This is a genomic window from Streptomyces sp. NPDC005004 (assembly GCF_053600675.1).
Genome location: NZ_JBSGAH010000005.1, coordinates 279,768 through 334,001, shown reverse-complemented (window position 1 = coordinate 334,001; position 54,234 = coordinate 279,768). Strand labels below are relative to the sequence as shown.

At 73.0% G+C, this 54,234-nt stretch carries 56 protein-coding genes (2 of these 56 running past the window's edge); 25 read left to right on the top strand and 31 right to left on the bottom strand.

The annotated features are described in order from the left end of the window. Together ACWEEU_RS09445 and ACWEEU_RS09440 are read right to left on the bottom strand one after the other, a co-directional pair. Positions 1-162: the start of a DUF6328 family protein gene (locus tag ACWEEU_RS09445; RefSeq protein ID WP_385749042.1), read on the bottom strand. It extends 327 nt beyond the left edge of the window; 162 of the gene's 489 nt are visible here — the first part of the coding sequence; the start codon lies at positions 160-162; its stop codon lies beyond the left edge, outside the window. A gap of 45 nt (positions 163-207) precedes the next feature. Continuing rightward, positions 208-1,107 (bottom strand): SDR family oxidoreductase, encoded by a 900-nt coding sequence (locus ACWEEU_RS09440; RefSeq protein ID WP_385749044.1) that lies wholly within the window; start codon positions 1,105-1,107, stop codon positions 208-210. 152 nt (positions 1,108-1,259) lie between these two features. Between ACWEEU_RS09440 and ACWEEU_RS09435 the strand changes: the two genes are divergently transcribed. Next, the gene (locus ACWEEU_RS09435; RefSeq protein ID WP_451730394.1) at positions 1,260-2,162 is read left to right on the top strand and encodes a LysR family transcriptional regulator; all 903 of its coding nucleotides are present in this window, start codon (positions 1,260-1,262) and stop codon (positions 2,160-2,162) included. A 3-nt stretch (positions 2,163-2,165) separates the two neighbouring features. Here ACWEEU_RS09435 and ACWEEU_RS09430 read toward each other — a convergent pair whose 3' ends face one another. The 5 genes from ACWEEU_RS09430 to ACWEEU_RS09410 form a co-directional block, all read right to left on the bottom strand. Next, positions 2,166-2,771, bottom strand: a complete 606-nt coding sequence (locus tag ACWEEU_RS09430; RefSeq protein WP_385749050.1) for a TetR/AcrR family transcriptional regulator — start codon at positions 2,769-2,771, stop codon at positions 2,166-2,168. Beyond that, positions 2,768-4,273: an MFS transporter gene (locus tag ACWEEU_RS09425; protein WP_451730391.1), complete on the bottom strand. Its 1,506-nt coding sequence runs from the start codon at positions 4,271-4,273 to the stop codon at positions 2,768-2,770. Before ACWEEU_RS09425 ends, ACWEEU_RS09430 begins: the two co-directional genes overlap by 4 nt. Before the next feature lie 101 nt (positions 4,274-4,374). Further along, complete coding sequence (locus ACWEEU_RS09420; RefSeq protein ID WP_385749055.1) at positions 4,375-5,607, bottom strand: FAD-dependent monooxygenase; 1,233 nt, start codon at positions 5,605-5,607, stop codon at positions 4,375-4,377. 96 nt (positions 5,608-5,703) lie between these two features. After that, entirely contained in the window at positions 5,704-6,402 is a 699-nt protein-coding gene (locus tag ACWEEU_RS09415) for a ribonuclease H family protein (protein WP_451730387.1), read from the bottom strand. Positions 6,403-6,458: 56 nt separating this feature from the next. Then, positions 6,459-7,253 (bottom strand): VOC family protein, encoded by a 795-nt coding sequence (locus tag ACWEEU_RS09410; protein WP_451730384.1) that lies wholly within the window; start codon positions 7,251-7,253, stop codon positions 6,459-6,461. Positions 7,254-7,374: 121 nt separating this feature from the next. Between ACWEEU_RS09410 and ACWEEU_RS09405 the strand changes: the two genes are divergently transcribed. Further along, positions 7,375-8,262: an aminoglycoside phosphotransferase family protein gene (locus ACWEEU_RS09405; protein ID WP_451730381.1), complete on the top strand. Its 888-nt coding sequence runs from the start codon at positions 7,375-7,377 to the stop codon at positions 8,260-8,262. A gap of 68 nt (positions 8,263-8,330) precedes the next feature. On the opposite strand, the gene ACWEEU_RS09400 is transcribed toward ACWEEU_RS09405, so the two are convergent. Next, a complete protein-coding gene (locus ACWEEU_RS09400) occupies positions 8,331-8,813 on the bottom strand; it encodes a VOC family protein (protein WP_385749066.1) in 483 nt (160 codons plus the stop codon). Between the two features lie 464 nt (positions 8,814-9,277). Between ACWEEU_RS09400 and ACWEEU_RS09395 the strand changes: the two genes are divergently transcribed. Next, positions 9,278-10,168 (top strand): RNA polymerase sigma factor SigF, encoded by an 891-nt coding sequence (locus ACWEEU_RS09395; RefSeq protein WP_385749069.1) that lies wholly within the window; start codon positions 9,278-9,280, stop codon positions 10,166-10,168. Between the two features lie 154 nt (positions 10,169-10,322). Here ACWEEU_RS09395 and ACWEEU_RS09390 read toward each other — a convergent pair whose 3' ends face one another. Next, the gene (locus ACWEEU_RS09390; protein ID WP_385749072.1) at positions 10,323-10,775 is read right to left on the bottom strand and encodes an ATP-binding protein; all 453 of its coding nucleotides are present in this window, start codon (positions 10,773-10,775) and stop codon (positions 10,323-10,325) included. Positions 10,776-11,121: 346 nt separating this feature from the next. Then, on the bottom strand, positions 11,122-11,538 hold the full coding sequence (locus ACWEEU_RS09385) for a hypothetical protein (protein WP_385749074.1): 417 nt from the start codon (positions 11,536-11,538) through the stop codon (positions 11,122-11,124). A gap of 471 nt (positions 11,539-12,009) precedes the next feature. Between ACWEEU_RS09385 and ACWEEU_RS09380 the strand changes: the two genes are divergently transcribed. Genes ACWEEU_RS09380 through ACWEEU_RS09365 form a run of 4 tightly spaced genes read left to right on the top strand, consistent with a single transcriptional unit; the run spans position 12,010 to position 15,358 of the window. Beyond that, entirely contained in the window at positions 12,010-12,540 is a 531-nt protein-coding gene (locus ACWEEU_RS09380; protein ID WP_451730376.1) for an EF-hand domain-containing protein, read from the top strand. 51 nt (positions 12,541-12,591) lie between these two features. Beyond that, a complete protein-coding gene (locus tag ACWEEU_RS09375; RefSeq protein ID WP_451730373.1) occupies positions 12,592-13,761 on the top strand; it encodes an isocitrate/isopropylmalate family dehydrogenase in 1,170 nt (389 codons plus the stop codon). After that, on the top strand, positions 13,758-14,501 hold the full coding sequence (locus ACWEEU_RS09370) for a cysteine hydrolase family protein (RefSeq protein ID WP_451730370.1): 744 nt from the start codon (positions 13,758-13,760) through the stop codon (positions 14,499-14,501). Before ACWEEU_RS09375 ends, ACWEEU_RS09370 begins: the two co-directional genes overlap by 4 nt. Continuing rightward, the gene (locus ACWEEU_RS09365) at positions 14,480-15,358 is read left to right on the top strand and encodes a class I SAM-dependent methyltransferase (protein ID WP_451730367.1); all 879 of its coding nucleotides are present in this window, start codon (positions 14,480-14,482) and stop codon (positions 15,356-15,358) included. Before ACWEEU_RS09370 ends, ACWEEU_RS09365 begins: the two co-directional genes overlap by 22 nt. A gap of 68 nt (positions 15,359-15,426) precedes the next feature. Here ACWEEU_RS09365 and mgrA read toward each other — a convergent pair whose 3' ends face one another. Beyond that, positions 15,427-16,419: an L-glyceraldehyde 3-phosphate reductase gene (gene mgrA / locus ACWEEU_RS09360; protein WP_385739954.1), complete on the bottom strand. Its 993-nt coding sequence runs from the start codon at positions 16,417-16,419 to the stop codon at positions 15,427-15,429. 152 nt (positions 16,420-16,571) lie between these two features. On the opposite strand from mgrA, the gene ACWEEU_RS09355 reads away from it, so the two are divergent. Beyond that, a complete protein-coding gene (locus tag ACWEEU_RS09355; RefSeq protein WP_451730364.1) occupies positions 16,572-17,501 on the top strand; it encodes a LysR family transcriptional regulator in 930 nt (309 codons plus the stop codon). 81 nt (positions 17,502-17,582) lie between these two features. Then, a complete protein-coding gene (locus tag ACWEEU_RS09350; protein ID WP_451730361.1) occupies positions 17,583-18,098 on the top strand; it encodes a mycothiol transferase in 516 nt (171 codons plus the stop codon). Here the strand turns inward: ACWEEU_RS09350 and ACWEEU_RS09345 are convergent. The 3 genes from ACWEEU_RS09345 to ACWEEU_RS09335 form a co-directional block, all read right to left on the bottom strand. Then, positions 18,080-19,150 carry an adenosine deaminase gene (locus ACWEEU_RS09345; protein WP_451730358.1) on the bottom strand — a complete coding sequence of 357 codons (1,071 nt, stop codon included), beginning with the start codon at positions 19,148-19,150 and terminating at the stop codon, positions 18,080-18,082. The two genes, ACWEEU_RS09350 and ACWEEU_RS09345, sit on opposite strands and share 19 nt — an antisense overlap. Positions 19,151-19,188: 38 nt before the next feature. Beyond that, a complete protein-coding gene (locus ACWEEU_RS09340) occupies positions 19,189-19,581 on the bottom strand; it encodes a VOC family protein (RefSeq protein WP_451730355.1) in 393 nt (130 codons plus the stop codon). 191 nt (positions 19,582-19,772) lie between these two features. Further along, the gene (locus ACWEEU_RS09335) at positions 19,773-20,681 is read right to left on the bottom strand and encodes an aldo/keto reductase (protein ID WP_451730352.1); all 909 of its coding nucleotides are present in this window, start codon (positions 20,679-20,681) and stop codon (positions 19,773-19,775) included. Positions 20,682-20,795: 114 nt separating this feature from the next. Between ACWEEU_RS09335 and ACWEEU_RS09330 the strand changes: the two genes are divergently transcribed. Continuing rightward, positions 20,796-21,827 (top strand): acyl-CoA dehydrogenase family protein, encoded by a 1,032-nt coding sequence (locus ACWEEU_RS09330; RefSeq protein WP_451730349.1) that lies wholly within the window; start codon positions 20,796-20,798, stop codon positions 21,825-21,827. A 235-nt stretch (positions 21,828-22,062) separates the two neighbouring features. Here ACWEEU_RS09330 and ACWEEU_RS09325 read toward each other — a convergent pair whose 3' ends face one another. Continuing rightward, positions 22,063-22,230 carry a hypothetical protein gene (locus ACWEEU_RS09325; RefSeq protein ID WP_385739974.1) on the bottom strand — a complete coding sequence of 56 codons (168 nt, stop codon included), beginning with the start codon at positions 22,228-22,230 and terminating at the stop codon, positions 22,063-22,065. Between the two features lie 258 nt (positions 22,231-22,488). Between ACWEEU_RS09325 and ACWEEU_RS09320 the strand changes: the two genes are divergently transcribed. Further along, complete coding sequence (locus ACWEEU_RS09320) at positions 22,489-24,042, top strand: SDR family oxidoreductase (protein ID WP_385739977.1); 1,554 nt, start codon at positions 22,489-22,491, stop codon at positions 24,040-24,042. A 114-nt stretch (positions 24,043-24,156) separates the two neighbouring features. Continuing rightward, positions 24,157-25,530: a cryptochrome/photolyase family protein gene (locus tag ACWEEU_RS09315; RefSeq protein WP_451730345.1), complete on the top strand. Its 1,374-nt coding sequence runs from the start codon at positions 24,157-24,159 to the stop codon at positions 25,528-25,530. Between the two features lie 30 nt (positions 25,531-25,560). Here ACWEEU_RS09315 and ACWEEU_RS09310 read toward each other — a convergent pair whose 3' ends face one another. Further along, complete coding sequence (locus ACWEEU_RS09310; protein WP_451730342.1) at positions 25,561-26,574, bottom strand: MerR family transcriptional regulator; 1,014 nt, start codon at positions 26,572-26,574, stop codon at positions 25,561-25,563. Between the two features lie 94 nt (positions 26,575-26,668). Here ACWEEU_RS09310 and ACWEEU_RS09305 point away from each other — a divergent pair, with 94 nt between their 5' ends. Both ACWEEU_RS09305 and ACWEEU_RS09300 read left to right on the top strand, forming a co-directional pair. Then, a complete protein-coding gene (locus tag ACWEEU_RS09305; protein ID WP_451730339.1) occupies positions 26,669-27,325 on the top strand; it encodes a sigma-70 family RNA polymerase sigma factor in 657 nt (218 codons plus the stop codon). Positions 27,326-27,593: 268 nt separating this feature from the next. Further along, on the top strand, positions 27,594-27,857 hold the full coding sequence (locus ACWEEU_RS09300) for a GlsB/YeaQ/YmgE family stress response membrane protein (protein ID WP_199588183.1): 264 nt from the start codon (positions 27,594-27,596) through the stop codon (positions 27,855-27,857). A gap of 75 nt (positions 27,858-27,932) precedes the next feature. Here ACWEEU_RS09300 and ACWEEU_RS09295 read toward each other — a convergent pair whose 3' ends face one another. The 3 genes from ACWEEU_RS09295 to ACWEEU_RS09285 all read right to left on the bottom strand — a co-directional run bounded on the left by ACWEEU_RS09295 (position 27,933) and on the right by ACWEEU_RS09285 (position 30,651). After that, positions 27,933-28,709 (bottom strand): GNAT family N-acetyltransferase, encoded by a 777-nt coding sequence (locus ACWEEU_RS09295; protein ID WP_451730336.1) that lies wholly within the window; start codon positions 28,707-28,709, stop codon positions 27,933-27,935. Positions 28,710-28,807: 98 nt separating this feature from the next. Then, positions 28,808-29,662 carry a GNAT family N-acetyltransferase gene (locus ACWEEU_RS09290; RefSeq protein WP_451730333.1) on the bottom strand — a complete coding sequence of 285 codons (855 nt, stop codon included), beginning with the start codon at positions 29,660-29,662 and terminating at the stop codon, positions 28,808-28,810. A 275-nt stretch (positions 29,663-29,937) separates the two neighbouring features. Beyond that, positions 29,938-30,651, bottom strand: coding sequence for a chaplin (locus ACWEEU_RS09285; protein ID WP_385739997.1), 714 nt, complete (start codon positions 30,649-30,651; stop codon positions 29,938-29,940). Between the two features lie 364 nt (positions 30,652-31,015). Here ACWEEU_RS09285 and ACWEEU_RS09280 point away from each other — a divergent pair, with 364 nt between their 5' ends. The 3 genes from ACWEEU_RS09280 to ACWEEU_RS09270 all read left to right on the top strand — a co-directional run bounded on the left by ACWEEU_RS09280 (position 31,016) and on the right by ACWEEU_RS09270 (position 35,004). After that, a complete protein-coding gene (locus tag ACWEEU_RS09280) occupies positions 31,016-32,656 on the top strand; it encodes an alpha/beta fold hydrolase (RefSeq protein WP_451730329.1) in 1,641 nt (546 codons plus the stop codon). A 146-nt stretch (positions 32,657-32,802) separates the two neighbouring features. Then, the gene (locus tag ACWEEU_RS09275) at positions 32,803-33,318 is read left to right on the top strand and encodes a DUF4232 domain-containing protein (RefSeq protein WP_385740004.1); all 516 of its coding nucleotides are present in this window, start codon (positions 32,803-32,805) and stop codon (positions 33,316-33,318) included. A 339-nt stretch (positions 33,319-33,657) separates the two neighbouring features. Next, a complete protein-coding gene (locus tag ACWEEU_RS09270) occupies positions 33,658-35,004 on the top strand; it encodes a PP2C family protein-serine/threonine phosphatase (protein WP_451730326.1) in 1,347 nt (448 codons plus the stop codon). Between the two features lie 9 nt (positions 35,005-35,013). On the opposite strand, the gene ACWEEU_RS09265 is transcribed toward ACWEEU_RS09270, so the two are convergent. Beyond that, the gene (locus tag ACWEEU_RS09265; protein ID WP_385740010.1) at positions 35,014-36,498 is read right to left on the bottom strand and encodes a DNA-binding protein NsdB; all 1,485 of its coding nucleotides are present in this window, start codon (positions 36,496-36,498) and stop codon (positions 35,014-35,016) included. Positions 36,499-36,755: 257 nt separating this feature from the next. On the opposite strand from ACWEEU_RS09265, the gene ACWEEU_RS09260 reads away from it, so the two are divergent. Beyond that, positions 36,756-37,892, top strand: coding sequence for an aminoglycoside phosphotransferase family protein (locus ACWEEU_RS09260; RefSeq protein WP_451730323.1), 1,137 nt, complete (start codon positions 36,756-36,758; stop codon positions 37,890-37,892). Between the two features lie 247 nt (positions 37,893-38,139). Continuing rightward, entirely contained in the window at positions 38,140-40,107 is a 1,968-nt protein-coding gene (locus tag ACWEEU_RS09255) for an N-acetylmuramoyl-L-alanine amidase (RefSeq protein WP_451730320.1), read from the top strand. Between the two features lie 9 nt (positions 40,108-40,116). Here ACWEEU_RS09255 and ACWEEU_RS09250 read toward each other — a convergent pair whose 3' ends face one another. The 3 genes from ACWEEU_RS09250 to ACWEEU_RS09240 form a co-directional block, all read right to left on the bottom strand. Further along, positions 40,117-40,614: a hypothetical protein gene (locus ACWEEU_RS09250; RefSeq protein WP_385740019.1), complete on the bottom strand. Its 498-nt coding sequence runs from the start codon at positions 40,612-40,614 to the stop codon at positions 40,117-40,119. A gap of 108 nt (positions 40,615-40,722) precedes the next feature. Continuing rightward, entirely contained in the window at positions 40,723-41,622 is a 900-nt protein-coding gene (locus ACWEEU_RS09245) for a universal stress protein (protein ID WP_451730317.1), read from the bottom strand. Positions 41,623-41,764: 142 nt separating this feature from the next. After that, the gene (locus ACWEEU_RS09240; protein WP_385740025.1) at positions 41,765-42,013 is read right to left on the bottom strand and encodes a DUF397 domain-containing protein; all 249 of its coding nucleotides are present in this window, start codon (positions 42,011-42,013) and stop codon (positions 41,765-41,767) included. 243 nt (positions 42,014-42,256) lie between these two features. Here ACWEEU_RS09240 and paaK point away from each other — a divergent pair, with 243 nt between their 5' ends. Then, on the top strand, positions 42,257-43,552 hold the full coding sequence (paaK, locus tag ACWEEU_RS09235; RefSeq protein ID WP_451730313.1) for a phenylacetate--CoA ligase PaaK: 1,296 nt from the start codon (positions 42,257-42,259) through the stop codon (positions 43,550-43,552). Positions 43,553-43,566: 14 nt separating this feature from the next. On the opposite strand, the gene ACWEEU_RS09230 is transcribed toward paaK, so the two are convergent. From ACWEEU_RS09230 to ACWEEU_RS09215, 4 genes are all read right to left on the bottom strand, one after another. Next, positions 43,567-45,063 (bottom strand): acyl-CoA synthetase, encoded by a 1,497-nt coding sequence (locus tag ACWEEU_RS09230; protein ID WP_451730310.1) that lies wholly within the window; start codon positions 45,061-45,063, stop codon positions 43,567-43,569. A gap of 114 nt (positions 45,064-45,177) precedes the next feature. Continuing rightward, positions 45,178-46,737 (bottom strand): phytoene desaturase family protein, encoded by a 1,560-nt coding sequence (locus ACWEEU_RS09225; protein WP_451730307.1) that lies wholly within the window; start codon positions 46,735-46,737, stop codon positions 45,178-45,180. 54 nt (positions 46,738-46,791) lie between these two features. Continuing rightward, positions 46,792-47,646: an oxygenase MpaB family protein gene (locus ACWEEU_RS09220; RefSeq protein WP_451730304.1), complete on the bottom strand. Its 855-nt coding sequence runs from the start codon at positions 47,644-47,646 to the stop codon at positions 46,792-46,794. Positions 47,647-47,718: 72 nt separating this feature from the next. Then, on the bottom strand, positions 47,719-48,093 hold the full coding sequence (locus ACWEEU_RS09215; RefSeq protein WP_451730301.1) for a ferredoxin: 375 nt from the start codon (positions 48,091-48,093) through the stop codon (positions 47,719-47,721). Between the two features lie 132 nt (positions 48,094-48,225). Between ACWEEU_RS09215 and ACWEEU_RS09210 the strand changes: the two genes are divergently transcribed. After that, complete coding sequence (locus ACWEEU_RS09210; RefSeq protein WP_385740043.1) at positions 48,226-48,591, top strand: DUF6479 family protein; 366 nt, start codon at positions 48,226-48,228, stop codon at positions 48,589-48,591. Between the two features lie 97 nt (positions 48,592-48,688). Here ACWEEU_RS09210 and ACWEEU_RS09205 read toward each other — a convergent pair whose 3' ends face one another. Next, the gene (locus tag ACWEEU_RS09205; protein WP_385740046.1) at positions 48,689-48,925 is read right to left on the bottom strand and encodes a DUF6479 family protein; all 237 of its coding nucleotides are present in this window, start codon (positions 48,923-48,925) and stop codon (positions 48,689-48,691) included. A 166-nt stretch (positions 48,926-49,091) separates the two neighbouring features. On the opposite strand from ACWEEU_RS09205, the gene ACWEEU_RS09200 reads away from it, so the two are divergent. The 3 genes from ACWEEU_RS09200 to ACWEEU_RS09190 all read left to right on the top strand — a co-directional run bounded on the left by ACWEEU_RS09200 (position 49,092) and on the right by ACWEEU_RS09190 (position 51,113). Then, on the top strand, positions 49,092-49,757 hold the full coding sequence (locus ACWEEU_RS09200) for a phosphoribosyltransferase (protein ID WP_451730297.1): 666 nt from the start codon (positions 49,092-49,094) through the stop codon (positions 49,755-49,757). Positions 49,758-49,980: 223 nt separating this feature from the next. Continuing rightward, the gene (locus ACWEEU_RS09195; protein ID WP_451730294.1) at positions 49,981-50,931 is read left to right on the top strand and encodes a polysaccharide pyruvyl transferase family protein; all 951 of its coding nucleotides are present in this window, start codon (positions 49,981-49,983) and stop codon (positions 50,929-50,931) included. Beyond that, a complete protein-coding gene (locus ACWEEU_RS09190) occupies positions 50,928-51,113 on the top strand; it encodes a hypothetical protein (RefSeq protein ID WP_451730291.1) in 186 nt (61 codons plus the stop codon). Before ACWEEU_RS09195 ends, ACWEEU_RS09190 begins: the two co-directional genes overlap by 4 nt. Before the next feature lie 13 nt (positions 51,114-51,126). Here the strand turns inward: ACWEEU_RS09190 and ACWEEU_RS09185 are convergent, their stop codons facing one another. The 3 genes from ACWEEU_RS09185 to ACWEEU_RS09175 form a co-directional block, all read right to left on the bottom strand. After that, positions 51,127-51,825 (bottom strand): type 1 glutamine amidotransferase domain-containing protein, encoded by a 699-nt coding sequence (locus ACWEEU_RS09185; protein WP_451730288.1) that lies wholly within the window; start codon positions 51,823-51,825, stop codon positions 51,127-51,129. Between the two features lie 22 nt (positions 51,826-51,847). Next, on the bottom strand, positions 51,848-52,870 hold the full coding sequence (locus ACWEEU_RS09180; protein ID WP_385740055.1) for an LLM class flavin-dependent oxidoreductase: 1,023 nt from the start codon (positions 52,868-52,870) through the stop codon (positions 51,848-51,850). 426 nt (positions 52,871-53,296) lie between these two features. Then, the gene (locus ACWEEU_RS09175) at positions 53,297-53,743 is read right to left on the bottom strand and encodes an SHOCT domain-containing protein (protein WP_451730284.1); all 447 of its coding nucleotides are present in this window, start codon (positions 53,741-53,743) and stop codon (positions 53,297-53,299) included. Between the two features lie 364 nt (positions 53,744-54,107). On the opposite strand from ACWEEU_RS09175, the gene ACWEEU_RS09170 reads away from it, so the two are divergent. Beyond that, positions 54,108-54,234, top strand: partial view of a carboxymuconolactone decarboxylase gene (locus ACWEEU_RS09170; protein ID WP_451730281.1) — the beginning only. 227 nt of this gene lie beyond the right edge of the window; 127 of the gene's 354 nt are visible here — the first part of the coding sequence; the start codon lies at positions 54,108-54,110; its stop codon lies beyond the right edge, outside the window.

Sequence of the window (54,234 nt, the reverse complement as noted above, 5' to 3'; positions counted from 1 at the left end):
TTCGCCGTACTTGGGCTGGAAGACGACGGTGAGCAGAAAACCGAAGAGGATCTGGACTCCGGTCTGGGCGACCCGTACTTCCTGGATGAGTTCGCCCCAGCGCCGGTCCGCCCGCTCTTCCTCGGTCTCGTCACGGCCTCTGTGCGTTCCCTCCGCGTTCATGGGATGCGGTTAACCGCTCGGATGATCCTTCAAACCGACCGAATGTCACCAGGCGTTCGTCTCCCGGAAGTAGTGGCCCTCCTCCAGGTCGGCGAGGAGTCCCGTCTCCGTCGGCCGCCAGCCGAGCAGTTCGCGGGTCAGCGCACTGGACGTGGGGTTGTCGACGCCGGTGAAGCGGCCCACGAAGCCGTAGCGCGCCTCGGCCTCCTCGCCCGTCAGGCCGATCACCGGCACGTCCAGGTGACGGCCGATGACCTCGGCGATCCGCCGGAACGGCACGCCTTCCTCGGCGGCGGCGTGCAGCCGCTGTCCGGCGGGTGCCTTCTCCAGGGCGAGCCGGAACAGCCGGGCGGCGTCGAGGCGGTGGACGGCGGGCCAGCGGTTGGCGCCGTCCCCGACGTATGCGGCGGCGCCCTTCTCGCGGGCGACCGCGATGAGGCGGGGGACGAAGCCGTGGTCGCCGCGTCCGTGCACGGTGGGGGCGAGCCGGACCACGCAGGCGCGAACGCCGTCCCCGGCCAGAGCCGTGGTCGCCTCCTCGGAGGCGGTGCGGTGGGTGCCGGGCGCGGGGGCGTCGGACTCGGTGATCAGGCGGCCCGTCGGGCCGATGGCGGTGCCGGAGGTGACGACCAGCGGCCGGTCGGAGCCGGCGAGCGCGGCACCCATGGCCCGGATGGCGTTCAGGTCGGTCTCGCCCGCCGCGCGGACGTCGGCGAAGTCGTGGACGAACGCCAGATGGATCACTCCGTCGGCGCTGTCGGCGACGCGGGCCAGGTCCTCGGGGTCCGCCAGGCTGCCCCGGTGCACCTCGGCGCCCGCCGCCTTCAGCGCGGCAGCCCCCTCGTCGGACCGGGCGAGGCCGACGACCTCGTGTCCGGCGCCGATGAGTTCGGGGACGACGGCCGAGCCGATGAATCCGGTGGCGCCGGTGACGAAGACACGCATGTCGTTGCTCTCCTCGAAGGATGGGTGGGAGTGGTTCCATCCTTGGCCGGACGGCGTGCCCGCGTCCAAGGCTTGTTCCGCATCGGGCAATACGCCTGGGGCATCACCGCAGCCCAAGGCGCCGACACGGCCGGGAGCCGTACGCTGGGGACATGTCGCACTCCCCCGCCGACGCGGATCTCCACCTCAGGCTGGTGCGGTACTTCACGGTCGTCGCCGAGCACTGCCACTTCGGGCGCGCGGCCGCCGCGCTGCACATCACCCAGCCCTCCCTGAGCCGGCAAGTGCGTCGCCTGGAGCGGGAGTTGGGGGCACGGCTGCTGGACCGCACCCCGCAGGGCACGCGGCTCACCGAGGCGGGCGAGGTGTTCCTGCCGCGCGCGAGGTCGCTGCTGCGGGCGGCCGGACAGGCCGCCGCCGCCGCGCGTGCCGCGGCCGAGCCCAGCCGGATCACCGTCGGGTACACCACCGGCCTGATCGTCACCCCGGCCGTGGCCGAGCTGCGCCGCCGCTTTCCGGACGCGGACGTGCGCACGGCGCATCTGCCCTGGCAGGAGGCGCGCAAGGCGCTGACCGAGCATCGCGTGGACGCGCTGGTCACCCGGCTGCCGTTCGTGACCGAGGGCCTGCGCGTGACCGTGCTCTACGACGAGCCGCGCGTAGTGGTCCTGCCCCTGGACCACCGGCTCGCGGGCAAGGAGTTGGTCACCCTGGACGACATCGCGGACGAGCCGCTGCCCCGCGTCACCGACCGGCTGTGGGACGCGTTCTGGCGGATCGACCCGCGCCCGGACGGGAGGCCCGCGCCGGACGGCCCGCTCATCGAGAACATCGAGGACAAGTTCGAGCTGGTCGCCTCCGGGCAGTCGCTGGCCCTCGCGGCGGGCGTGCCAGGGCTGCGTCCGCCGCGCCCGGATCTGACCACGGTGCCGCTGCACGGGGTCGAGCCGTGTCATGTGGCCGTGGCGACCCGGGCCGGGGACGGCGGACGGCTGGTGACGGAGTTCCGCAAGTGCGCGGAGGCGCTGCTGACCGGGCCCGGGACCGCCGAGTGAGTGTCAGGCGCCGGGGGTGCGCGCGCCCGGGGTGAGCTGGGCCTGGACGAGCGGCCCGTAACGGTCGGCCACGGCGTCGGCGTCGGCCTCGCGCAGCCCCGGCCCGCGCGCGATGCCGTACATCACGCCGAGGCCGACGACGGCCGCGACCGCGAGTTCGGCGCGCAGGTCCGCGTCGGGTCCGGTGAGCCGGGCGGCGAGGCGGTCGGTCACCTGGGCGCGGAAGTTGGCGCGCAGGACGTCGCCGTGGTCGCCGTGCAGCGGGGCGAAGACGATGCGCAGCAGCGGGTCGGTGCCGCGCTCGCGCTGGCTGGTCAGGACGTGCCGGACCATGTGCCGGCCGAGTCCGTCGAGCGGCGCGTCGAGCAGGTCGTCCGCGTCGGTGTCGAAGGACATCACGCGGGCGAAGAGGGCGTCCTTGTTGCCGAAGTACTTCAGCACGAGCGGCGGGCTGACCCCGGCCCGCTCGGCGACGGCCTTCAGGGTGATGTCGCCGTGCGGGTGCCGGGCCAGGAGGTGGCGGGCGGCCTTGAGGATGGCCGCCTTGGTGGCCTCGGCGTCCCGCCGCGCGGTGCCCTGCGCGGTGGCCGGGGCGTCCGGGTCTCTCACGCGTCCTCCAGGGCGCCCGCGCGGCTCCTGCGGGTGATGCCCCAGGCGCGCCGGGTGCCGGTCCCGGCTCCGTCGCCGGTGGAGTCGCCCGGGATGGTCAGGGCGGCCGCGCAGGCGAAGAGGGCGACCGCGCCGGCCATCCCGAAGGCCAGCAGATAGCCGTGCAGGGTGGGCACCGGGACGCCGCCGACGAGGCTCGTGTGGTGGACGAGCACGGCGGCGACGGCGGCGCTGGAGACGGCCTGGCCGATGGTCCGCATGAGCACGTTGACGCCGTTGGCGGAGGCGGTCGCGTGGGCCGGTACGGCGCGCAGGATCAGGGTGGGCAGCGCGGAGTAGGCGAGCGTGGTGCCGGTGGCGACCACGGTGGCGCCCAGGATGATCATCCACAGGTCGCGGCTGTCCGCGATGCGCAGCGCGTAGCCGCAGGCGATGACGGCGGCGCCGAGCGCGAGTGTGATGCGCGGGCCGCGCCGGGCCGAGATGCGGGCGGACAGCGGGGAGAACAGCAACATGGTGACGCCGCCGGGCAGCAGGCACAGACCGGTGGCCACGATGGACAGACCGAGGCCGTAGCCGCTGGCCTTGGGTGCCTGCACGAGCTGGGCGGTGACGAGCGAGTTGGCGTAGAACGCGAATCCCGTGAGCAGCGCGGCGATGTGCGACAGGCCCACCCGGGGCCGGGTCACCAGGCGCAGGTCGACCAGCGGACGAGGGGCTCGCAGCTGCTGGCGCCACCACAGCGCGAGCACGACCGCCGAGGCCGCGAAGAGGCCGAGGACCCGCGGGCTGCCCCAGCCCCACTGGCCGCCCTGCGAGACGCCGAGCAGCAGACTGACCAGCGCGACGGCGAGCCCGAGCGCGCCGACGACGTCGAAGCGGCCGGGCTCCCGTACCGGGGACTCCTTGACCGCCCACCAGGTGGCCGTGACACCGAGCGCGCCGAGGGCGCTGGTCAGCCAGAACATGGTGTGCCAGTCGGCGTACTGCACGACCAGCGCGGCCAGCGGCAGGCCGAGGGCGGCGCCGATGCCGACGGTGGAGCTCATGAACGCGACGGCCGAGCCGCGCCGCTCGGGCGGGAGTTCGTCGCGCAGGATGCTGATCGACAGCGGGACGACGGAGGCGGCGGCGCCCTGGAGCGCGCGGGCCGCGATCAGCACGGCGATGTCCGAGGACAGCGCGCACAGCACCGAGCCGACGGTCATCAGCAGGAGCGCGGAGGTGAGCACCCGGCGCTTGCCGTACATGTCACCGGCGCGGCCGAGCACGGGGGTGAGCACGGCTCCGGAGAGCAGGGTCGCGGTGACCATCCAGGAGACGGCGGCCGGGGACGACCCGGTGAGCCGGGGCAGGTCGGGCAGGAGCGGTACGACCACGGTCTGCATGACGGCCATGAGGATGCCGCCCGACGCCAGCACGGGGATGGTGAGGCGTTCCCGCAGCCGGGGCGGCGCCGCGAGGGTGCCGGGCGGCTCGGGTATGGGGGCGGACGGCTCCACGGGCGCTCCTGCGAATGTGCGTGACTGGTGAATGGCTATTCACCCTATCCAGTGAATGCCCTTTCACCAACATTTACCCGAGCGCCTGAGCCGCGGTGGGACTACCGATCACGGTGGTGCGCGGCACGGGCGTGCGAAGAGCGGGCGTGCAGCGCGCGGGCCATCCGGGGACCGAGGCTGCGCTTGAGCCTGCGCAGCGGCTCCAGTCGCCCGGCGGCGCGGTCGAGGCCGTAGTAGAGCTGGGGCGGGACGTACGGGAGCAGCGGGGAGTGGCGCTGGCCGAGCAGGGCGAACATGCGGTGCGGGGGCAGATCGATGTAGCGGGGCAGGTTCTCGTACCAGCGGGCGCTGTAGCGGGCGGCGCTCTGCGCGGACAGCAGCTCCGTGCGGCGCCGGGTCTCGTAGGCGGTCAGCGCCCCGGACAGCGTGGCGTGGTCGCGCAGGGCGGCGGCCAGGCACATGGCGTCCTCCAGGGCGAGGGTGGTGCCCGCGCCGATGGAGTAGTGGGTGGTGTGGGCGGCGTCGCCGAGCAGGACCAGGTTGCCGTGGTGCCAGGTGCGGTTGGTGAGGGTGCGGAAGGTGGGCCAGGGGGCGGCGGAGCCCGGCTGGGGCTGGGCGAGGAGGGGGTGGCCGTCCAGGACGGGCGCGAAGTGCTTCTCCAGCAGGGCCGATTGCTCGCCCTCGTCGGCGCGGTCCAGGCCGAGTCCGGTGTACGTCTGCGGGGAGCACTCGACGACGCAGGTGCTGTGGGCGTCGTCGTAGGGGTAGCCGTACGCCCAGATCCAGCCGTGGCCCGTCTCGGTGAAGGCGAAGGTGAAGGCGTCGAAGACGCGGGTGGTGCCGAGCCAGACGTAGCGGTTGCGGCCGTGGGTGACATGGGTGCCGAAGGCGTCGGCGTGCCGGGTGCGCAGGGTGCTGCCGATGCCGTCGGCGGCCACCACCAGGTCGGCTCCGGCGGGCGGTTCGCCGATCTCGCTGTCGAACTCGACGCGTACGCCGAGCTCGCGGGCGCGGGCGGCGAGCAGGTCGAGGAGCCGGTGGCGGCCGATGCCGAAGCCCCGGTCGCCGGGCTGCCGGGTGCTCGACTCCCGTACGTGCGCGACGCCTTCGCTCCAGTGGACCGAGTGTTCCTCGACGGCGCGGGCCGACTCGGGGTCATGGGCACGGAGGCGGTCGAGCAGGCCCTGCCAGTAGGTGACGCCCCAGCCGTAGGTGGAGCCCTCGGGGCCGCGTTCGTGGACGGTGACGTCGTGGGACGGGTTCTGCCGCTTGAGCAGGATGGCGAGGTACAGGCCCGCGGGCCCGCCTCCGACGCAGACGACCTTCACGCGCACACCTCTGAGTCACCGGACGTAGTCGATCGGCCTCGCAGGGTAGCAGCGTCGGGCCGTGCTCGTGTCCGGTGACGGGCGTTGGTCGCTCGGGTGCCGTCAGGCGGTGGCGGTGCGGCACTCCGGGTGGCCCCAGCCCGTCGCGTTCTTGGCGATGGGCTCGCCGGCCGCGTAGGAGCGGCCGCACTGGCAGCGGCCGGGGAACTTGGCCTTGATGGTGCGCGCGGAGGCGCTGCCGCCGTTGGCGCGACGGGGTGCCTTGCGGCGTGCGGCGGCCGGGGCGGGGGTGTCGGGCGAGGGCGGCGGCTCCGGGGAGCCGAGCGCGCTGCCCGCGGCCTCCTGCACCACGGCGGCCTGGCTGGCGGCGCGGTCGGCGAAGTCGTTCAGCGGGTCGCCGTCGACCTGGTGGGCGGGGACGTAACGGAACTCCACCGAGCGGCCGTCGAGGAGTTCGTCGATACGGACGACCAGCTCCTGGTTGGCGACGGGCTTTCCGGCGGAGGTCTTCCAGCCGTTGCGCTTCCAGCCGGGCAGCCAGGTGGTGACGGCCTTCATCGCGTACTGGGAGTCCATCCGGATCTCCAGCGGCACGTCGGGCTCGACGGCCGTCAACAGCCGCTCCAGGGCGGTGAGTTCGGCGACGTTGTTGGTGGTGCGGCCGAGCGCCCCGGATTCCCAGCGGGCCGGGGTCCGCTCGTCGTCGCCGGAGACCACCCATGCCCATCCGGCCGGTCCGGGGTTTCCCTTCGAAGCCCCGTCGCACGCGGCCACCACACGTTCACGCATGTGCACGATCATGCCATGGTCGCGGCGGGGGCGGAGCCGTCCAGGTCGGGCGTCCCGCGGGGCGCGGGTCAGGCGTCACGCAGCTCAGGCATCTCTCCCTCGGTGGTGGTGACGTCGATCACCGAGAAGTTGGCGCCCTGCGGGTCGGTGAGCGCGGCGAACCTGCCGAAGGGGCTGGTCATCGGACCGAAGCGGAGCACGGCGCCGAGGTCGGTGGCACGGGCCACGGCCGTGTCGCAGTCGTCGACGGTGAAGTAGACGTTGATGTACGAGGGGACCTCGGGCGGGAAGTCCTCGGTCATCCGCATCCGGCCGAGGACGGGGTCGGCGCCGAGGTCGAAGACGCGGAAGTCGACCGCGTCGTCCTCCATGTCCTTCGCGCGGTAGGGGAAGACGGCCGAGAAGAAGGCGTCGGACTTCCCCGGGTCACGGGTGAACACCTCGGACCAGCAGTAGGCGCCGGGGGTCGCGACGGTCTCGAAGCCCTCGTGGATGCCGCCCTGCCACACGCCGAACACGGCGCCGCTGGGCTCGCGGGCGAGCACCATCGTGCCGAAGTCGCCGACCTGCATGGGCGGCATCAGCACCTCGCCGCCGTTCTCCCGGATCCTCTCGGCGGTCGCGGCCGCGTCCGGCGAGGCGAAGTAGAGGCACCACTGCGACTGGCCCTCCTGGCCGGGCATCGGGGGGACGACGGCGGCGACGGCCTTGCCGTCCGCGTACGCCTGGGTGTAGTTGCCGTACTGGGACGACGACTCGCCGAAGGTCCAGCCGAGGACGTCGCCGTAGAACCGCTTGGCGCCCTCCAGGTCGGTGAACATCGCGTCGGCCCAACAGGGCGTTCCTTCCGGTTGCACGGCCATTGGTCGGACCCTCTCGTTTCAGGCGGTTCGTCCCGGGACGTCACGCTAGCCGGGCGCACGTCGCCACGCGCGGCGGAATTCGTTCGACACGGGTGGCGCCCGGACTCTTGGATGGGCGTCGATGAGTACGGCGAAGATGCGCGCGAACGAGATCGGGGTCGACGCCCCGCTGGTACGACGACTGGTGGCGGAGCGGTTCCCGCACTGGGCGGAACTGCCGGTGCGGCGGCTGGAGTCGTCCGGCACCGAGAACGCGATGTTCCGGCTGGGCCCGGAGCTGGTGGTACGGCTCCCCCGGCATCCCGGGGCGGTGGCCGACGTGGCGCACGAGCGGCGCTGGCTGCCCCGCCTCGGCCCCCTGCTGCCGGTGTCCGCGCCTCGGCCGGTGGGCTTCGGGGAACCCGGCGAGCACTTCCCCTGGCCCTGGTCGGTCTACCGCTGGCTGGAGGGCGTCAACCCGGTCGCGGGTGCCGTCGAACGGCCGGAGCCGCTGGCCCGGGACCTGGGCCGGTTCGTGACCGCGCTGCGCCGGACCGCGACGCAGGACGCGCCGCGGGGATACCGGGGCGGTCCGCTCGCGGACCAGGACACGGAGACCCGGTCGGCGCTGGCGGAGCTGACCGGCCGGATCGACACGGAGGCGGCGACCGCGCTCTGGGAGCGGGCTCTGCAGGCCCCCGCCCACGCCGGTCCGCCGGTCTGGGCGCACGGCGACCTCTCCCCCGGCAACGTCCTGGTGTCCGGCGGGCGGCTCGCCGCGGTGATCGACTTCGGCTGCGTGGGCGTGGGCGACCCGGCCGTGGACCTGATCGTGGCGTGGAATCTGCTGCCCGCCTCCGCCCGCGCGGCCTTCCGGGAGACGGTGGGCGCCGACGACGCGGAGTGGGCCCGCGGACGCGGCTGGGCCCTCTCCGTCGCCCTGATCCAGTTGCCGTACTACCGGGACACCAACCCGGCGCTGGCGGAGAACGCCCGCCACACCATCGCCGAGATCCTGCGCGAGGGATGACGGCCGCGCGGCGCCGCGCCGGAGCGAGGGCGCGCCAGGCGCGTCACCCCGGATCGCCGGACGGTTCCTCAGCCGCCGGCGTACGCCTGCTCCAGCGCGGCGATGTCCAGCTTGCCCATGGTCATCATGGCGCGCATGGTGCGGTCGGCCTTCGCGGGGTCGGAATCCTTGGTCATCTCCAGCAGGCGCTCGGGGACGACCTGCCAGGAGACGCCGAAGCGGTCCTTGAGCCAGCCGCACGGACCGGGCTCGCCGCCGTCCTCGGTCAGACGGGTCCAGTAGTAGTCGACCTCCTGCTGGTCGGCGCAGAGGACCTGGAACGAGATCGCCTCGGTGAACCGGAACTGCGGACCGGCGTTGAGGGCGACGAACCGCTGGCCGTTGGCGGTGAACTCCACGGTCAGCACGGTGCCGGGCTCCCCGGGGCCCGCCTCGCCGTGGCGGAGGACGTCGCCGATGCCGGAGCCCTTGAACACGGAGACGTAGAAGTGCGCCGCCTCCTCCGCCTGGCCGTCGAACCAGAGACACGTGATGAATCCGTCGGTGGTCATGAACGCCTCCCGGGCGTGGTGGGTGGTGCGGGGTGGTGTCACGGTCGTGGAGGTGGACCGGTGCGGGCGCCGGAACTCATCGGTGGGGTGCCGAACGGCCGGGAGCAGGGGCGATTTCAGGCCACCGTAGGGTCGTGCACCACCCGTCACGGCAGGTCGCACGGGAGCCGCCGCACGGTCGGCAAGCGGGCGGAAAACCGGCCCCCACCTGGTGTTTCATGGCTCACGGCGGCACGGTTCCACGGCGCGGCACCGGGCGCCTCTCCCTGTCGAACGTCGTCTTCACGCCACTGCTACAAACCGCCCGCATGTAGGGCGTGACCCTGGGTACCCGCCGGGGGAGGAAGAGGAAACAGGAATAGGGCGCGGTTTTCCGGGAAGCCGGGGACCACGCAGCTTCGGCGGCCGGACGACTTCCGGGCGCAGAGGTTGACACCGAAACCGTGACTCATGTGGGAGAGGTAATGGACACCGCCGTCGGCATCCGTTCGCAGGCCGAGGTCACCGAGAAGACCGCACAGGACACGACGGTCGAGGAGAGCCTTCCCGGGATCGCGGACCCCACGTCCGTGGCCCCCCGGGACGCGCGGGCGCTGTCCCGCCAGTTCTTCCGCCGGCTGGCCGAGCTGGAGGAGGGCACCCACGAATACCAGTACGCGCGCAACACCCTGATCGAGATGAACATGTCGCTGGTGCGGTTCGCGGCCGGACGGTTCCGGGGCCGTGGCGACGACATGGAGGACATCGTCCAGACCGGCATGATCGGTCTGATCAAGGCGATCGACCGGTTCGAGGTGTCGCGCGAGGTCGAGTTCACCTCCTTCGCGCTTCCCTACATCGTGGGCGAGATCAAGCGCTTCTTCCGGGACACCACCTGGGCGGTGCACGTCCCGCGCCGGCTCCAGGAGCTGCGCGTGGAGCTGGCCAAGGCCCGCGAGGAGCTGTCCAGCAGGCTGGACCGCGACCCGACGGTCGCCGAGCTGGCCACCCTGATGAACATCACCGAGGCCGAGGTCATCGAGGGCCAGGTCGCCGCGAACGGCTACAACTCCTCCTCCCTGGACGCCGCGCTCACCGGCGACGGTCCCGAGGACGGCGAGGCCGTGCTCGCCGACTTCATCGGTGTCGAGGAGGAGGGTCTGCGGCTGGTCGAGGACTTCCACGCCCTCGCCCCGCTGATGGCCGACCTGAGCGAGCGCGACCGCATGATCATCCACATGCGGTTCGTGGAGGAGGCCACCCAGGCGGAGATCGGTCAGCAGCTCGGCTGCTCCCAGATGCACGTCTCCCGTCTGATCAAGCGGATCATCGCCCGGCTGCGCCAGGGGATGCTCGGCGAGCTCGGCTGCGCCTGAGTCGACGGCGACGGGCCCGGCGTTCGCGGACACCGGGCCCGTTTCGCTGCCGGGACGCCGTACGGACGTGCGCGGGGACGACGGACGCGGACGTACGTGTGCGCGCGCACAGGTACGAGGGCGCGCGCGAACAAACGAAAAAGCGCCGGTGCGCTCAGGACTCCAGCTCGAACCGGGCACGGACCCGCTTGCCGACGGGTACGCGGTCCACGGTGATCTCGGCCGCGAGCGCGCTCACGATCTCCAGCCCGTGCCGGCCGATCCGCTGAGGGTCCTTGGGGAAGGCGCGGGGCAGAGCCACGCTGCTGTCGTACACCGACACCGCGACCGCGCTGTCGGTCCCCTCCAGCTCCAGGATGTACGGGCCGTTGCTGTGCCGGTCGGCGTTGGTGACCAGCTCGCTCACGACGAGCAGCACCTCACCCGCGGCGCGGCTGTCGACCACGGCGCACCACTCGTTGCGGAGCTGATCCAGGAACTGGGCGGCGAAAGCCCGTGCCGCGGCGATGCATCCGGGCTCACCGGTGTAGTGCGCCGCGCGTCGCAGCGGCTCCACGGGTACGTCGAAACCAGTCGGTATCACTGCCCCGCCCAGTTGTTCCGTCATGCCTGTCTCTCTCGAAGGGCCGGCCGGCCTGTCACCTGTTGCTCCTGTGCTCGTACCCCGAGGCGCGCCGGGCAGTCCACCGAGTCCGTTCGCCTCTGGCGCACAGCCTTGCCCGGCCGGAGCGGGTCGGACGGCGGGCCTGACGGACAGCGGCCCGGACGCCGCTCGATGGCCGGAATCCCACCGGTACGCACGGGACAGCAGAGGCGTACGACCGCGCACGTGGGGCGCGTTGCAGGGCGCACGCCGGGCCGGGACGTCGGGGCAGGAACTCACCCGGCCGGCCGCCGCGGCGGCGTGTACTCCGAGTGAGCGCGTGGTCCGCGTGAACCGGCCGCGACACGTGTCAGGCGAGGACGACCGGCACCACGAAGGCGGGCGCGGTGCGCTGCATCCGCAGGGCGTCGACCGACTCGGCGAGGAGCTCGTACTCCGTGGTGTCGTCGCAGGCGGCGATCCGCACCAGCCGTCCGGCCGCCAGCTCGTCCGCGACCTGCTCCTGACGGATGTCGTCGGCACACCAGGCGCGCAGCAGGGTCGGCACGTCGGCCACGGTGTCCGCGACGGGGACCAGGGCGCCCGGGGGGAACACCGCGTTCTCCGGAAGCGGGTCGAGCCGCTCCGCCATCCAGGAGGCGCGGTCGCGCAGCCACCACAGGGCGAGGGCGAGAGTGGGCGCGCGATAGGTGCCGAGCGGTACGCCCACGCGCTGTCCACCGCACACTCCGTACGCGGTGACATGGCACAGGAATTCGTCGTGCACGCTCACTCCCCCGTTGCCTGGCCGATATGGCGGTCGGACCCTCGCTTTCCGGTGCGGCTCGTGTGCGGTGAGTAGTGCCCCTGGTATTCCGAGTATCGCCACGCGGGAAACGCTGTCACCACGTCTTTCCGGCCACTCTCCTGGCATATGCGAAGCGCACCCCTGTCCGAAAACACCAGGCAAGCCCTGGCCACGCATTACTCGTTGCGTGATCAACCGTTGGTTTTACGGGCGCCCGGAAAAGCGGACAACATGTGAATGTCAGGGAAGTCATGTGAATACCGGGGGCGTCATGTGAATGCGGATTCCGGTCCGCGCGGGTGACCGGTCCGGCCGCAATCCTTCCCCGGCGGCGAATCCACCCATCGGATGAACGTGCCCGCCCGGCCGCATGTCCGGGGTCCGCCGGACGCAGTGTGTGGGTGCCGTCCCGACGACCGGGACGGCATCGAAGGAAAGGTCACGCACGTCATGCGCACTGAGGCCATCGACCGGGTCGCCCTCGTCTTCTCGCTCTTCGACGCCAACGGCAACGGTCATCTGGACCCGGAGGACTTCGAGTTGATGACCACCCGGGTGATCGCGGCGGCCGAGGGGGCGGACCCCGCGGCGCGCGAGCGGATCGCGGCCGCGTTCCGGCGGTACTGGGAGACGCTGTCGGCGGAGCTGGACGCCGACCGGGACGGAAAGATCACGCCGGACGAATTCCAGGCGTGCGTCCTCGCTCCGGAGCGATTCGCCCCCACCGTAAGGGAGTTCGCGGAGAGCCTGGCCGCCCTGGGCGACCCGGACGGGGACGGTCTGATCGAACGCCCGCTGTTCCTCGCGCTGATGGACGCCATCGGTTTCCAACCCGCACACGTCGACGCCCTTTTCGACGCCTTCGGGCCCGACTCCTCGGACCGGATCACGGTCGAGAAGTGGATCGGCGGCATCGAGGACTTCTACGCGCCGGACAAGGCGGGCATCCCCGGGGACCGACTGGTGGGCGCGCGGGGCTGAACCGTGGACCCCGCCGGAACAAAGGGAGCCGAGGAAGAAGGGAGCGGCCGGGTGACGGTCGTCGGACTGGCGGTGGGCCGGGGCACGGGCGCCGAGATCGCCGCCGTCTTCGAACGGGTGCTGGGTCACCTCACCGAGGCGCACGGCGTCCCGGTAAAGGTGGAGCGCTCGGGGCGCGTCTACGACTCGTACGTGTCGCTGCGCGGCGCGGGCGTCGAGCGGACCGCCGCGCGCACCGCCGAGGACGCGGCTCATTACGAGCGGTTCTGCCGGGAACTGGCGTCCCGGGGAGCAACCGCCGTGTTCCGTACGGCGATCAACGCGCAGTCGCTGTACCTGGTACGGCAGCGACTGCGCGCCGTGAAGGTGGACGCGCTGGGCGGCCCGCCGGACGGCTCCGCACCGGAGCTGCTGCTCGTCCGCGACCAGGCGCAGGGCTTCTACACCGGGGACAACGCCCACTCCCCCGGCCGGGTGGTCCGGACGATGGAGTTCAGCGAGGAGATCACCGGCGAGGTGCTCGACCGCGCGCTGCGCCGGGCGCGGAGCCTGTGGCCCGAGGGCGGGGCGGAGCAGGTCGTGATGGCGTACAAGTTCCATCTGCTGGACGGGGCGTTGGACGACTGGGTGAGACGGGCGGCGGACCGGCACGGGGTGAAGATCCGGCTGTGCCAGCCGGACACCGTGAACCGCGATCTGATCACCCATGGTCTCCCGCCCCGCACGGTGATCGTCGCCGGGAACGAGTGGGGGGACATCATGCATGTGATGCTGCTCGACCGGTTCGGCGGCGAGCGGCAGGAGACCCGCTGCACGGAGAACGTCCACCTGCGCCCGGACGTGGCCGACCTGGTGGAGTACCAGACGGTGCACGGCTCGGCGGACGACCTGGAGGGCCGGGACGCGGTCAACCCGGTCGCGGCGATCCGGGCGGCGGCCGTCGTCGCCGAGCGCCACGTGGGCTGTCCGGGTGCGGTGGCGGCCGTGGAGACGGCGCTCGCCGAACTGACGCGGCGGGGGGTGTGCACCGCCGACCTGGGCGGGGAGGGGACGACCAGCCAGGTGGTGGACGCCCTGCTGACGGCGCTCGGCCCGGTGTCCGGGTCGGACCCCGGGGCCGGGCGGGACTCCGTGCCGGTCGCGCGGGACTCCGTGCCGGTCGCCCAGCCCGCGCGGGGTGCCGGGGAGTCCCCGGCCGATGCCGTGGTCGCGGGGGCATGACAGGCGTGGGCGGGGGCACGGCGCTGGTCGTCGTCGACCTCCAGGCCGACTTCTGCGGTCCGTCCGCCGCCGCCCGGCACGGCCACGACCCGGCCGTCCTCGCCCGCGCCGCCGAGAACTCCGCCCGCGCCGTGGCGGCGGCGCGGGCGGCGGGCACCGAGGTGGTCTTCGTCCGCTTCCTGGGGGACGAAGACCACCAGGGGCCGAGCTGGCGCCGGCGCGACCGGGCGCTCGGCAAGCGGCCCAAGTGCGTCTCGGGTACCCCGGGCGCGGAGTTCCACGGGGTCACCCCGGCGCCCGGGGAGGCGGTCTTCACCAAGTACGCCTGTTTCGACACCTTCCTCGCGGACGGCTTCGAACGGCATCTGCGCCGACGCGGCGTCCTACGGCTGGTGTTCGCGGGAGTGTTCCTCGACGTCTGCGTGGACTCCAGCGCGCGGACCGCGTTCCAGAAGGGGTTCGAGGTGTCGGTGCTCACCGACTGCACGGCGCCGCTGCATCTGCCCGAGCAGCTGATGCTCACCTTCATGCGGCGGGTGTACGGCGCCCGCCTCACCACCCGCGCGGACCCGGAGCTGTGGGCCGCGCATCCCGCGACACCGGGCCCGAGCGGCCATGCGACCGAGGAGGAGAGATCACGACCACCGTCACCACGCCCCGACCCGGTCCCGGCGACCCCGGCGAATCCGGCGGTTCCCAAGCCTCGGGAGCCTCGGGAGTGGACGCGGGCGTCGGAGTGACCGCGCTGCTGGTCGCCGCCGCCCGCGCGATCGAGACGCACCGCCCCGACGCGCTCGCCCGCGACCCGTACGCCGCGCACTTCGTCCGCGCGGCCCGTGCCTCGGCCGGCTGGCCGCTGCGCCCGGAGCAGGTGCCGGGCGGGGACGCCGACCCGGTGTGGGGACGGCTCGGCCGGTACTTCGGGCTGCGCACCCGGGCGCTGGACGACGCGCTGCGGACGGCGGCCGCCTCCGGCACCCGGCAGTTCGTGCTGCTGGGCGCCGGGCTCGACACCCGGGCGTTCCGGCTGGACTGGCCGCCAGGCAGCACGGTCTGGGAGGTGGACCGCCCTGACGTGCTCGGGTTCAAGGAGCGGGTGCTGGACTCGCTGGGCGCCGTCCCGGTGGCCCGGCGCGTGCCGGTCGCCGCCGATCTGCGCGAGGACTGGGCCACGGCCCTGCTCCGCGCCGGACTCGACCGGAGCGCGCCCACCGGCTGGCTGGCCGAGGGGCTGCTGCTCTATCTGCCCGCCGACGCAGAGCGCCGGCTCCTGGTGAAGGTCGACGAGTCGAGCGCTCCGGGCAGCACCCTGGCGTACGAGGTGAAGCTCCACCGCGAAGTACGGGCCGTGCGGCACAACCCGGTGTACACCGCGACCCGGGAGCGTCTCGGCATCGACCTGCTCGCGCTCTTCGACGGCGATCCGCGCCCGGACTCGGCCGCCGATCTGGCGGCCCGGGGCTGGCGCACCCGGGTCGACTCGCCGTACGACCACACCCGCCGCCACGGCCGGGGCCCACGGCCAGAGCCGGACGACGCGCTGGCGGTCAACCGCTGGGTGTTCGCGGTCAAACCGGCGGGTGGCCGGGGCGGTTGACCGCTCCCCCGGCCACCCGCCGGCTCAAGGAGTCGAAGGGCTGGGGCTCGTCAGCGGGCCGAGGCTCGTCAGCCCTTCAACACCTCGTCGATCCGTGCCAGTTCCTCCGCCGCGAAGTCCAGGTTCCGCAACGCGCCCACGCTGTCCTCCAGTTGGCGGGGGCTGCTCGCGCCGACCAGGGCCGAGGTGACCCGGCCGCCTCGCAGCACCCAGGCGAGGGCGAGCTGGGCGAGACTCTGGCCCCGGGACGTGGCGATGCCGTCCAGGGCGCGCAGCCGGGCGACGAGGTCCTCGGTGACGGCGTCGGAGTTCAGGAAGGGGCTGTCGCTCGCGGCGCGGGAGTCCTCGGGGATGCCGTCGAGGTAGCGGCCGGTGAGCAGGCCCTGCTCCAGCGGGGAGTAGACGATCGAGCCGACCCCCAGGTCGTCCAGGGCGTCGAACACGCCCTCGTCCTCGGGGCGCCGGTCGAGCATCGAGTAGCGCGGCTGGTGGATGAGGAGAGGGGTGCCCAGCTCGGCCAGGATGCGGGCAGCCTCGCGGGTCTGCTCGGCCGGGTAGTTGGAGACGCCGACGTAGAGCGCCTTGCCCTGCTGGACGGCGGAGTGCAGCGCACCCATCGTCTCCTCCAGCGGGGTGTCGGGGTCGAAGCGGTGGGAGTAGAAGATGTCCACATGGTCCAGCCCCATACGCTTCAGCGACTGGTCCAGTGAGCTCAGCACATACTTGCGCGAGCCCCATTCGCCGTAGGGCCCCGGCCACATCAGGTAGCCCGCCTTGGTGGAGATCACCAGTTCGTCGCGGTACGGCGCGAAGTCCGCCTTGAGCGCCTCACCGAGGGCGGACTCGGCGGCGCCGGGCGGCGGGCCGTAGTTGTTGGCGAGGTCGAAGTGGGTGACGCCGAGGTCGAAGGCGCGGCGCAGGATCGCGCGCTGGGTCTCCGCGGGGCGGTCGGGTCCGAAGTTGTGCCACAGGCCGAGCGACAGGGCGGGGAGCTTCAGTCCGCTGCGTCCGGTGCGCCGGTAGGGCATGTCGGCGTAGCGGTCGGGGTGTGCGGTGTACAACGCGACTCCAGTGGGGTGGGCACTCGGTGTTCCCGGCCGCCGGGTGTCCGGCAGCCTCCCCCACTCTTTCCCGGAGCCCGGTCAGCGGTCCAACAGGAGAATCCGATGGGTTTGAGCGAGCGCACTTCTCAATGCGGTTAGGCTTCCGCCTCATGGAACTGCGTCATCTCCAGCACTTCGTCGCGGTCGCCGAGGACCAGCACTTCACCCGGGCCGCCGAGCGGCTCATGGTGTCCCAGTCGGGCCTGTCGGCGTCCATCCGGTCGCTGGAGCGCGAGCTGCGGGCTCCCCTTTTCGTGCGGACGACCCGGCGCGTGACGCTCACCGAGGCCGGGCGGGCGCTGCTGGTGGAGGCCGAGCGGGTGCTCGCGCAGGTCCGCGCCGCGCACGAGGCGGTGGCCGCGGTGCAGGGCGTGCTGCGCGGCACGGTGGCGCTGGGCACCGAGCAGTGCATCGCCGGGGTCCGGGTGGCGGGGCTGCTCGCGGCCTTCCGCCGGGAGCACCCGGACGTGGAGATCCGGCTGCGCCAGACCGGTACGGGCACGCTCGCCGAGGAGGTGGCGGCGGGCCGGCTGGACCTGGCCTTCGCCTACCGCACCCGCACGGACGGCGACCAGTTGCGGGCCGTACCGCTGACGAGCGAGCCCATGACGGTGCTGTGCCATCCGGAGCACCGGTTCGCCGAGGCCGGCGCGGTCCTCGCCCCGGCAGACCTTGCGGGCGAGGTGTTCGTGGACTTCCACCCGGACTGGGGTCCGCGCCGGGCGACGGACGCGGCGTTCGCGGCCGCCGGGGTACGGCGCACGGTCGCCCTGGAGGTCAACGACGTGCACGGCCTGCTGGACCTGGTGGACGAGAACCTGGGGATAGCGGTCGTCCCCCGGCACTTCCGGCACAAGCGGTCCTCGCTCACCGCGTTGCCGCTGAAGGGCATGGGCGAGGCGGCGTACGAGACGGTGGTGCTGCTGCCGCCGGAGCGCGCCACCAGCCCGGCCGCCCGTGCCCTGCTCTCGCTGCTGGGCACCGAGGAGGCGGCCGTACCGGCGGAACCGGCGGTGACCGGGCCGCTGGGCGAGGTGTGACGCGAGGTGTGCGGCGCCCGGCGTGACGCGCCGTCAGGCCATCGGGGCGCGGCGGGCGCGGGGATGGGCGAAGGTGGACCCATGCATGCCAAGGACATCCTCATCGACGGCTTCGGCCGCGTCCGGGAAGAGGTCCACGCCGTCCTGGACGATCTCGGCCCCGACGAGCTGCACACGCGCCCCGCGCCCGACGCCAACACGATCGCCTGGCTGGTGTGGCATCTCACCCGGGTGCAGGACGACCACATCGCCGACGCCTTCGGCCTCGACCAGGTGTGGCTGTCCGACGGCTGGGAGAAGCGCTTCGGGCTGAGGCTTCCCGCGCACGACACCGGCTACGGGCACACCCCGGCGCAGGTCGCGAAGGTCCGGGTGGACTCGGCGGACCTGCTGACCGGGTACTACGACGCGGTGCACGAGCAGAGCCTGACGGCGCTGCGCTCGGTCACGGCGGGCGACCTGGAGCGGGTGGTGGACGAGCGCTGGAGCCCGCCGGTCACGCTCGGGGTGCGCCTGGTGAGCGTCCTGTCCGACGATCTCCAGCACGTCGGACAGGCCGCCTACGCACGCGGGCTGCTTCAGACGGCGTCCGCGTAGCCCGGCAGGATGACGTCCTCGATGAGGGCCTTGCGCTCGTCGAACGGGATGAACGCGCTCTTGACGGCGTTCACCGTGACCGTGCGCAGGTCCTCGGCCGTCCAGCCCGCCTCCTCGACGAGCAGGGACATCTCCCGGGTCATCGTGGTGCCGGAGACCAGCCGGTTGTCGGTGTTGAGGGTGACCCGGAAGCCGAGGTCCTTCAGCTCGGTGATCGGGTGCTCGGCGATGGAGGTCGCGCAGCCCGTCTGGAGGTTGGAGGTGGGGCACATCTCCAGGGCGACACGGCGGTCGCGGACCCAGCCGGCGAGGCGGCCGAGCTTGCCGTCCACGATGTCCTCGGTGAGGCGGACGCCGTGGCCGATGCGCTGGGCACCGCACACCTGGAGCGCCTGGTGGACGCTGGGCAGGCCGTACGCCTCGCCCGCGTGGATGGTGAACGGCACGCTCTCGCGGCGCAGCAGCTCGAAGGCGGCGAGGTGGTCGGCGGGCGGGAAGCCGTCCTCGGCGCCCGCGATGTCGAAGCCGACGACGCCCGCGTCCCGGTAGGCGACGGCCAGTTCGGCGGCCTCCTGGACCCGGTCGAACATCCGCATCCCGCACAGCAGGGTGCCCACGCGCACGGGCGTCCCGGCAGCGGCCGCCTTGGCCATGCCGGAGGCGAGACCCTCCTGCACGGTCTCCACGACCTCGCGCATCGTCAGGCCGCCCTGGGTGTTCAGCTCGGGGGCGTAGCGCACCTCGCCGTAGACCACGCCGTCGGCGGCGAGGTCGAGGACGTACTCCTCGGCGACGCGCAGCAGGCCCTCGCGGTGCTGCATGACGGCGAGGGTGTGCTCGAAGGTGCCTATGTAGCGCACCAGGTCGCCCGAGCCCGCGGCCTCCACGTACCAGGCGGCCAGCTCGTCGGGGTCGGTGGTGGGCACGGTGTGGCCCACCGAGGCCGCGAGTTCGACGAGCGTGGCGGGGCGCAGAGCGCCGTCGAGGTGGTCGTGCAGCACGGCCTTGGGGAGCCGGCGGAGGGTGTCGGTGTCGATGCGGGGCGCGGTCATGGCGGGCTTCCTCGGCGGATCGTGCGGGATGCGGGGGTTCAGGCGGCGGGCTGGAGGAGGTCCCAGCGGTTGCCGTAGAGGTCCTGGAAGACGGCGACGGAGCCGTAGGACTCGTGGCGGGGCTCCTCCAGGAAGGTCACCCCGGCGGCGGTCATGCGCGCGTGGTCGCGGGCGAAGTCGTCGGTGTGCAGGAAGAAGCCGACGCGTCCGCCGGTCTGGTCGCCGACACGGGCGCGCTGGGCGTCGTCCTTGGCGCGGGCGAGCAGCAGACCGGTGCCGTCGTTGCCCTCGCCGGGTACGACCACGACCCAGCGGGCGCCGTCCGGGCGGGGCTCGTCCTCGGCCAGCCGGAATCCCAGTGCCTCGGTGTAGAAGCGGATGGCCTCGTCGTAGTCGTCCACAACGAGGGTGACCAGGGCAACGCGTCGCATCGGGGCCTTCCGGTGGGGGTGGTTAGCGGGAGAGGTTATACGTAAAACCTGACGTGCGCCAGTCACCTTCGGCGGGGGCCGCGGCGTGCTCGAACGGGCCGGGCGCGTCCCCTGGCTGGTTTGTTTGCCCGGACTGAGGGGCGGTGCCCCGGTGAACGGGCACCGCGCCCCAGCCCGGAGAGACACGCGGTTCAGTCCGCGTCGCGGTGCAGCGCGTTCAGTCGGGCCAGTTCTTCGCCGGTCAGCTTCAGGGCACCCGCCGCGATGTTCTCGCTCAGGTGGTCCGGGTTGCCGGTGCCGGTGATGGCGAGGACGTGGGAACCCTGGTGGAGGGTCCACGCGGTGCGGATCTGGGCGGGGCGGACGGCGTGGGCGCGGGCGATCTCCGTGACCGCCGCCTCGGCGCGCCCGGCGGCGGCGCCGTGCTCACCGCCCTCGCCCGCGACGGCGTAGTACGGCACGAAGGCGATGCCGCGGTGCCGGCACATCTCCAGGAGCGCGTCGGCGTCGGGATCGGGCAGGTCGAGCGCGTACCGCTGCTGGACGGAGACCACGGGGGCGATCTCCAGTGCCTCGGTGAGGTGGCGTGGCCGTACGGAGGAGATACCGAGGTGCCGGATCAGGCCCGCCTCGCGCAGCTCGGCGAGGGCGCCGAAGTGCTCGGCTATGGACTCCTGCCGCATTCGGCGGAGATAGACGAGGTCGAGATGGTCGCGGCCGAGCTGGCGCAGGTTCTCCTCGACATGGCCGCGCAGTTGGTCCGGACGCGCCGAGGTGCCCCACTCGCCGTCCTGCTCGCGGAAGGGGCCGACCTTGGTGGCGATGAGCAGATCGTCGGGGTACGGGGCCAGCGCGGTGTTGAGCAATTCGTTGGCGGAGCGGAGCGCGGAGAAGTAGAACGCGGCCGTGTCGATGTGGTTCACGCCGAGCTCGACGGCCCGGCGCAGTACGGCGATGGAGCGCCCGCGGTCGCTCGGGATGCCCTCGTGGAAGGCGGAGCTGCCGGTCAGGCGCATGGTGCCGAAGCCGGTGCGGTGGACGGGGAGGTCGCCGAGCTTGAAGGTGCCCGACGCTGCTGCGGTGATCGTTTCGGCGGTCATTCGGCGGAGTTTCGCACACCGGAGCGAACGGGACACGGGGTTTCGGACGCCCCCGCGCCCCGGACAGACGGAGCCCGATGTGACGGCGGGCCCCGCCGGGCGAGAATCGTCGGTATGACGATCACCGCGCATCCGCTCGTCGCCCGCGCCCGGCAGCTCGCCTCCTCCCTGCTGGAGCCCGAGGCCGCGCGGGTGGACCAGGAAGGGGTGCCCGCCGGTCATGTCGAGGCGGTCAAGCGGTCGGGGCTGCTGGGGGTGACGGCGCCTGTCGAGTACTGCGGGGCGGGGGCACCGGCGGCCGTGCTGCGGGAGACGGCGGAGATCCTGGCCGGGGCGTGCTGCTCGACGTGGTTCGTGCAGACGCAGCACCACACCCCGGTGCAGACCCTGGTGCGGGGTGAACAGGCCGCGCGGGAGCGGCTTTTGGGCCCGCTGGCGCGCGGGGAGCTGCTCTCCGGAGTGGCCTACGCGCATCTGCGGGCGTACCCGAGGGTTCCGGTGCGGGTACGCCAGGAGGGCGTCGGCCGGCAGTTCGACGGGAGCGTGCCCTGGTTCACGGGGTGGGGCCTGAACGATTTGATGCTGCTGGCCGGGGTGGCGGATGACGGCGAGGTGCTGTTCGCCTTCGTCGAGGCCCGTGAGCAGCCCGGGCTGCGGGCCTCGGCGCCCATGCGGCTCGCCGCGCTCTCCGCCGCCCGGACGGTCTCGCTGGAGCTGGACGGTCTGTGGGTGCCCGAGGAAGCGGTGGCCCTGCGCGTCCCGTACGCGCAGTGGGCCCCGGGCGACCGCGCCAAGACCCTGAACGCCAGCCCGGCGGTCTTCGGCATCGCCTCCGCCGCCCTGTCCCTGCTGGACGAGGACACGGCCGCTCCGCTCCACGCCCGCCTCGCCGGCATCCGCCGCCGCGCCTACGCCCTGGCCGACCACCCCGAGCCGCTGGAACACGTCGAGGAACGTCTCGCGGTGCGCGCCGAGGCGTTCGAGGCCCTCACCGAGGCGACCACGGCCGCGGTCGTGGCAGGCGGCGGACGGGCGATGTCCCTGACCGCCCGCGCCCAACGCCTCGCCCGCGAGGGACTGTTCCTGCTGGTGCAGGGTCAGACGGCGGAGACCCGGGCGGCCCATCTGCGAGCGCTGGCGGGGTGAGCGGGACCCTTCCTCAGCGGGGTCGAGGCACCCGCCGGGACCCGGTACGCGTCCCGCCCGTCACCCCCCGGCGTCCACCTCCGCGTCACGGCGGACTGGGCCGGATGGACCGCGCCGTACGGTCCGTAGGCGTCGAGCGCGGCCCGGGCGGCCGGCGGGCCGAGGGGGACGGACGCGCCGCGCGTGACGGAGCCACGCGGTCGCGGTCGGCCGATCCCGGTCGACCCGCGTGGGCTCAGTCCTCGGCCCGCTTCTCCAGGACCACGAGGAAGCTGTCCGACTCCAGGTCCATCACCACGGTCGCCGGGCGGCCCTCCGCACGGCGGGCCGCGGCGTACTCCTCCGCGGGCCACGATCCGCGGGGCGAACCTGCGGGAAACCGCTCCAGCACCTTCGCGACCATGGCGACGAACACCTCCGGTGGACGACGGGACGTGCGACGTGTACTCCCCCGTCTGCCCCGGAAGAGGACGGCCACGCACCGTACGCCGGTCGCTGCCAGGCCGCGACCTCGACAGGCGCCGTCCGCCCGGCGCGGGCAGGCTGGGCGGAGGGCGGCACGCATCCGGAGAGCGCCCCCGAGGAGAAGCAAGGGGGCGGGGGAACCGGAGGGCGGGGAGACCGCCACGGCAGGAGACACCGACGCGGAGGACCCGGGACGATGAACGACGACGACGCCAGGGGCGGCCCGCTCTGCCTCGTGACCGGTTCCACCGGCTACATCGGCGGCCGTCTGGTGCCGGAGCTGCTGGAGGCCGGGTACCGGGTGCGCTGTCTCGCCCGCACCCCGCGCAAGCTGCGCGACCATCCGTGGGCCGGGCAGGTGGAGATCGTCCGGGGCGATGTCACCGACCCCGAGTCGACGGCCGAGGCGATGCGGGGCGTCGACGTGGCGTACTACCTGGTGCACGCGCTCGGCACCGGCGACGACTTCGAGGCGACCGACCGCCGCGCGGCGCGCAACTTCGGCAAGCAGGCCAAGGCCGCCGGCGTGCGCCGGATCGTCTACCTCGGCGGGCTCACCCCGGCCGACGTGCCCGAGGGCGAACTCTCCCCGCACCTCAGGTCGCGGGCCGAGGTGGGCCGCATCCTGCTGTCCTCGGGCGTGCCGACGGCCGTGCTGCGCGCGGCGGTGATCATCGGCTCGGGCTCGGCCTCCTTCGAGATGCTGCGCTATCTCACCGAGCGGCTGCCCGTGATGGTGACCCCGAGCTGGGTGCACACCCGTATCCAGCCCATCGGCGTCAAGGACGTGCTGCGGCTGCTGGTCGGCTGCGCGAGCCTGCCTCCGGACGTGAACCGCGCCTTCGACATCGGCGGCCCGGACGTGCTCACGTACCGCGAGATGATGCTCAGGTACGCCCAGATCGCGGGTCTCCCCCACCGGCTCATCCTGTCGGTGCCGATGCTGACGCCGGGTTTGTCCAGCCACTGGGTGGGACTCGTGACGCCGGTGCCCGCGTCCATCGCGCGGCCGCTGACCGAGTCGCTGCGGCACGAGGTGGTGTGCCGGGAGCACGACATCCGGCGGTATCTGCCCGAGCCGCCGGGGCATCCGTACGGCTTCGACGCGGCGGTGCGACTCGCGCTGCGCCGGGTGCGCGAGGCCAAGGTGGACACGCGCTGGTCCTCGGCGTCCCTGCCGGGCGCGCCGAGCGAGCCGCTGCCCACCGATCCCGACTGGGCGGGTGGCAGCCTGTACACCGACGAGCGCGAGACCGTGGTGGACGCCCCGGTGCGGGCCCTGTGGCGGGTGATCGAGGGCGTGGGCGGCGACAACGGCTGGTACTCCTTCCCGCTGGCCTGGAGCCTGCGCGGCTGGATGGACCGCGCGATGGGCGGGGTCGGGCTGCGCCGGGGACGGCGGGACGCCGAGCGGCTGCGGGTGGGCGACTCGCTGGATTTCTGGCGGGTGGAGGAGGTCGAGCCGGAGCATCTGCTGCGGCTGCGGGCGGAGATGCGGCTGCCGGGTCTCGCCTGGCTGGAGATGTACTCCTCTCCGGATGCCGAGGGCCGCAGCGTCTACCGCCAGCGCGCCCTGTTCCATCCACGCGGGCTGCTCGGCCAGGCGTACTGGTGGGCGGTCTCGCCCTTCCACTCGATCGTGTTCGGCGGCATGGTCCGCAACATCGCGCGCGCCGCGTGCCGCGAGCCCGAGGACCGCGCGAAGTCGCCGGCGCTGCGGCGGCGCAGGAGCCCGGCCGGCCGGCGCTGAACGGGCGCCCGCCGAAGGAACCCGCCCCCGGGTGCGTCCGCCGGACGCTCCCGGCCGGAAGAGTCAGCGTCCGTACCTCCCGCTCGTCCGTACCACCTCCTCCGGAGCCGCCCGATGAACACCTCGGTCGTCCTGTTCACCGCCGACCTGCGTCTGCACGACCATCCTCCGCTGCGCGCGGCTCTGGACGGCTCGCGCCAGGTCGTCCCTCTCTTCGTGCGCGACCCGGCCGTGGCCGCCGCGCACGACGCGCCCAACCGGCAGGCGTTCCTCGCCGACTGTCTGCGCGATCTGGACGCCGGGCTGCGCGAGCGCGGCGGTCGGCTCGTGGTGCGTTCCGGCGACGTGGTGGAGCAGGTGTGCAAGGTGGTCGCGGAGGCCGACGCCGACGAGGTGCATCTGTCGGCCGACGTGAGCGATTACGCCCAGCGGCGTGAGCAGCGGCTGCGCGACGCGCTGGAGGCGGACGGGCGCAGGCTGCACGTGCACGAGACGGTGACGGGGGCGGTCGCGCCCGGTGCGGTGACCCCGGCGTCCTCGGACCACTTCGCGGTGTTCACGCCGTACTTCCGCCAGTGGTCGGGCGAGCGGCTGCGGGACGCGGTGGCCGCGCCGCGCGCGGTGGGGGTGCCGGAGAACGTCGGTTCCGAGGAGCTGCCTTCCCGGTCCGCCGTCCCGGGCACCTCCCCCGGGCTGGCGGAGGGCGGCGAGGAGGAGGGGCGCAGGCGGCTGGCCGCGTGGCTGCGCTCGGGGGTCGGCGCGTACGAGGACCGGCACGACGACCTGGCGGGCGACGCGACCTCCAAGCTGTCCCCGCATCTGCACTTCGGCACGCTGTCCGCCGTCGAGCTGGTGCACCGGGCGCGGCGGGCGGGCGGCCCGGGCGCGGAGGCGTTCGTACGGCAGCTCGCCTGGCGGGACTTCCACCGCCAGGTGCTGGCCGCCCGCCCGGCCGCCTCGCACACCGACTACCGCACCAAGCACGACCGTTGGCGTTCGGGCCGCGACGCCGAGGCCGACATCGAGGCATGGCGCGAGGGCCGCACCGGCTATCCGGTGGTGGACGCGGCGATGCGCCAACTGCGCCACGAGGGCTGGATGCACAACCGGGGCCGGCTGCTGACGGCGAGCTTCCTGGCGAAGACGCTGTACGTCGACTGGCGGGTGGGCGCCCGGCACTTCCTCGATCTGCTGGTCGACGGCGACATCGCCAACAATCAGCTCAACTGGCAGTGGATGGCGGGCACGGGCACGGACACCCGCCCCAACCGCGTCCTCAACCCGGTCATCCAGGCGAAGCGGTACGACCCCGACGGCGCGTATGTGCGGCGCTGGGTCGAGGAGTTGGCGGAGGTCGAGGGACCGGCGGTGCACGAGCCGTGGAAACTGCGCGGCTTCGACCGGGCGGCACTCGGGGACTATCCGGACCCGATCGTGGAACTCTCCGACGGGCTGGACCGGTTCAAGCACGCACGGGGACGTGACTGAACGTCAGCAACCGCGCGACAGGGCATCTGATCAGCTCAGTTGATCGGTCCCGTACGCCGCCGTCAGGGTGGCCAGGGCGTCGGCGAGGCCGGTGGGGCGGACCATGCCCCGGGTCGGGCGGCCGGTCCAGCCGGGGCCGCCGAGCATGACCAGGGGCTGTGCGCGGGCGCCCCGTACGCCCCACGCGGTGGCCGCGACGTGCCGGGCGAGCTGCGGGGCCGCGGTGGCGCGGGACTGGGCCCACAGCACGACCGCCGCCGGGCCGAGCCGCCGTACGGCCGCGCCGAGCGCGTCGGCCGGGACGGCGGCGCCGAACATGCGGGTGGGGATGGCGCTTCGGGCGAGCGAGGCGTTGAGCGCCTCCAGCGGGAGCGTGTGCTGTTCGTCGGGGACGCAGGCCAGCAGGACGGGGGCGACGGAGGCGCCCACGGGAGCGGTGTGGCGGCGCAGAGCCGTGGAGACGTGCCAGGAGAGCAAATGCTCCACCTCGATGTAACGGTCCCCGGAGGAAGCCCACTTGCGGCCCACGGCGTGCAACGCCGGCGCCATCACGTCCTGCCAGGCGACGGTGAGGCCGAACTCGCTGATGGCGTGGTCCAGTTGCCGCGCGACGGCGGGCGCGTCCAGGCGGACGGCGGCACGGGCGAGCCCCCGGCACTCCTGGCGCACGTCCCCGAGGGGCAGCGCCCCGGCGGCCCGGGAGCGCGGCGCGGCCGGCGCGACGGGCGGGGCAGCGGCCGGGGTGTTCCCCTCCGGTCGGTCCCTCGCGGCGCGGGCGGCCTCGGCGGGCGGCACACCGGACGCGGTGAGGCGGCACATCGCCTCCAGGACGGCCACGTCGTCCGGGACCCAGCGGCGGTGGCGTCCGTCGGCGCGCGCGGCAGGGCCGATACCGTAGCGCCGGTCCCAGGAGCGCAGCGTGGTGGGCGAGACGCCGAGCCTGCGGGCCAGGGCGCCGGTGGTCAGGCCCGCGTCGGCGGAGGCGCGGCGCGCCGACGGCGGCGGCTCGGCGTCCGGTCCGGTGCGTACCGGTTTGTCGTCCATACGACGACTATACGACGCAGAATCGATGCGAGTTGTGGGCGTCCGCGCCCGGCTCACACGATGGCGGAACCGTCGTCCGTGAGGAGCCGAGGTCATGTCCCCGTATCCGGCCGCGCCTGCCGTCGCCCCCGCCGAGCCCACCGTCTCCCGGTGGGTGGCGGCCGAGGAGTCGTACGGCGACCAGGAGATAGCGCGGGGCCTGGTGGCGGGCGACGAGCGCTGCCTGGCCGCCGCCTACCACCGCTGGTCGCCCCTGGTGTACACACTGGCGCGGCGCGCGCTCGGGAACGCCGGGGAGGCGGAGGACGTGACCCAGCAGGTGTTCCTCGGCGTGTGGCGGGGCCGGGCGGGCTATCGCGCGGAGCGGGGACCGCTGCCGGGCTGGATCGTCGGCATCGCCCGGCGCAAGATCGCCGACGCGCTGGCGGCGCGCACCCGGCGCGCCGAGCTGGTCACGGCGGCGGGGACGGCCCTGCCGGGCCCCAAGGCCGCTCCGGAGCCGGAGTCGGCGCTGGACCGGGTGCTGGTCCGGCGGGAGCTGGGGCGCCTCCCGGCGGCGCAGCGGCGCGTGCTGTATCTGGCGTTCTACGAGGACCTCACCCAACCGCAGATCGCGGCCCGCACGGGGTGGCCGCTGGGCACGGTGAAGAGCCACGCGCGCCGGGGTCTGCACCGGCTGCGATGCGGAATCGAGCGCCCTGAGTCATTTTCCGCAGACAAACCGGCCCACCCCCTACACACAGGGCCATAAAAGGCGCAAAATATGAGGAACAGCGGTGCTGCATCGCTCACCCCACCAGCGCGGTCCAGCCCCGCACTACGCGAGGGAAGGGAGCACACGCTGACATCGCAGGACAACGAAGGACGCGAGGCCGGTTCGCCCGGGCGGACCGGCCTCCTCATGCCCTGCGGCGGACGTTGATGATCCGATTCCGGACGGAGCCGGGTCCGGGGGGACTGGCTCCGGTAATAGCGGGAACATGCCAAGGCAGCGAGGGCCCGGACCCGGAGGGGTGGATATGGAAATCTCAGGAATCATCAGCGCCATAATCATCGGCATCATCATCGGTGTGCTCGGCCGGCTGGTCGTACCGGGCCGCCAGCACATCGGCATTCTGCTGACCATCGTCGTCGGCATCGTGGCCGCCCTGCTGGGCTCCGCGATCGCGGCCGGGCTCGGGGTGGCCGACACGGACGGGCCCGACTGGATCGAATGGCTGATCCAGATCGCGCTCGCGGCAGCGGGTGTGGCGGCGCTGGACCGGTCGCGGGGACGCCGCTGACGGAACCGGCGTCGCGTCCCTTTGCGAGATGACGACGACCGGGGCGTGACGTCCCCTCCACGAGCCGACCGGACGTCACGCCCCGTACAGATAAGGGGTCGTGGTGGTCAGCGCGCGGAAGCCGAGCCGCTCCAGGACGGGGCGGCTCATGTCCGAGGCGTCGACCTGGAGATAGCGGCAGCCGTGAGCGGCGGCGGCACGGGCTCGGTGGGCGACCAGGGTGCGGTAGACGCCCCGGCCGCGCCACCGTGTGACCGTGCCGCCGCCCCACAGTCCCGCGAACTCGGTCCCCGGCACGATCTCCAGGCGGGCGGCGGAGACCGGCTCGTCACCGGCGAGCGCGACCACCGCGAGGACGGTCCCGGGGTCGTCGGCGAGCTGGGTGAGCAGTTGGCGCCGCAGCCGGCTGCCGTCCCTTCCGAACACCTCCTCGTGCACGCGCACGACGAGTTCGACCCCGACCTCGTCGGTGGCCCGCACGACACGCACCCCGGCGGGCGGTTCGGCGTCCTGGGCCACGTCGGCGGTCTCGGCGACCATCACGGTCTCCTCTTCCTCGGCCCGGAACCCGGCGGCGGTGAGCCGGTCACCGAGATCCCGCGGCCGGTCGTGACCGTAGAGCTTCCACTCGAACTCCTGGCCGAGACCGGTGAAGTGGGCGATCTGCTCCTCGATGGCGCGCGGCGCGTCCGTCTCGTCCAGCCCCGACCAGAGGACGGCGTTCCAGCCGCCCGGCTCGGAGACCAGGCGCACCACGGCGCCGGTCCTCTCGATCCGCACCCCCGGGCCCTCGGCCCGCGCGCCCTCGCGCATCTGACGGTCGTACGCGGCCAGTACCGCTGTGGCGTCCATGGGGTCACTCCAGCAGCCGACTCCCGTGCGGGCAACGGAATTTGCCCGCGAGGCCCGCGAGGCGCGCACGGCCCGCACGGGAGGGCGCCGGAGGACGGTCAGCCGAGTTCGAGCGTCGCGACGCCGAAGACCCGGTCAAGGGCGTGCTCGCGGACCGGTCTGGTGTACATGCGGGCGGTCTCGAAGGAGGGCGTCAGGCCCAGGTCGAGAGCGAGGGCGACGGCCGCCTTGTTCGGCTCGGGGACGTCCACGGCGATCCGCTGTCCGGCGACCTCCGCCGACAGCGCGGTCAGCAGGGCGCGGGCGTCGTCAGCGGTGTCCGCGAAGAGGGGGCCGACGCGCGGGCAGTCGTGTCCCGGGCGGATCACTCCGTAGCCGGTGAGCCGTCCGGCGTCCTCGCGGACGAAGGCACGGTGGCCGGGGAGCGTGAGCCACTCGGCGAGGAAGCGGGGACGGTCGGCCGGGGAGCAGGCGCTGTCGTACGCGACGACGGCGGCGAGGTCGGCGGCCTCGGCGGGGCGCACCCCGTCGGGAGCGGCCCCGGTGGGAGCCGGTCCGGTGTAGCGGGCGGTGCGGTGGGCGAGCTCGAAGCCGGAGCGGCGGTAGTTGTCCTGCTGGGCGACCACGCCGTCCAGGCCGACGGTGCGCGTGCCCGCGTGCGCGAGAGCGGTCTTCCAGGTGGTGAGCCCGTGTCCGTGGCCCCGGAGGTCGGGGCGGACGAGGTAGCAGCCGAGGAACGCGTAGTCGTCGCCGTAGTTCACCACGGAGACGGCCGAGACCGGCTCGCCGTCGATCCGGCCGAGGAAGAAGCCTTCGGGGTCCTGGGCGAAGAAGGCGGGGCCGTCGGAGAGTCCCGGATTCCAGCCCTCCTCCGCCGCCCACGCGCTGATCACCGGCCAGTCGGCGAGGGTGGCCTGGGTGACGACGAGATCCTGGGGGGCCGGTGACGTCATCGGTGCGCTCCATTTCCTGGGGGGCCGCGCGGCCGTGCCCGGCGTACGGGCGGCCTCCGCGCGGGTGGGACCACGGACGGTGCGACGGCTCGTCGCACCCGCCGCATCCTTCCCGATCCCGCGTGCGCACGCCACGCCCCAGGGGTGCGTGAACCGAGTCAACGGGCCGCCGATGCGCGGCCGTTGACAACACGTCCGGCGGGCCCGGCTCCGCCGTTCATGTCAAAGGCCCCACCGAGGCCGGTCGCGTCCGGTGGGGCCGTGCGCCGGCGCGGTCAGCCGACGCGGGTCGGCCGGAAGCGGCGGTACAGGGCCGCTCCGGCGACGATGAACGCCGCGCTGCCCGCGAGCGCCGGGGCCGTCGTGTCCGTACCCGTGTGCGCGAGGGTGCCCCCGGGCGGAGCCGCGGGGGTGTGCGGCTTGGGGTGGGACTTCGGCGGGGCCGGGGGTTCCGGCGTGGCCGGGGGCTCGGTGGGGGGCGGGGTGACCGGCGGGGCCACCGGCGGGGGCGTGGTCTCCTCCGGGCCGTTCTGGCAGTGGTTGCCGAAGGCCGGGTTGGCCACTCCCACGACGTCGACGCTGTTGCCGCACGCGTTCACCGGCACGTCCACGGGAAGCTGGATGCCATTGCCCGAGAGCACGCCGGGCGAGCCGTGCGTGACGCTGTGCGCCGAGGAACCGGACGTGCCGGTGCCGACACCCGCGTGGGCGGACCCGCCCGAGGTGCCGGACCCGCTGCCACCGCTCTCCGCATCGGAGCCGGTGTTCGCGCAGGAGTTGCCCATCGCCGGGTTCAGGAGCCCGACCACGTTCACCGTGTTGCCGCACGCGTTCACCGGCACGCTCACCGGGAGCTGGACGGTGTTGCCGGAGAGCACACCGGGCGAGCCCACCGCAGCGCCGTCGGCAGAGGCGCCGCCGGCCGCGAAGGCGGCGGACACCGGCATCGCCATGGCCATCGCGCCGGAAGCGGCGGCCACACCGATCACACCGTTACGGGTAGCCCGTTTCATAGGTTTGCCTGCCTTCCAGAGTCAGTCGCGGGCAGTTGCCCGCACCACATAGAACGCGGCCGGACCATCCGAGTTATGGCTATTCCTGCTTTCACCCCATCGAGTGGGCCCGTCCATCGAATGGCGTGACGCCGCCCGAACGAGTCAAAAGTGGCGTCCCAAACGACCGCGAAACGGTCATGAACGCGTCCGGAACCGAGCACACGACCGCCACGGGCCGAGGACGATACGGCCCCCCGCGCCCCGACGCCCGCCGGGAGGCGGCGGCCGCGGGGCCCGCTTATCGTGAGGACGGCGCGGCTCCAGATCCCCCGATCGGCCGCGTCCCGGGAGGCGATCGATGCCGGCGAAGCTGACCAGACGACCCGCCCTGCGACGCGCCGGGAGCGCCGGAGTCCTCACCCTCGCGCTGCTCGGTGCCGGGCTGCCCGTCGCGGCGGCCGAATCCCCCGCGCCCGGACTGTCCCGGTTCTACGAGCAGAAGGTGGCGTGGGGCGCCTGCGACGGCCCGGACATGCCCCGGGACCTCCAGTGCGGCAAGGTCACCGTCCCCCTCGACTACGCGCACCCCGGTGGCGCCACCCTCGATCTGGCGCTGGCCCGCTACCGGGCGACCGGGACCCCGCACGGCTCGCTGCTGCTGAACTTCGGCGGCCCCGGGGCACCCGGCGTCGCCCAGCTCGCCGCAGGCGGCAAGGCGTTCATGGACCTGACCAACGGGTACGACGTGGTCACCTTCGATCCGCGCGGTGTCGGCCGCTCCTCCCCCGTGAGCTGCGGCGCGGGCCAGGACCCGGCGGCGGACGCGGCGGCCTCGGACTCCGAGCTGGACATCCGCCGCCCGCAGACGCTGCTGATCCGGCTGCGGCAGTCCGCAGCGCTGTGCGCCAAGTACTCCGGTCCGGTCCTCCAGCACATGGGCACGGTCGACGCGGCGCGCGACATGGACGTGATCCGCCAGGCGCTGGGCCGCAAGAAGCTGGACTACCTGGGCTTCTCCTACGGCACCCGGCTGGGCGCGGTCTACGCGGCCGAGTTCCCTCACAAGGTCGGGCACATGGCCCTGGACGGCGTGGACACGCTGACCGAGCCGCTGTCCGAGCAGGGCAGGGCCGGTGCCGAGGGGCAGCAGACGGCGCTGGACTCCTTCGTGGACTGGTGCACGAGCGACGTGGGCTGTCCCTTCGGGCAGGACCCGCGAGCGGCGCGCGACCAGGTGGTGCAGCTGGTGCGCTCGCTCGACGCGAACCCGGTGCCCACCGACTTCGGCGGCACCTTCTCCGGACAGGACCTGGTGGGCGCGATCGGGCAGGGGCTGTACAGCAAGCAGCTCTGGCCGTCGCTGGAGCGAGCGCTGGCCTCCTTGACGGAGGACGGCGACACCCGGCGCGTCCTCGGCTTCGCCACCGGAGGCATCGCCGTGCCACCGCGCTCCGACGGCGGCGGGAACGGGAGCGGCGGCAAGGGCGGGCAGCACACCGGTCTGGTGGCCACGCAGGACGTGCCCGTCGACAACCTGCCTGCCGCGCTGCTGGCGATCAACTGCGCCGACGACCCGGACCGCCCCTCGGACGCCCGCGTCACCAAGGACCTGAAGGACCTGCGCTCCGCCTACGACGAGGCGTCCCCGGTCTTCGGCCGCTACCGGCTCACCCAGTTGCTGATGTGCTACGGCCGCCCCAAGGGCACGGACTACATCCGCGACGAGGTGAAGAACGTGCCGTCCGCCCACATACTGCTGATCGGCACGCGCGGCGACCCGGCGACGCCGTACCGCTGGACCGTGGAGACGGCCGCCCGGCTGGGCGACGCGGCCGTGGTGCTCGACAACAAGGGCGACGGTCACACCGGCTACGCCTCCTCCAAGTGCGTGCACCGCAAGGTCGACGACTTCCTGCTGTACGGCTCGCTGCCGCCGAACGGCAGTTCCTGTCCGGCGGACAGGAACGCCTGGAGTTCGCCCGTGGAGGGCGACGAGTGAGCCGCGCCGGAATGGGTGACGGGTGTAGCGCAATCGGGTCACAGCGCCGATTCCGGTACAACCACACAGGCCGGACCGCCGTCCTACCGTTCGGGCGGACCGTGGTCCGCCAGGCCGTGCCGTCGACCGTGATCAGGGAGTCCGTCATGCGTATCCGAGCCCTCGCCGCCGCTTCCGCCGTCCTCGCCTCCGGGGCCGTGCTGCTGACCGCGCCGGCCGGTCACGCCTCCCCCGCCCGGGTCGCCCCGTGCACCCAGGGCGAACTGACCGTGCGCGCAGCGGCGGTGTCCTCCGAGCGCACCGTGGTGCGATTCTCGCTGACCAACCGGGGCGGCCGCGCCTGCACCGTGGAGCGTGTGCCGGTGGTCAGCTTCGGCGGTCTGGACGGGGCCGCGCTCCCGGTTCGGGACGGCGGCAAGGGCACGTACCGGCTCGGCGCGCGGGAGACCGCCTACGCGGCCGTGCGCACCATCGGCGACCCGGCCGACCCGGAGGCCCGCCGGGCCCGCTCGGTCTACGTGTCCGACGCGGCCGGGCGATGGGGCGGCGTCTTCTCCGCCGGACACCTGGGCACCGGGACACGGGTCCTGGTGTGGGAGCCGGTGACGACGTGGTGGCAGCCGAGCCGCGCGGCGGCGGACCGGGAGATCGGCCTCGGCTGAGCGCGAGACGCCGCCGGGGGTGAGACGCCTCTGAGGGTGGAGCAGTTCTGACCGCCAAGCACCCCGACGTCGCCCCCGAACACACGAGCGCCGAACGCGCGGCCGGACACCCGGTCGCGCCGCCCCCGAATGGGTCAAATTCCTTACCGCTCCTACGACTTGACGCTCCGCGCCCGTACAGCCGAACCGCACGGATACCACACCTGGAAGACTCTGACATATGCCAGAAGCACCACCGCATCGGGTGTTGCCAAATCACTTACGGGGGTTCGCCCGCTGTGCGACAGTCGTAGCGGTTCCACCGTTCTCCCGGCCGTACCGTTCCCATCGGAGTGCGTCATGCCGTCCCCTGTCTCCGCGGACCGCCCCGCCCCGCCGCCCGGACGCGGCTCGGTCGATGCGCTCATCTCGCAGACGCGGCGGCTCAAGGGCGACATGGCCGCCGTACAACGTGACACCCCGGGCGAGGGATCGGCCCCGGAGGAACGCTGGCAGCGCGCCCTGTACGAACTGGCCCTGCATCAACTCGACGACCTCGACGCCCACTTGGCTCAGCTCCGGGACGGCCCCGACCGTCGGAGCCCCGAGGACGACGGCGGATCGCTGCTCGGCCGGGTCGGCAGCGCGGAGTGGAACCTGCTGACGGACGCGGCGAGCTGGTCCGTCGAGCTGTACGGCATCCTCGGCCTCGACCCGGTCGAGCCCGCCCTCACCCTGGACGAACTCCCCTCCCTGGTGCACGAGGAGGACCGCCCCCGGCTGACCGCGACGGTGACGGCCTGCCTGGTGGACGCCAAGCCGATCGACGACGAGTTCCGCGTCGTACGACCCGACGGCTCGGAACGCATCGTGCACATGATGGGCGAGCCCGTACTGGACGCCGACGGCGGCACCGTCTCCATGTGGGCCGTGCTCCGGGACGTCAGCGAACTGCGCCGCCGGGGACGGACGGTGCGCGAGACCGGCGACTCCTTACGCCTGCGCCAGAGGCCCCCGGCCCCGTCCGGCGAAACCTTGCTGCCACTGTGGAGCGAGCCGACCCGGCACGGCACGGGCACCCTCGACATCGCCGCCCGGCACCTGCCCTCCGAGTCGGTCGCCACGGCGGGCGGTGACTGGTGCGATGCCCTCGAACTGCCCGACGGATCATCCCTGTTGAGCGCCGGCGATCTCATCGGCCGGCACGGCAGCCCGGTGCCGGCCGTAACGGTCCTCCTCGGCGCCGTACGCGGGATGGCCCTGTCCGGCACCGGGCCCGGTCGGCTGCTCTCCGTGCTCGACCAGGTGCTGGACGTCTCCGCGCCGCCCGCCCGGCTCAGCGGGGCCGCCTGCTGCCACTACGCGCCCGGCCACCGCACCCTCACCTGGGCGTGTACCGGCCACCCCGCCCCGCTGCTGTTCCGCGACGGGACGGGGCGCGTGCTGACCGCACCGGACGGCGCGCCCGGGACCGCGGCAGGGCAGGCCGAAGTCGCCCTGGAGCAGGGCGATCTGCTCCTGCTGCACACCGAGGGACTGCTCCTCGGCGCCGGTGGGTCCACGGCACTGGACCGGCTGCTCGGACTCGGTCCGCTCCTCCACGCGGCGTCCACCGCGCCGGAGTGCGCGCGGATCGTCGCCGAAGCCTTCGGCACCCGGGAGCGGGCGTACGACGCCTGCCTGCTGGTGGCCAGGGTCACCGCGTAGGACCCTGGTTCAGGCTTCCGTACTCCTTCCCCGCTGCTTGGGCAGCGCTGTCCTGATCTCCTCCCGCAGTTGGTGGATTCTCGGGTAGCCCGCGTACTCCGCGCTGAGCCGGTACATCTGGAGCAGCCGGTCCCAGGTGCGCCGCGAGGAGTTGGCGCCCATCGCCAGGAGGGCGAGCCGGGCGTACCGGTCGGCCTGCTCGGGGTCGTCGGCGATGAAGCAGGCGGAGGCCATGGAGAGATGGTCGAAGATCTTCGACCGCTCGCGTCCGTCGACCCGGAGCGCCAGCGCCTTCTCCGCGTAGTACTGGGCGTGCGCGGCGGCGCTCGGGTCGAACTCGGCCAGGGTGCGGTAGGCCAGAGCCTGCATCCCGTACAGATCCTCGTCCTTAAAGGTCTGCATCCAGTCCGGCTGGGTCTCGGAGTGGCGGTCGGAGACGAAGAGGTCCTCCGCCTGGCCGAGCGTGCGCCGCATCGCCTGACCGTTGCCCATCGCGGCCTGCGCCCACGCCTCGATGGTGTGGAACATCGCCTTCGTACGCGGCTGGAGACGTTCCCCCGAGCCGGAGTGGGCGAGCTTCATCAGGTCCAGGGCGTCGTCGGGCCGGCCCAGGTGCACCATCTGTCGGGCGGCCCGGGACAGGGCCTCCCCGGCACGCGGCCGGTCGCCGCCCTCGTGCGCGGCGTGCGCGGCGATGACGAAGTACTTCTGTGCCGTGGGTTCCAGGCCCACATCGTGCGACATCCAGCCCGCGAGGACCGCGAGGTTGGCCGCGACGCCCCACAGGCGCCGCTGGAGGTGGGGGGGGTGGTGGTAGGCGAGCATACCGCCCACCTCGTTGAGCTGGCCCACGACCGCCTTGCGCTGGAGGCCGCCGCCGCGTGCCGCGTCCCAGGCGCGGAACACCGCGACGGAGCCTTCCAGTTCCTCGACCTCCTGCTCCCCGACGGGGGCGGCCTCGTAGCGGTCGAACCCGGCGGGGTCGGCATGCAGGGGATCGTCGAAGACGGGGGCGTCGGCCTTCAGGGCAGGGTCGGTGTGCAGCCAGTCGCGCATGGAACTGCTGAGTGTGGCTCCCGCGGCGAGCGCGGCACCCGCGCCCACCAAGCCGCGTCGGTTGAGCATGAGGTCCATTCCCGTGAATTCGGTGAGGACCGCGGCGGTCCGCCCGGGCGTCCACAGCACGCCGTCGGGATGATCCGCATTCCCGTCGCCCTGCCGTTTCCCCGCACGCCCGTGCCGTACCAGACCGAGGTCCTCCATGGTCACGACACGGCCGAGTCGCTCGGTGAACAGAGCCGCCAGCACCCTCGGCACCGGATCACGCGGGATCTCTCCCGTGTCGATCCACCGCCGCACCCGCGAGGTGTCGGTCGAGAGCTGGGGGTGGCCCATGGCCGCCGCCTGCCGGTTGACCAGTCTCGCGAGTTCGCCCTTCGACCAGCCGGCCAGGCCGAACAGGTCAGCGAAGCGGGTGTTGGGTTGTCCGCTCACGTCAAGCCCCCAGGTTCTCGGCTGAGTTGACAGTAGCCCCGTGCCGGTTGCCGGGCGACTATTCGCCAGGGTTCGCCAGGGTGCGCCAGATGGTGTGCCAGTGGACATCGGGTGTCAGGTAGGAAAGCGCCACCCCGACCCGGTCACCCCGGGACATTCCCCAGGGTGTTCCCGAGGGGCCGGGCCGGGCGGCGCGAGCACAGCTCATGGACTGTCAGGACAGGCACCGCAGGCACACGAAGGGATCTGTATCTCCCATGTACGCAGCATCGTCCTCCGTGTCCGCTCCGCCCCGGCCACCGCGTCCCCGCCCGGCGGGCGGCGGACCGTATCTCGACCCGGCGGCGCGGCCCGGAACATCCGTGCCGGTCGTGGGCCGCGCCGCGCGCATCCCGGGCCAGCCCGGCGCGCAGCCGCTCAGCGGCAGACTGGACCTGTCCGGCCCCCAGGGGGCCCAACTGCGCGGCGCCATCAACGCCGTCCACCGCATCTGCCCGGAGTTCGCCCCGGTGCAGGTACTGCGCCGCACCGGGCGCTCCGTCACCCTCGTCGGCACGGCGGGCCGCACCACGGCCGTGGCGAAGTGTCTGCTGGACCAGTCGCCCTCCTGGGCCGAGCGCGTCCGGCACGAGATAGCGGCATACCGCTCGTTCGTCCGGCACCGCCCCCCTGTGCGGGTGCCGAGGCTGATCGCGGCGGACCCGGACAACTGCACACTGGTGATCGAGCGCGTGCCCGGCCGGATCGCCGCGCTCCAGCGCCACCCGATGGACGCCCCGGCCCGCCCGGACATCCGGACCGCGCTCGGCGCGATCTGCCGGCTGAACGCCTGGCGCCCCCCGGCGGGCACCTTCGACGCCCCCCTCGACTACGCGGCCCGCATCAACCGCTACCACGAGCTGGGGCTGCTCACCGACCGCGATCTGGGCGACCTCCAGAAGCTGATGCACGGCATCGCGCACTCGGCGGGCCGCCAGGGCATGGGCCAGTTCTGCCACGGCAACGCCCTGCTGTCGAACATCCTGCTCTCGCCCGCGGGCCCGGTGCTGGTCGACTGGGAGCACGCGGGCTGGTACCTCCCGGGGTACGACCTGGCCACCCTGTGGCTCGCCCTGGGCAGCGCCCCGGACGCGCGGCGGCACATCAGCCAGATCGCCCAGCTCGGCGGTCCGGCCTCGCGTGACGCCTTCCTGGTGAACCTGATGCTGGTGCTGACCCGGGAGATCCGGAACTACGAGACGGCCGTCCAGCGCTCGATGCACGAGACGGCACCGGCCGTGCCCCGGGCGGGCGGCCTGGCGAGCGGGGAGGAGCAGCGGCTGGTGCTGCGGCGCCTGCACGACGACTGCCACATGGCCCGGCAGGCCGTGCGGGCGGCGGTGGGCACCCGCTGACACAGGCTCCGCGGTGCGCCCGGAGCGGCGGCGCACCGCGGATTCCCCTTTCCGGGAGCGGCTATTGGTCTACGCCACTGACGCCCCGCAGGCCCGCCAGCCACCACCACGAAACTCGCCGGACCCCTCTGTGACATGGGAAATCGCTTCGCCGACGGCATGATTGACGGATCGTCGGCCAGCGGGTACCACTGACCCAGCTCGGCGCCGCCCGCCCCGCCACGCCCGCCCGTCACAGGAGGCCGCATTGCGAGGATTCGCCACCGACCCGACACCCGGCCGCAGACGGCTGCACCGCACCACCGGCGCCCTCGCGGGCGCCGTCCTGCTGTTGCCGCTGCTCGGCGCGGCCCCGTCCTCGGACGCGGCCGCCGCGCCGTCCGACGGCAGTCTCCAGCGCGCCTTCGCAGACGCCTCGGCCGAGTACCACGTGCCGCAGAGCCTGCTGCTGGCCGTCTCCTACCTCCAGTCCCGCTGGGACACGCACGCCGGTGCCCCCAGCGTGAGCGGCGGGTACGGCCCGATGCACCTGACCGACGCCCGCACCGCGCTCGCCACCACCGAGCACTACGCCGAGGGTGCCGAGGACCCGCGCGGCGACGGCGCCCGCGCCGCCCTGCACCCGCGCGCCGAGGCCCCGCCGGCTTCCGTGCTCCCGGACCGTCTGTCCACGCTGCGCCGCGCGGCGGAGCTGACCGGTCTGTCCGCGTCCAGGCTGCGCACCGACCCGGCGGCGAACGTGGCCGGGGGCGCCGCGCTGCTCGCGGCCGAGCAGAAGCAGCTCGGGCAGAAGCCGGGCGCCGACCCGGCCGAGTGGTACGGCGCGGTGGCCCGGTTCTCCGGCGCCGACGACTCGGCGACGGCTGCCGCGTACGCCGACGAGGTGTTCGACGTGCTGCGCACCGGGGAGTCCCGCACCACCGACACCGGCCAGCACGTCGCTCTGAAGGCCGCCCCCGGAGTGCGCGGCGACACCGCCCAGCTCAGGCGGACCGGTCTGCGCACCCCGAAGACGGACGGCGTGGAGTGCCCGGCCTCGGTGTCCTGTGTGTCGGTCCCGGCGCCGTACGAGGAGTTCGGGGACAACGACTACGGCAACCACGACCTGGGCGACCGTCCGGCCTCGCAGCGGATCAAGTACATCGTCATCCATGACACCGAGGGCGGCTGGGACGGGGTGATGAACCTGATCCAGGACCCCACCTATGTGTCCTGGAACTACACCATCCGCTCCACGGACGGTCTGATCGCCCAGCATGTGAAGGCGAAGGACGTGGCCTGGCACGCGGGCAACTGGGACGTCAACGCCCGCTCGATCGGTATCGAGCACGAGGGTTTCCTCACGGCGCCGGACGCCTGGTACACGGAGGCGATGTACCGCTCCTCGGCCCGTCTGGTGCGCTATCTGTCGCGCACGTACGGCGTCCCGCTGGACCGCCAGCACATCCTCGGGCACGACAACGTGCCGGGTCCGACCGCCTCGACGGTGCCCGGGATGCACACCGACCCCGGTCCGTACTGGGACTGGCGGCACTACTTCCGGCTGCTGGGCCACCCGTTCAGGGCGACGGGCACCGCCCGCTCCGGGCTGGTGACGATCCGGCCGGACTACGCCGCCAACCAGCCGGTGTACACGGGCTGCGACACGGCGGGCGTCACCTGCCCGGCGCACGGCTCGGGCGAGGTGCGGCTGTACACGGACCACGACGTGAACGCCCCGCTGGTCAAGGACAAGGGCCTGGGCACCACGCCGACGACCGGGGTGAACGACCTGTCCTCGCGCGTCTCCACCGGCCAGCAGTACGCCGTCGCGGACCGCTGGGGCGACTGGACGGCGATCTGGTACCTCGGCCAGGAGGCGTGGTTCGAGAATCCGAGGCGGCACGCGACGGCGGTTCCCGCGTCCGGGTTCACGATCACCCCGAAGGACGGTCTGGCGAGCGTGCCGGTCTACGGCCGGGCGTACCCGGAGAAGGAGGCGTACCCGGCGGGCGTGCCCGCGCAGTCGGTGGTGCCGCTGCCGTACACGATCCCGGCCGGGCAGAAGTACGTGGTCGGTGACGAGATGCCGGGCGAGTACTACTACGCGGTCACCTTCACCGAGGACTCGCACAAGGTGGTCGTCGGCAAGGACCTGTACTACGAGATCCAGTACGGCCACCGGGTGGCGTTCGTCCGCGCGGCCGACGTGACGCTGGCGGCCGCGCGCCGCTGAGGCGGGGCCTCAGCCCTGCTGGAACAGCTCCGCCGGGAGCGGTTTCAGCAGGGCGTACAGGTCGTCGGTGATGGGCCGGTCCCAGGCCGCGATGGTGACGAGTACGCCGTCGCTGCGGTCGAACTGCACGCAGGAGATACGGCTCTCGGAGAGCTTGAGGCGGCGCACGATCAGGAGGTTGTCTCCCTGGAGGACGGGGGTGTCCTCGACGCCGACGACGGTGACCTCCTCGTCGTTCTCCAGCGCGAGCAGCAGTTGCGCGACCTCGAAGGGGATCTCGCCCTCGGCGGTCTCCCGGGCCGGGGAGCCCTCGGGGAGGTTGCCGATGATCATGGCGGGGCCGCGCCCGCCGAACAGGTCGTAGCGCAGGAAGACACCCTGGCAGGTGCCGTCGGGAGCGGGCAGCAGGCCCGCGCCGAGGTTGCCCGGCCAGTCGCCCGGGTCCATGGCCAGCACGTCGAAATCGGGGCCGGCGGGGGTTGCGCTGCGGCGGCGGAGGAACGACATGCGGCAATGGTACGTGCCCGGGAGCGCGCGGCGGTGTGCGGGCGCCCCTGGACAACGGCCGCGCGCGGCGCGGCACACGGATGGGACCGAGCGCGCCGCCCGCGCGGGTCACTCGTCCGTGGGAACGGGCGGTACGACGGCGACGGGGCTCGCCGCGTGGAGCAGCACGGCGTGGGTGACCGAGCCGAGCATGGGGGCGGGGGCGAGCGGGCGGCGCCGGTGGCGGCCGACGACCACGAGGTCGGCTCCGGCGGATGCGCCGACGAGCAGTCCGGCGGCGCTTCCGGGCAGCGCCTCGATGTCGGTGCGGACACCGGGGTGGCGCTCGCGGTAGGGCGCGAGGGAGGTGTCGGCGAGGGCGCGGGTCTCGGTCTCGACGGCTGCCTGGTCGACGGCCGGGGGCACGAGCTGGCCGGGCGCCGACCAGGACTGCACGGGCCAGGGGTAGGCGGCGATCACCTGCACGCGCGCGTCGCGCAGTGCGGCTTCGGTGAACGCGAAGTCGAGGGACGCCTCGTCGGGGTGGTCCACGTGAATGCCGACGACCACGCGGGGACCGGGTTCGGCGGGCTCGCCGTCGACCTCGCGGCCGGGGCGGGGCACGACGACCACGGGGCAGCGGGCGTCGCGGGCGGCGGCCACGCCGTTGGAGCCGAGGAGCAGTCCGGTGAAGCCGCCCCGGCCGCGCGAGCCGAGGACGAGGAGCTGGGCGTCGGCGCCGAGTTCGGGCAGGACGGCGGCGGGCGCGCCCTCGACGGTCACGTACTCCGTCTCGGGGACGTCCTCGCGGTCGCGCAGCAGGGTGCGCACCTCGTCGAGAACGGGGTCGCCGTCCTGCTCGGCGGCGTCGGCGACCAGCACGTCCTCCTGGCCCCAGGGGGCGTACTGGCGTACGTGCACGATCCGCAGCGGCGCCTGGCGCCGGCGGGCGTCGTCCAGCGCCCACTCCAGGGCGCGCACGCTGTCCTCGGACCCGTCCACCGCCGCGATGACCGGCGCTGCGCTCATCGTTCCTCACCTCCGGAACACGACCTTCCCCTGTCGGGGCCAGCCTGGCTCAGCGGCCCGCTCCGGCGGGGCGCCCCTGGTCGCGTGTCCGGAAATCGGGCGCGAACACCCCCGGTTCGGCTCCGGGTGCCTGGTGGGGGGCTCAGGTCAGGTCGAACTCCCCGGCGCGGGCGCCGGAGACGAAGGCGCCCCATTCGGCGGGCGTGAAGATCAGTGAGGCGGCCTCCGCGCGGTCGCCGTTGCGCATCGCGACGAAGCCCTCGACGAAGGCGATCTGGACGTCTCCCAGGCCCCGGCTGCCGGAGCGCCACTGCGCTCCGCTGAGGTCCAGGTCCGGCTTCTCCTTGTCCCAGTCCGCGAGCGGCTGCCGCTGGGTGATGCTCTCGGCCACGTCCGTGCTCCTCCCGGTTCGTCGTCCGCGAGTCAGCCTAGCGAGCGGTCCGGGCGGCGGACAGGCCACGTGAGGGGGACGTGTGGACGGCGTGCGCCGGTCGGCGCGCGCCCCTGGGAAAAATCCGGGTGCCCGCCTCTTGCCTCGGACCCGTCGGCCTGAATTACTTGCCTCGAAGGAAACGACCGAATGATCGGTCGTCCGTATTGCGTATGTGCGTGGCGCGTGAGGGGGCCTTTTCCGATGACGGACACGGCGGATCTGCTCGACGCGGGCGAGCGGCTCGGACTCGACGAGCTGCGCGCCCTCCAACTGGAGCGCCTGCGCGCCACGCTCCGGCACGCCTACGAGAACGTGCCCTTCTACCGCGAGTCCTTCGACAAGGCCGGAATCCGTCCGGAGGACTGCCGTTCGCTTGCCGACCTCGCGCGCTTCCCGTTCACCGTGAAGAGCGACCTTCGGGAGAACTACCCGTACGGCATGTTCGCCGTCCCCCGCGAGCGCATCCGCCGCCTGCACGCCTCCAGCGGCACCACGGGGCTGCCCACGGTGGTGGGCTACACGGAGGGCGACCTCTCCCTGTGGGCCGACCTGGTGGCCCGCTCGATCCGCGCGGCGGGCGGCCGCCCCGGCGACGTGGTCCATGTGGCGTACGGCTACGGGCTGTTCACGGGTGGGCTGGGCGCGCACTACGGCGCCGAACGCCTCGGCTGTACGGTCGTGCCCGCCTCCGGGGGCATGACGGCACGGCAGGTGCGGCTGATCCAGGACCTGGAACCCCGGGTCATCATGGTCACGCCGTCGTACATGCTCACGCTCCTGGACGAGTTCGAGCGCCAGGGCGTGGATCCGCGCGGCACCTCGCTGCGGGTCGGGATCTTCGGGGCCGAGCCGTGGACGGAGGAGATGCGGCGGGAGATCGAGGAGCGGTTCGCGATCGACGCCGTGGACATCTACGGCCTGTCGGAGGTGATAGGTCCCGGCGTGGCCCAGGAGTGCGCCGAGACCAAGGACGGTCTCCATGTGTGGGAGGACCATTTCTATCCGGAGGTCGTCGACCCGGTGACCGGCGAGGTGCTGCCGGAGGGCGAGCCGGGCGAGCTGGTGTTCACCTCGCTGACGAAGGAGGCGATGCCGATCGTCCGGTACCGCACCCGGGATCTGACCCGGCTGCTGCCGGGCACGGCGCGGGCGTTCCGCCGGATGGAGAAGATCACCGGCCGCAGTGACGACATGGTGATCCTGCGCGGGGTCAATGTGTTCCCCACCCAGTTCGAGGAGATCGTGCTGCGCACGCCCGGTGTGGCGCCGCACTTCCAGTTGCGGCTGACCCGTGAGGGGCGGCTCGACGCGCTCACCGTGCGCGCGGAGTCCCGGCCGGGTGCCACGCCCGAGGTGCGGGAGGCGGCGGCGCGGTCGATCGCCGCCGCGGCGAAGGACGGCATCGGGGTGTCGGTGTCCGTGGAGATCGTGGAGCCGGAGTCCCTGGAGCGCTCGGTGGGGAAGATACGCCGGATCGTGGACCTGCGGCCGCGCTAGCACCGGACCGCCGCTCAGTCGCCGAACCTGTCCCGCAGCTCCCGCTTGAGGATCTTGCCGCTGGCGTTGCGGGGCAGCTCGGCGACGAAGAGGACCCGCTTGGGCGCCTTGAACGGGGGCAGCGTCTCGCGGACATGGGCGACGAGCTGGTCCTCGGTGACCTCGCCGCGCGGGACGACGACGGCCGTGACGGCCTCGATCCAGCGTTCGTCGGGCAGCCCGATCACGGCGGCCTCGGCGACGCCCTCGTGGGTGTAGAGCGCGTCCTCGACCTGGCGGGAGGCGACCAGGACGCCACCTGAGTTGATGACGTCCTTCACCCGGTCCACGATCGTGAAGTAGCCGTGCGCGTCGCGGACCGCGAGGTCCCCGGAGTGGAACCAGCCGTCACGGAAGGCGGCCGCGGTCTCCTCTGGCTTGTCCCAGTAGCCCTCGCAGAGCTGCGGGGAGCGGTACACGATCTCGCCGGGCGTGCCGTCGGGCACGTCCTCGCCGTCCTCGTCCACCACGCGGGCGTCCACGAACAGCACGGTGCGGCCGCAGGAGTCGAGCCTGCCCTTGTGCTCGGTGGGGGCCAGCACGGTGGCGAGCGGGCCGATCTCGCTCTGCCCGAAGCAGTTGTAGAGGGCGAGTTTCGGCAGCCGCTCGCGCAGCCGCTCCAGGACGGGCACGGGCATGATCGAGGCGCCGTAGTACGCCTTGCGCAGGCCGGTGAGGTCGCGCTCGGCGAAGTCCGGGCGGTTGGTCAGCGCGATCCACACGGTGGGCGGGGCGAAGAGGCTGTCGGCGCGCCCTTCCTCGATCAGGTCGAGGAGACGGTCGCCGTCGGGCGCGTCGAGGACGATGTTGCTCGCGCCGACCGCGAGGTAGGGCAGCAGGAAGACGTGCATCTGCGCCGAGTGGTACAGCGGCAGCGCGTGCACGGGCAGGTCGCCGGCGCTCAGGTCGAGGGCGGTGATCGCGCTCAGGTACTCGTGGACCAGCGCCCGGTGGGTCATCATCGCGCCCTTGGGCAGCGCGGTGGTCCCGGAGGTGTACAGCAACTGCACCAGGTCCTCGGTGCGCGGCTCGGGCCCGTCGTACGGCTCGGTGCCGGGCAGCCGGGCGAGCAGGGAGTCATCGGTGTCGCGCAGGGGCATCCACCGCACGTCCGACGGGAGTTGTGCGGCCAGGTCGCGGTCGGTGAGCACCAGCGCGCTGCCCGACTGGCCGAGGATGTAGGCGAGGTCGTCGCCGGTCAGGTGCTGGTTGACGGGGACGTGGACCAGGCCCGCGCGGGCGCAGGCGAGGAAGGTGATCAGGTAGGCGTCGGAGTTGTGGCCGTAGGCGGCCACCCGGTCGCCGGGGACGAGTCCCTCGGCGAGCAGCAGCGCGGCGGCGCGGGAGACGGCGTCGTCGAGTTCCGCGTACGTCCAGGTCCGTTCGCCGTACTCCAGCGCGACGCGCGCCGGGACGCGTCGGGCGCTGCGCCGCAGCACCCCGTCGACCGTGCTGCCCTGTCCCTGTGTCATGTCAGCCCCTGTGTCATGTCAGCCGATCCTGGGGCCGGCCGGGCCCCAGGTCAAGATCCTCGGGGCTCGGCCGGACGGGTTGCCGAAGGGCCGGGGTGACTCTCGCCGAGGTGGCTACTCCCCCAGGACGGCCATCGCCGCGTTGTGCCCGGGGACGCCGCTCACCCCGCCGCCGCGCACCGCGCCCGCGCCGCACAGCAGGACGTTGGCGTGCCGGGTCTCCACGCCCCAGCGGCCGGTGTCCTCCTGGGCGTAGGGCCAGGACAGGGCGCGGTGGAAGATGTTGCCACCGGGCAGCCCGAGGTCGCGTTCGAGGTCGAGCGGGGTCTTCGCCTCGATGCAGGGGCGCCCGTCGGCGTCGGTGGCGAGGCAGTCCGCGAGGGGTTCGGCGAGGTGGGCGTCGAGCTGGGCGAGGGTGGCCTTGAGCAGTTCGTCGCGTACGGCGTCGTTGTCCCGGGCGAACAGCCGGGCCGGGGTGTGCAGGCCGAAGAGGGTGAGGGTCTGGTAGCCGCGCGCGGCGAGGTCGGGGCCGAGGATGCTGGGGTCGGTCAGGGAGTGGCAGTAGATCTCCGAGGGCGGCGCGGCGGGGAGTTCGCCCGCGGCGGCCTGGGCGTGGGCGGCGGCGAGCTGGCCGTAGCCCTCGGCGATGTGGAAGGTCCCGGCGAAGGCCTCGCGGGGGTCGACCGCGCTGTCGCGGAGCCGGGGCAGCCGCTTGAGCAGCATGTTCACCTTGAGCTGGGCGCCCTCGGCGGGTTCGGGAGCGGTGTCCCCGGTGAGCGCGGCCAGCTCCCGCGGCGAGGCGTTGACCAGGACGTGCCGGGCGCCGGCCGTGCCTTCTCCGTCGGCGGTGCGATAGGTGACCTCGGCGGTCTGCCCGTCGGTGTCGATCCGGACCGCCTCGTGCCCCGTGGCGATCACGGCTCCGGCGGCGCGGGCGGCTCCGGCGAGGGCGTCGGTGAGGGCGCCCATGCCGCCGACGGGCACGTCCCAGGCGCCGGTTCCGCCGCCGATGACGTGGTAGAGGAAGCAGCGGTTCTGGGCGAGGGAGGCGTCGTGGGCGTCCGCGAAGGTGCCGATCAGCGCGTCGGTGAGGACGACGCCCCGGACCAGGTCGTCGCTGAAGTCCGCCTCGATCGCGACACCGATCGGCTCCTCGAACAGGGCCCGCCAGGCGGTCTCGTCGTCCACTCGGCGGCGCAACTCCTCGCGCGTGGGCAGGGGTTCGGTGAGCGTGGGGAAGACGCGTTCGGCGACCTGTCCTGTCATGCCGTAGAAGCGCTGCCAGGCGGCGTACTCGCGCTCGCCGCCGGTCAGCGCGGCGAACGCCTCGCGGGTGCGCTTCTCCCCGCCGCCGACGAGGAGCCCGGTGGCGCGTCCGCCACGCTCGGCCGGGGTGTACGAGGAGATGGTCCGGCCCTGGACGCGGAAGTCGAGGCCGAGATCGCGCACGATCTTGTCCGGCAGCAGGCTGACCAGGTAGGAGTAGCGCGACAGCCGGGCGTCGACCCCGGCGAACGGACGGGTGGAGACGGCGGCACCCCCGGTGTGGTCCAGCCGTTCCAGCACCAGTACGGAGCGGCCGGCGCGGGCCAGATAGGCGGCGGCGACCAGGCCGTTGTGTCCGCCGCCGACGATCACGGCGTCGTACGTCCGGGTTCCCTCGTGTGCAGGCATGGTTCTTGGTAACACGGGATGATCTTCGGCGGATAGAGGTGCGTGCCCGGCGCCTCACCACACCTTGTGCGGCGAGGGACTGGCCGTCGGACCGAGCCGGGCCACGGCGTGCAGGACGTGCTGCGGCGGCAGCCGTCTGCGCAGCCGGCCGGGGACGGCGCGCAGGAGGGCGCCGGCGGCACGCAGCCGTTGGTCGACGACGGCGGGCTCGGGTGCCGGGCGGCCGTACAGCTCGTGGGCGTACGGCGGCAGCGAGGCGTAGGCGAGCCGGGCCACATGCCGCCACAGCAGTTCGCGCGCCGGGACGAACACAGGGTGGACCGGCGGTCGCCGCAGGAAGTCGTCGACCTCGCGGGCGTCGGGTCCGGCGACGAGTTCGGGGCGCGTCTTCTCGAAGTACCCGGCGAGCGCGGCCCGGTCGGCGGGCACGGTGTCGGGGTCGAGGCCGACCAGGCGGGCGCTGACGCGGTGTTCGGCGAGGTAGCGGTCGGCTTGGACGTCGGTGAGGGGGAAGCCGGAGCGGCGCAGCACTTCCAGATAGGAGCCGATCTCCGCGCAGTGCACCCAGAGCAGCAGGTCGGGCTGGTCGAGGCCGTAGCGTTCTTCGGAGTCCGGGTCGGTGGCGGACAGCATGCGATGGATGCGGCGGACCCGGGCGCCCGCCCGCTCGGCGGCATCGGTGGTGCCGTAGGTGGTGATCCCGACGAAGTCGGCGGTGCGCATCAGCCTGCCCCAGGCGTCGCGCCGGAAGTCGGAGTTCTCCATGACGCCCCGCACGGCGCGGGGGTGGAGGGCCTGGAGGTAGAGCGCGCGGATGCCCGCGATCCACATCATGGGGTCGCCGTGCATCTGCCAGGTCACCGAGCGCGGGGTGAACAGACCGGGGTCGGCGGGCCGGATGCCGTCCATGCGCGCAGGTTAACGCCGATACGTGGGCGACGGGGAGTCCCGACAATGGGCGAGTGCGCTCTCGTGTGCGTGTCAGTCGAGGGCGGCCATGAAGGCCGTGCACGCCTCGACGCAGGTCCGGCACGCGGTCGCGGCGGCCTCGGCGCCGGTCAGCCCCTCGAAGGCGTGGACGCCCTCCAGGCAGACGGAACGGCACCACTCCAACTGGATCCTGATCCGTGTCTCGGTGCCGTCGACCTCCACGCTGCCCTCCTCGGACAGCAGATGGCAGGTCGTGTCGCAGACCTCCGCGCACATGATCCCGATCCGCCGCGCGGATCCGTACGCCCCCACGAGACTCGCGCGGACCGCGCACTCGCGCGCGCACTCGGCGCACGCCTGCGCGCAGGCGAAGCGGTCCTCCAGGAACTGGTAGGGCGCGTCTCGTGGGGGTGGCGGTGTGGTCACGAAGGGGCGGGTAGCCGTGGCGGGACGGCGTAAACGCGTCGGCGCGACGCCGGACGGGGTGTCGCGCAGGGTAGGTGATCCACCACCGATCGAGTCCGGTTCATCCCGTTTCATACGGGGTATTCCGGTCGTATGAGCACTCCAATGGTCCAGCTGGCGGCGCCGAGCGGCCTGCTGAGTCTCGTACTGTTCCTGATCGCCGTCGCGCTGCTCGCACTGCTGGGCGGCGGCTTCTGGATCACTTCCCGCGTCAAGCAGAGCGAGCCACCCCGTCCGCGCCCCGAGGAGCAGCCCCATCTGCCTCCGGAGGGTCCCACCCGGGAGGTTCAGGAGAACCGAGAGCCCGACGAGGTCCCGCAGATCCCCAAGGGCGGGCGTCCGCTGACCCCGTACGAACTGTCCAACATGCATACGAGGCCCAGCACGGCGAAGGAGCGCCCGCGCTGGAGCAAGGGTTCGAGCGGCTCCTTCGGCGGCGGCGGCCTGGGCGCCCACTGAGGACCGTCCCACGGCGGGCCGGAGCCGGTGACGGCGGCGGAGCGGGGTGACCCTGCTCCGCCGCCGATCAGTCGCGCCCGCGCGGCCGGGACCGCCCTCAGTCCTCCGCGTCCTTGCGGGCGTCGGGCGTGCTCCAGCCGACGCCCTCGCGGCTCTCGATGCCGCCCCGGCGCGACTGGGCGCCGGGGGCCGGAGTCGACGCGCGGCGCTCGCGCGCCCGCCGGCTTCCGAGCCAGAACGCGCCGAGCAGGACGACGGCGACGATGATCCCCACCACGAGGAACCACAGCGAGCCGCCCCCGGACAGTGCGATGTATTCGGCGGAGTTGTTCATGAGGTGCCGGTTACCCCCGCGCACGCCGATCATCCCGCCGGGTCGTCCGTCCGGACACGGTCCGGACGCGGTCCGGCGGACGGGCGTGGTTTGGTGGGCCGCCCACGGGAAACCCCGGAGACCGGGGGACGCCTCCCAGGAGTCGCCGGAAGGCAGGTGACCACCCATGCGATTCGCCGACCGCCGCCACGCCGGCCAGGAACTGGGCGTCCGGCTGATGGAGTGGGCCGCCGACGGCGACCTCTTCGAGCCCGTCGTCCTGGCGCTGCCCCGGGGAGGTGTCCCGGTGGCGGCCGAGGTCGCCCGGGCGCTCGGGGCCCCGCTCGACGTCCTGGTGGTCCGCAAGATCGGCGTACCGGGCCGTCCGGAGACCGGCATCGGCGCGATCGTGGGCGACGATCCCCCGCTGTTCGACCGCCGCGCGCTGGCGATCCTCGGCCTGAACGAGGAGAAACTCGCCCGGGACGTGGCCCGAGAACGCACCGAGCTCCACCGCCGGGAGCACCTCTACCGCGGCGACCGCCCCGCCCCCGACCTCACAGCCCGCACGGTGATCCTCGTGGACGACGGCCTGGCCACCGGCGCCACCGCCCGCGCCGCCCTCCACCACCTGCGCAACCGCTCCCCCGGCCGCCTGATCCTCGCCGTCCCCGTCGGCGCCCCCGGCGCGGTGCACGACCTGCGCCCGGCGGTCGACGACATCGTCTGCCTGTACCAGCCGGCCGACTTCCAGGCCGTCGGCCAGTGGTACGACGACTTCGACCAGACCAGCGACGAGGAGGTCCTCCGCGCCCTGGCAGAGTCCCGCACCGACAGCAGGCCCTCAAGGTGACCCGGGGCCCGGTACGCGGGGACGTCGACGGATACCCGGCGCTTCCGCGCGCGGACCGGCCGCGCCGACGACCAGGTGATCGACCAGCCTTCGCACTCCGGGACTCGGCAGTTCGACGGTCCCCACGACGTGCAGAGGGCGGTCTCCGGCAAGGACTGGACTCCGAGCGGCCTTACGCCGGGCCCTGCGCCCGGCGGTTGCCCCGGGGGCGGGAGGGCGGCGGGTGAAGCGGGTGCGCCGGGTTCTGCTGACCGGTTGGTTCAGTTTCACGCACGGGGAGGCGACCGCGGGCGACCTGCTGGCGCTCGACCGGGTGCGGGTTCTGCTGGAGCAGGCCGGGGAGGCGTACGACGTCGCCTGGAGCCCGGGATTCCGGCCCTCCGGCCCCTCCCTGGCGGACGCCCGCCCCGACGCCTACTCCCACCTGGTCTTCGTCTGCGGCCCCCTGGCCGGAGCCCAGATCGAGGAGCTGCATCAGCGCTACGCCCACTGCGTCCGGATCGCCGTAGGCACGTCGACCCTCGACGGCGGCAGCCCGGCCGTACGCGGTTTCCACCACGTCCTGCCCCGCGACGCCACGGGCCTGAGCCCGACCCCGGACCTCGCGGCCCGCGCCCCCTTCCGCCCCGGCCCGCCCCTCGTCGGTGTCATCCTCACCCACGGCCAGCACGAGTACGGCGACCGACGGCTGCACGAACACGTGGCCCGCGAGGTGACCGACTGGCTCGCCACCCGGGACTGCGCCCGTCTCCAACTGGACACCCGCCTCGACGCCCACGACTGGCGCCTGTGCGCCACCCCGGAACAACTGGCGTCGGCCTTGTCCCGCTGCGACCTGATCATCACCGACCGCCTCCACGGCCTGGTCCTCGCCCTGCGCGAAGGCGTCCCGGCCCTGGCCGTCGACCCGATCGCCGACGGCGCCAAGGTCACCGCCCAGGCCCACGCCTGCCACTGGCCCGCCCTCCTCCCCGCCGAACGCCTCTCCCCCCACGCCCTCGACCACTGGTGGACCTGGTGCACCACCGTCGGCCGCGAACACGCCCACGAAATCGCCTCCGGCTTCCGGCGGGGCGAGGGGGTGGACAGCGCGGACGAGCTGTTGGGGATGCTGGCAGAGCCGCTGCCCGGCACATCAGGTCCCGCCAACTCGCGCCACGGAGAGCCACGTTGACTCATGCCGCCCCACCTCTCGACCCGCCCGCGCCGCTCGGTCAACCGTGGCGCACGATGCAGTTCAACGGCATGACGCCCCACATCGCCGGTACGACGCTTTCCGCGCAGGCGCGTCCCATGTACGAGGAGCACCTCGTCGGCGACGGAGGCAATCTGGCGGGCTCGAGAGCCCAGCCGTAGAACTGGGTTGAGATCAGCGGCTGTTGAGCACGGAGATGAGCTTTTCGGCCAGCGGTCCGGCGGATGCCGGGTTCTGGCCGGAGAGCAGGTTGCCGTCGACGATGACGTGGGGGTCCCACGCCTTGACGTCCTCGACCGTGCCACCGCGCGACGTGATCATGTTCTCCAGCAGCCAGGGCGCGTGCTCCGCGGTGCCGTTGAGTCTCTCCTCCTCGTTGCTGAACGCGGCCATGGTCCGGCCCTCGAAGAGCCAGCGGCCACCGGGCAGGTTCGCCGACAGCAGCCCGGCGGGGCCGTGACAGACCGGTGCGATGATCTTCTTGACGGCCTCGGCCTCCTGCAGGATGCGGCCGAGATCGGGGTCGTACGCGAGGTCCTCCATCGGGGAGTGCCCGCCGGGAATGAAGACGGCGTCGTACAGGTCCACGTCGACCTCGGACAACGGCAGCGGGCTCGCCAGCTCCGCGGCGTGTTCCTCGATGTACGCGGCGTACTCGGGCGCCTCGGGGCCGGCGACCTCGGGCTTGAGGCTCACCGGGTCGGGCACGGGCTTGCCGCCGTCCGGGGCGGAGATGTCCACGGTGAACCCTGCCTCGCTCAGGACGCGGTGCGGGACCACGAACTCCTCGGCCCAGTAACCGCACGGGTGCTTGTCGCCGTTGTCGAGCGTCCAGTGGTCGACGCCCGACAGCACCATCAGGATCCTTGCCATGATCGCACCTCGCTTCCTCGACTCACTCGGCGTGGCCGGTCAGACCCCACGCCTCGGCGAGCAGAGCGAACGAACGCGCCCGGTGCGCGGGGTCGTAGGTGTAGGTGGTGATGATGAGTTCGTCGGCCTCCAGGTCCGCGACGATCGCCTCCAGCTCGGCGACGGCGGTCTGCGGCGACCCGACCGCGCGCACCTGCTGGAAGTCGTCCACGAAGTGCGCGACCTCGGGACTGAGCACGGCCGCCAGGTCCTCGACCGGCGGTTGCAGCGGGCCGCGTCGGCCGGTGTAGATGCTCGCGGCCATCTGCTGGGCCGTGGTGAACAGGTGCCGCGCCTCGTCGTCGGTCGGCGCCACGAGCACGTTGACACCCACCATGGCGTACGGCTGCTTGATCTCGGCGGTGCTGAACTCGGTCGAGAAGCGTGAGCGGTACAGCGCCAGCGCCTCATGCCGCATCTGGGGCGCGAAGTGCGAGGCGAAGGCGTACGGCAGGCCCAGGTAGGCGGCGACGGCGGCGCCGTCGAGGCTCGACCCGAGCATCCAGAGCGGAACCTCGGTGCCCTGGCCCGGCAGGGCCTTCACCGATCCCGGTCCCCCGTCGCGGGAACTGAGGTAGCGGTGCAGTTCCACGACGTCCTGGACGAACGTATCGGTGGCGGCGACACCCCGGCGCAGCGCGGCGGCCGTGGTCGGGTCCGTTCCGGGGGCGCGGCCGAGTCCGAGGTCGATGCGGGCGCCGTACATCTCGGCGAGCGTGCCGTAGTACTCCGCGACCATCAGGGGGCTGTGATTGGGCAGCATCACTCCGCCCGAGCCCAGCCGGATGCGTTCGGTGTGCTCGGCGGCGCGGCCGATGAGCAGCGAGGTGGCCGAGGAGGCGAAGGTGACGACGTTGTGGTGCTCGGCGTACCAGTAGCGGTGGTAGCCGAGCGAGTCGGCGAGGCGGGCCAGCTCCACGGACTGGTTCAGCGCGGTGGTCGTGTCGGTGCCGGAGGCCACGGGCACGAGGTCGAGGATCGACAGCGGAACGCGCGAGGTTGTCATACCGGCTCGGTCCTTTGCGGCTGTTTCGCTTCACGCCCTGCGGGACGGACCACGGACAGCGCTCGATCGGAATGCCCGTGCTCGGATTCGGCGCCACCGTCGTCGGGTGCGGCACGATCGTCGGGAGGGAGTGCCTCCACAGCGAAGGTGTCACACGCCGGACGGGCGCGCAAACAGAGCGGGAGCCCTGCCCCGGAACGCCCGGAGAGCACCGAGGTACGCAGTGCGAGCTGTCGTGATGGAGCGCTTCGGAGGCACGTGTCGGGCGACGAGTCCGTCCAGGGCTTCGGGCCCGTCCAGGGCTTCGGGTCTCCCCTCCTGGCAGTCGTTCGGCTCCGCCCTCCGCGAGTTCGCCCGTACCGCACGCCCCGTCGAGAACGACGAGGTATGGAAGGGGAGTTCGGGATCGGCCGAGTGCCGCCGTGGTCAGGCGGCGGGTGTTCCGGGCCGGGGGCGGTCCGGGGTGTCTCCGCCGCTGAGGACCATTTCCTTCGCTCGCTGGAACTCCTCCTGCGTGATGTCGCCACGCGTGCGGAGTTCGGAGAGCTTGGCGAGCTGATCGGCGCTGTTCGGCCCTGGCCCGCCCGCCGCCTCCTTGACGTAGGCGTCGAATGCCGCGCGCTGCTCCGTCATGTGCTTGCGCTCGCGTCGGCCCATGTCCTTGCCACGGGCGACGACGTACACGAAGACGCCGAGGAAGGGCAGCAGGACCACGAAGACAAGCCAGCCGGCCTTCGCCCACCCGTGCAGGGAATCGTCGCGGAAGATGTCGACGATGACCTTGAAGAGCAGGAAGAACCACATGATCCACAGGAAGAACCACAGCATGGTCCAGAAGGCGTTCAGCAGAGGGTAGTCGTACGCGAGGTTCATCGGCGCCGTCCCTTCGTCGTCCCTCCGGCGGCTCTCCGGAGGAGTCCGTGCCTCGGGGGCACCTCGCATCCTCGAGAACGGATGACGAGGCGCAGCACCGGGCGGGCGCGTCCGCCGCCGGTCCGGGCATCCGCACCGCCCCGTGCCGTCCATGGTGCGTCGAGATGTTCCGGGCGGCCAGCCGGCGCTTGTCGGCGCACCGGTGTAGCGCCGGCGGGGTGAGTTCGGCCGTTCCACGGCCCGCCGGCTCGGCACGCACCGACGACCCCTAGGTGGTTAGGCTGGAGACGTGCCGCCGTAGGCGGGGGCCCACGGTCCGTGGAGGGCGGTACCCGTTCACCGCAGCACCGAAAGGCGGTTCACCATGGCCACCACATCTGCCCCCGTGATCGACACGATCGCCGCCATGACGCTCGATTCGCTCGAGCGCTGTCACATGGACGACAACACGCTCATCCTCAGCCGCATCGCCGCGCTCGTGGCGATGGACG

Excerpts from the sequence above, each read along its gene's own strand:
- ACWEEU_RS09440 (WP_385749044.1), bottom strand. The coding sequence starts at position 1,107 with ATGCGTGTCTTCGTCACCGGCGCCACCGGATTCATCGGCTCGGCCGTC.
- ACWEEU_RS09435 (WP_451730394.1), top strand. The coding sequence starts at position 1,260 with ATGTCGCACTCCCCCGCCGACGCGGATCTCCACCTCAGGCTGGTGCGG.
- ACWEEU_RS09415 (WP_451730387.1), bottom strand. The coding sequence starts at position 6,402 with ATGATCGTGCACATGCGTGAACGTGTGGTGGCCGCGTGCGACGGGGCT.
- ACWEEU_RS09410 (WP_451730384.1), bottom strand. The coding sequence starts at position 7,253 with ATGGCCGTGCAACCGGAAGGAACGCCCTGTTGGGCCGACGCGATGTTC.
- ACWEEU_RS09405 (WP_451730381.1), top strand. The coding sequence starts at position 7,375 with ATGAGTACGGCGAAGATGCGCGCGAACGAGATCGGGGTCGACGCCCCG.
- ACWEEU_RS09400 (WP_385749066.1), bottom strand. The coding sequence starts at position 8,813 with ATGACCACCGACGGATTCATCACGTGTCTCTGGTTCGACGGCCAGGCG.
- ACWEEU_RS09395 (WP_385749069.1), top strand. The coding sequence starts at position 9,278 with ATGGACACCGCCGTCGGCATCCGTTCGCAGGCCGAGGTCACCGAGAAG.
- ACWEEU_RS09390 (WP_385749072.1), bottom strand. The coding sequence starts at position 10,775 with ATGACGGAACAACTGGGCGGGGCAGTGATACCGACTGGTTTCGACGTA.
- ACWEEU_RS09380 (WP_451730376.1), top strand. The coding sequence starts at position 12,010 with ATGCGCACTGAGGCCATCGACCGGGTCGCCCTCGTCTTCTCGCTCTTC.
- ACWEEU_RS09370 (WP_451730370.1), top strand. The coding sequence starts at position 13,758 with ATGACAGGCGTGGGCGGGGGCACGGCGCTGGTCGTCGTCGACCTCCAG.
- ACWEEU_RS09355 (WP_451730364.1), top strand. The coding sequence starts at position 16,572 with ATGGAACTGCGTCATCTCCAGCACTTCGTCGCGGTCGCCGAGGACCAG.
- ACWEEU_RS09350 (WP_451730361.1), top strand. The coding sequence starts at position 17,583 with ATGCATGCCAAGGACATCCTCATCGACGGCTTCGGCCGCGTCCGGGAA.
- ACWEEU_RS09345 (WP_451730358.1), bottom strand. The coding sequence starts at position 19,150 with ATGACCGCGCCCCGCATCGACACCGACACCCTCCGCCGGCTCCCCAAG.
- ACWEEU_RS09340 (WP_451730355.1), bottom strand. The coding sequence starts at position 19,581 with ATGCGACGCGTTGCCCTGGTCACCCTCGTTGTGGACGACTACGACGAG.
- ACWEEU_RS09335 (WP_451730352.1), bottom strand. The coding sequence starts at position 20,681 with ATGACCGCCGAAACGATCACCGCAGCAGCGTCGGGCACCTTCAAGCTC.
- ACWEEU_RS09330 (WP_451730349.1), top strand. The coding sequence starts at position 20,796 with ATGACGATCACCGCGCATCCGCTCGTCGCCCGCGCCCGGCAGCTCGCC.
- ACWEEU_RS09325 (WP_385739974.1), bottom strand. The coding sequence starts at position 22,230 with ATGGTCGCGAAGGTGCTGGAGCGGTTTCCCGCAGGTTCGCCCCGCGGA.
- ACWEEU_RS09320 (WP_385739977.1), top strand. The coding sequence starts at position 22,489 with ATGAACGACGACGACGCCAGGGGCGGCCCGCTCTGCCTCGTGACCGGT.
- ACWEEU_RS09315 (WP_451730345.1), top strand. The coding sequence starts at position 24,157 with ATGAACACCTCGGTCGTCCTGTTCACCGCCGACCTGCGTCTGCACGAC.
- ACWEEU_RS09310 (WP_451730342.1), bottom strand. The coding sequence starts at position 26,574 with ATGGACGACAAACCGGTACGCACCGGACCGGACGCCGAGCCGCCGCCG.
- ACWEEU_RS09305 (WP_451730339.1), top strand. The coding sequence starts at position 26,669 with ATGTCCCCGTATCCGGCCGCGCCTGCCGTCGCCCCCGCCGAGCCCACC.
- ACWEEU_RS09300 (WP_199588183.1), top strand. The coding sequence starts at position 27,594 with ATGGAAATCTCAGGAATCATCAGCGCCATAATCATCGGCATCATCATC.
- ACWEEU_RS09295 (WP_451730336.1), bottom strand. The coding sequence starts at position 28,709 with ATGGACGCCACAGCGGTACTGGCCGCGTACGACCGTCAGATGCGCGAG.
- ACWEEU_RS09290 (WP_451730333.1), bottom strand. The coding sequence starts at position 29,662 with ATGACGTCACCGGCCCCCCAGGATCTCGTCGTCACCCAGGCCACCCTC.
- ACWEEU_RS09280 (WP_451730329.1), top strand. The coding sequence starts at position 31,016 with ATGCCGGCGAAGCTGACCAGACGACCCGCCCTGCGACGCGCCGGGAGC.
- ACWEEU_RS09275 (WP_385740004.1), top strand. The coding sequence starts at position 32,803 with ATGCGTATCCGAGCCCTCGCCGCCGCTTCCGCCGTCCTCGCCTCCGGG.
- ACWEEU_RS09270 (WP_451730326.1), top strand. The coding sequence starts at position 33,658 with ATGCCGTCCCCTGTCTCCGCGGACCGCCCCGCCCCGCCGCCCGGACGC.
- ACWEEU_RS09260 (WP_451730323.1), top strand. The coding sequence starts at position 36,756 with ATGTACGCAGCATCGTCCTCCGTGTCCGCTCCGCCCCGGCCACCGCGT.
- ACWEEU_RS09250 (WP_385740019.1), bottom strand. The coding sequence starts at position 40,614 with ATGTCGTTCCTCCGCCGCCGCAGCGCAACCCCCGCCGGCCCCGATTTC.
- ACWEEU_RS09245 (WP_451730317.1), bottom strand. The coding sequence starts at position 41,622 with ATGAGCGCAGCGCCGGTCATCGCGGCGGTGGACGGGTCCGAGGACAGC.
- paaK (WP_451730313.1), top strand. The coding sequence starts at position 42,257 with ATGACGGACACGGCGGATCTGCTCGACGCGGGCGAGCGGCTCGGACTC.
- ACWEEU_RS09230 (WP_451730310.1), bottom strand. The coding sequence starts at position 45,063 with ATGACACAGGGACAGGGCAGCACGGTCGACGGGGTGCTGCGGCGCAGC.
- ACWEEU_RS09225 (WP_451730307.1), bottom strand. The coding sequence starts at position 46,737 with ATGCCTGCACACGAGGGAACCCGGACGTACGACGCCGTGATCGTCGGC.
- ACWEEU_RS09220 (WP_451730304.1), bottom strand. The coding sequence starts at position 47,646 with ATGGACGGCATCCGGCCCGCCGACCCCGGTCTGTTCACCCCGCGCTCG.
- ACWEEU_RS09210 (WP_385740043.1), top strand. The coding sequence starts at position 48,226 with ATGAGCACTCCAATGGTCCAGCTGGCGGCGCCGAGCGGCCTGCTGAGT.
- ACWEEU_RS09205 (WP_385740046.1), bottom strand. The coding sequence starts at position 48,925 with ATGAACAACTCCGCCGAATACATCGCACTGTCCGGGGGCGGCTCGCTG.
- ACWEEU_RS09200 (WP_451730297.1), top strand. The coding sequence starts at position 49,092 with ATGCGATTCGCCGACCGCCGCCACGCCGGCCAGGAACTGGGCGTCCGG.
- ACWEEU_RS09185 (WP_451730288.1), bottom strand. The coding sequence starts at position 51,825 with ATGGCAAGGATCCTGATGGTGCTGTCGGGCGTCGACCACTGGACGCTC.
- ACWEEU_RS09180 (WP_385740055.1), bottom strand. The coding sequence starts at position 52,870 with ATGACAACCTCGCGCGTTCCGCTGTCGATCCTCGACCTCGTGCCCGTG.
- ACWEEU_RS09175 (WP_451730284.1), bottom strand. The coding sequence starts at position 53,743 with ATGAACCTCGCGTACGACTACCCTCTGCTGAACGCCTTCTGGACCATG.